At 61.0% G+C, this 56,028-nt stretch carries 53 protein-coding genes and 1 pseudogene (1 of these 54 only partly in view); 36 read left to right on the top strand and 18 right to left on the bottom strand.

Translation table 11 applies throughout. The annotated features are described in order from the left end of the window. The 7 genes from pepP to gcvH all read left to right on the top strand — a co-directional run. Window positions 1-1,125: the 3' portion of a Xaa-Pro aminopeptidase gene (gene pepP, locus BM416_RS25065; RefSeq protein ID WP_065938044.1), read on the top strand. Its footprint begins 198 nt before the window's first position; the window shows 1,125 of its 1,323 coding nt (coding positions 199-1,323); the start codon falls outside the window, past its left edge; its stop codon occupies window positions 1,123-1,125. Continuing rightward, window positions 1,122-2,309 carry a 2-octaprenyl-6-methoxyphenyl hydroxylase gene (gene ubiH / locus BM416_RS25060; protein WP_092489827.1) on the top strand — a complete coding sequence of 396 codons (1,188 nt, stop codon included), beginning with the start codon at window positions 1,122-1,124 and terminating at the stop codon, window positions 2,307-2,309. Before pepP ends, ubiH begins: the two co-directional genes overlap by 4 nt. Before the next feature lie 61 nt (window positions 2,310-2,370). Beyond that, complete coding sequence (locus BM416_RS25055) at window positions 2,371-3,588, top strand: 2-octaprenyl-3-methyl-6-methoxy-1,4-benzoquinol hydroxylase (RefSeq protein WP_166655295.1); 1,218 nt, start codon at window positions 2,371-2,373, stop codon at window positions 3,586-3,588. A 95-nt stretch (window positions 3,589-3,683) separates the two neighbouring features. Continuing rightward, on the top strand, window positions 3,684-4,688 hold the full coding sequence (locus BM416_RS25050) for an extracellular solute-binding protein (protein WP_053127831.1): 1,005 nt from the start codon (window positions 3,684-3,686) through the stop codon (window positions 4,686-4,688). Window positions 4,689-4,848: 160 nt separating this feature from the next. Continuing rightward, window positions 4,849-6,465 (top strand): ABC transporter permease, encoded by a 1,617-nt coding sequence (locus BM416_RS25045; RefSeq protein ID WP_092489825.1) that lies wholly within the window; start codon window positions 4,849-4,851, stop codon window positions 6,463-6,465. Between the two features lie 155 nt (window positions 6,466-6,620). After that, window positions 6,621-7,703: a glycine cleavage system aminomethyltransferase GcvT gene (gene gcvT / locus BM416_RS25040; RefSeq protein ID WP_092489824.1), complete on the top strand. Its 1,083-nt coding sequence runs from the start codon at window positions 6,621-6,623 to the stop codon at window positions 7,701-7,703. 52 nt (window positions 7,704-7,755) lie between these two features. Then, entirely contained in the window at window positions 7,756-8,139 is a 384-nt protein-coding gene (gene gcvH, locus BM416_RS25035; protein ID WP_092489823.1) for a glycine cleavage system protein GcvH, read from the top strand. A gap of 65 nt (window positions 8,140-8,204) precedes the next feature. Here the strand turns inward: gcvH and BM416_RS25030 are convergent, their stop codons facing one another. The 7 genes from BM416_RS25030 to BM416_RS25000 all read right to left on the bottom strand — a co-directional run bounded on the left by BM416_RS25030 (window position 8,205) and on the right by BM416_RS25000 (window position 14,285). Then, window positions 8,205-9,347, bottom strand: a complete 1,143-nt coding sequence (locus BM416_RS25030; protein WP_092489822.1) for a DegT/DnrJ/EryC1/StrS family aminotransferase — start codon at window positions 9,345-9,347, stop codon at window positions 8,205-8,207. Between the two features lie 159 nt (window positions 9,348-9,506). After that, window positions 9,507-10,178 carry an outer membrane protein gene (locus tag BM416_RS25025; protein WP_092489821.1) on the bottom strand — a complete coding sequence of 224 codons (672 nt, stop codon included), beginning with the start codon at window positions 10,176-10,178 and terminating at the stop codon, window positions 9,507-9,509. Window positions 10,179-10,341: 163 nt separating this feature from the next. Beyond that, window positions 10,342-10,659, bottom strand: coding sequence for a DUF2388 domain-containing protein (locus BM416_RS25020; protein WP_027608386.1), 318 nt, complete (start codon window positions 10,657-10,659; stop codon window positions 10,342-10,344). Window positions 10,660-10,728: 69 nt separating this feature from the next. After that, complete coding sequence (locus tag BM416_RS25015; RefSeq protein WP_027608387.1) at window positions 10,729-11,175, bottom strand: NfeD family protein; 447 nt, start codon at window positions 11,173-11,175, stop codon at window positions 10,729-10,731. A 10-nt stretch (window positions 11,176-11,185) separates the two neighbouring features. Further along, window positions 11,186-12,106, bottom strand: coding sequence for an SPFH domain-containing protein (locus tag BM416_RS25010; protein WP_027608388.1), 921 nt, complete (start codon window positions 12,104-12,106; stop codon window positions 11,186-11,188). A gap of 77 nt (window positions 12,107-12,183) precedes the next feature. Beyond that, window positions 12,184-13,863: a GspE/PulE family protein gene (locus tag BM416_RS25005; RefSeq protein WP_092489820.1), complete on the bottom strand. Its 1,680-nt coding sequence runs from the start codon at window positions 13,861-13,863 to the stop codon at window positions 12,184-12,186. An 83-nt stretch (window positions 13,864-13,946) separates the two neighbouring features. Continuing rightward, the gene (locus tag BM416_RS25000) at window positions 13,947-14,285 is read right to left on the bottom strand and encodes a hypothetical protein (RefSeq protein ID WP_092489819.1); all 339 of its coding nucleotides are present in this window, start codon (window positions 14,283-14,285) and stop codon (window positions 13,947-13,949) included. A gap of 127 nt (window positions 14,286-14,412) precedes the next feature. On the opposite strand from BM416_RS25000, the gene BM416_RS24995 reads away from it, so the two are divergent. Beyond that, on the top strand, window positions 14,413-14,883 hold the full coding sequence (locus tag BM416_RS24995; RefSeq protein ID WP_010207358.1) for an Lrp/AsnC family transcriptional regulator: 471 nt from the start codon (window positions 14,413-14,415) through the stop codon (window positions 14,881-14,883). Window positions 14,884-14,924: 41 nt separating this feature from the next. Here the strand turns inward: BM416_RS24995 and BM416_RS24990 are convergent, their stop codons facing one another. Continuing rightward, entirely contained in the window at window positions 14,925-16,292 is a 1,368-nt protein-coding gene (locus BM416_RS24990) for a CYTH domain-containing protein (RefSeq protein ID WP_092489818.1), read from the bottom strand. A gap of 158 nt (window positions 16,293-16,450) precedes the next feature. Between BM416_RS24990 and argE the strand changes: the two genes are divergently transcribed. The 10 genes from argE (at window position 16,451) to BM416_RS24940 (ending at window position 26,813) form a co-directional block, all read left to right on the top strand. Continuing rightward, window positions 16,451-17,599, top strand: coding sequence for an acetylornithine deacetylase (gene argE, locus BM416_RS24985; protein WP_092489817.1), 1,149 nt, complete (start codon window positions 16,451-16,453; stop codon window positions 17,597-17,599). A gap of 133 nt (window positions 17,600-17,732) precedes the next feature. After that, a complete protein-coding gene (gene argA, locus BM416_RS24980) occupies window positions 17,733-19,034 on the top strand; it encodes an amino-acid N-acetyltransferase (RefSeq protein WP_027608393.1) in 1,302 nt (433 codons plus the stop codon). A 596-nt stretch (window positions 19,035-19,630) separates the two neighbouring features. Further along, entirely contained in the window at window positions 19,631-21,001 is a 1,371-nt protein-coding gene (locus tag BM416_RS24975) for an OprD family porin (RefSeq protein WP_092489816.1), read from the top strand. A gap of 291 nt (window positions 21,002-21,292) precedes the next feature. Next, on the top strand, window positions 21,293-21,931 hold the full coding sequence (locus BM416_RS24970; protein ID WP_065948768.1) for a peroxiredoxin: 639 nt from the start codon (window positions 21,293-21,295) through the stop codon (window positions 21,929-21,931). 201 nt (window positions 21,932-22,132) lie between these two features. Next, window positions 22,133-22,726 (top strand): NADPH-dependent FMN reductase, encoded by a 594-nt coding sequence (ssuE, locus tag BM416_RS24965; RefSeq protein ID WP_027608396.1) that lies wholly within the window; start codon window positions 22,133-22,135, stop codon window positions 22,724-22,726. A 99-nt stretch (window positions 22,727-22,825) separates the two neighbouring features. After that, window positions 22,826-23,794 carry a sulfonate ABC transporter substrate-binding protein gene (locus BM416_RS24960; protein ID WP_092489815.1) on the top strand — a complete coding sequence of 323 codons (969 nt, stop codon included), beginning with the start codon at window positions 22,826-22,828 and terminating at the stop codon, window positions 23,792-23,794. A gap of 25 nt (window positions 23,795-23,819) precedes the next feature. Beyond that, on the top strand, window positions 23,820-24,968 hold the full coding sequence (ssuD, locus tag BM416_RS24955; protein WP_027608398.1) for an FMNH2-dependent alkanesulfonate monooxygenase: 1,149 nt from the start codon (window positions 23,820-23,822) through the stop codon (window positions 24,966-24,968). A 9-nt stretch (window positions 24,969-24,977) separates the two neighbouring features. Further along, complete coding sequence (gene ssuC, locus BM416_RS24950; RefSeq protein ID WP_027608399.1) at window positions 24,978-25,766, top strand: aliphatic sulfonate ABC transporter permease SsuC; 789 nt, start codon at window positions 24,978-24,980, stop codon at window positions 25,764-25,766. After that, window positions 25,763-26,569 carry an aliphatic sulfonates ABC transporter ATP-binding protein gene (gene ssuB, locus BM416_RS24945; protein WP_027608400.1) on the top strand — a complete coding sequence of 269 codons (807 nt, stop codon included), beginning with the start codon at window positions 25,763-25,765 and terminating at the stop codon, window positions 26,567-26,569. The genes ssuC and ssuB overlap by 4 nt, the downstream gene beginning before the upstream one ends. 28 nt (window positions 26,570-26,597) lie before the next feature. Beyond that, window positions 26,598-26,813, top strand: a complete 216-nt coding sequence (locus tag BM416_RS24940) for a TOBE domain-containing protein (RefSeq protein ID WP_003176783.1) — start codon at window positions 26,598-26,600, stop codon at window positions 26,811-26,813. 121 nt (window positions 26,814-26,934) lie between these two features. Here BM416_RS24940 and BM416_RS24935 read toward each other — a convergent pair whose 3' ends face one another. Beyond that, window positions 26,935-27,564, bottom strand: coding sequence for a TetR/AcrR family transcriptional regulator (locus BM416_RS24935; RefSeq protein ID WP_092489814.1), 630 nt, complete (start codon window positions 27,562-27,564; stop codon window positions 26,935-26,937). A gap of 215 nt (window positions 27,565-27,779) precedes the next feature. Beyond that, a complete protein-coding gene (locus BM416_RS24930; protein WP_003213894.1) occupies window positions 27,780-29,156 on the bottom strand; it encodes a glutamine synthetase family protein in 1,377 nt (458 codons plus the stop codon). 597 nt (window positions 29,157-29,753) lie between these two features. Here BM416_RS24930 and BM416_RS24920 point away from each other — a divergent pair. The 7 genes from BM416_RS24920 (at window position 29,754) to BM416_RS24890 (ending at window position 38,067) form a co-directional block, all read left to right on the top strand. Further along, the gene (locus tag BM416_RS24920) at window positions 29,754-31,112 is read left to right on the top strand and encodes a glutamine synthetase family protein (protein WP_003176780.1); all 1,359 of its coding nucleotides are present in this window, start codon (window positions 29,754-29,756) and stop codon (window positions 31,110-31,112) included. Window positions 31,113-31,170: 58 nt separating this feature from the next. Next, window positions 31,171-32,535 (top strand): aspartate aminotransferase family protein, encoded by a 1,365-nt coding sequence (locus tag BM416_RS24915; protein WP_092489812.1) that lies wholly within the window; start codon window positions 31,171-31,173, stop codon window positions 32,533-32,535. Window positions 32,536-32,716: 181 nt separating this feature from the next. Next, window positions 32,717-33,811: a polyamine ABC transporter substrate-binding protein gene (locus BM416_RS24910; RefSeq protein ID WP_065948787.1), complete on the top strand. Its 1,095-nt coding sequence runs from the start codon at window positions 32,717-32,719 to the stop codon at window positions 33,809-33,811. A 154-nt stretch (window positions 33,812-33,965) separates the two neighbouring features. Further along, complete coding sequence (locus BM416_RS24905) at window positions 33,966-35,060, top strand: polyamine ABC transporter substrate-binding protein (protein ID WP_092489811.1); 1,095 nt, start codon at window positions 33,966-33,968, stop codon at window positions 35,058-35,060. A gap of 66 nt (window positions 35,061-35,126) precedes the next feature. Further along, window positions 35,127-36,269, top strand: a complete 1,143-nt coding sequence (locus tag BM416_RS24900; RefSeq protein WP_027608405.1) for an ABC transporter ATP-binding protein — start codon at window positions 35,127-35,129, stop codon at window positions 36,267-36,269. Then, window positions 36,266-37,186 carry an ABC transporter permease subunit gene (locus BM416_RS24895; RefSeq protein ID WP_027608406.1) on the top strand — a complete coding sequence of 307 codons (921 nt, stop codon included), beginning with the start codon at window positions 36,266-36,268 and terminating at the stop codon, window positions 37,184-37,186. The genes BM416_RS24900 and BM416_RS24895 overlap by 4 nt, the downstream gene beginning before the upstream one ends. Continuing rightward, window positions 37,183-38,067, top strand: a complete 885-nt coding sequence (locus BM416_RS24890) for an ABC transporter permease subunit (RefSeq protein WP_015886412.1) — start codon at window positions 37,183-37,185, stop codon at window positions 38,065-38,067. Before BM416_RS24895 ends, BM416_RS24890 begins: the two co-directional genes overlap by 4 nt. 67 nt (window positions 38,068-38,134) lie before the next feature. Here the strand turns inward: BM416_RS24890 and BM416_RS24885 are convergent, their stop codons facing one another. Then, window positions 38,135-38,776: an HD domain-containing protein gene (locus tag BM416_RS24885; RefSeq protein WP_092489810.1), complete on the bottom strand. Its 642-nt coding sequence runs from the start codon at window positions 38,774-38,776 to the stop codon at window positions 38,135-38,137. Between the two features lie 202 nt (window positions 38,777-38,978). On the opposite strand from BM416_RS24885, the gene BM416_RS24880 reads away from it, so the two are divergent. Continuing rightward, window positions 38,979-39,944, top strand: a complete 966-nt coding sequence (locus tag BM416_RS24880; RefSeq protein WP_092489809.1) for a GlxA family transcriptional regulator — start codon at window positions 38,979-38,981, stop codon at window positions 39,942-39,944. Between the two features lie 33 nt (window positions 39,945-39,977). Here the strand turns inward: BM416_RS24880 and BM416_RS24875 are convergent, their stop codons facing one another. Both BM416_RS24875 and BM416_RS24870 read right to left on the bottom strand, forming a co-directional pair. Beyond that, the gene (locus tag BM416_RS24875) at window positions 39,978-42,332 is read right to left on the bottom strand and encodes a penicillin acylase family protein (protein WP_092489808.1); all 2,355 of its coding nucleotides are present in this window, start codon (window positions 42,330-42,332) and stop codon (window positions 39,978-39,980) included. Window positions 42,333-42,363: 31 nt separating this feature from the next. Next, window positions 42,364-42,939, bottom strand: a complete 576-nt coding sequence (locus tag BM416_RS24870) for a DUF6436 domain-containing protein (protein WP_092355751.1) — start codon at window positions 42,937-42,939, stop codon at window positions 42,364-42,366. Window positions 42,940-43,038: 99 nt separating this feature from the next. On the opposite strand from BM416_RS24870, the gene BM416_RS24865 reads away from it, so the two are divergent. Beyond that, the gene (locus BM416_RS24865) at window positions 43,039-43,980 is read left to right on the top strand and encodes a phospholipase BipL (protein ID WP_092489807.1); all 942 of its coding nucleotides are present in this window, start codon (window positions 43,039-43,041) and stop codon (window positions 43,978-43,980) included. 105 nt (window positions 43,981-44,085) lie between these two features. On the opposite strand, the gene BM416_RS24860 is transcribed toward BM416_RS24865, so the two are convergent. Continuing rightward, window positions 44,086-44,838 (bottom strand): DUF2059 domain-containing protein, encoded by a 753-nt coding sequence (locus BM416_RS24860; protein WP_027608412.1) that lies wholly within the window; start codon window positions 44,836-44,838, stop codon window positions 44,086-44,088. 131 nt (window positions 44,839-44,969) lie between these two features. Here BM416_RS24860 and BM416_RS24855 point away from each other — a divergent pair, with 131 nt between their 5' ends. Beyond that, window positions 44,970-45,602 carry a 2OG-Fe(II) oxygenase gene (locus BM416_RS24855; protein ID WP_065924356.1) on the top strand — a complete coding sequence of 211 codons (633 nt, stop codon included), beginning with the start codon at window positions 44,970-44,972 and terminating at the stop codon, window positions 45,600-45,602. Window positions 45,603-45,604: 2 nt separating this feature from the next. Further along, on the top strand, window positions 45,605-46,087 hold the full coding sequence (locus tag BM416_RS24850) for a 2-thiouracil desulfurase family protein (RefSeq protein ID WP_027608414.1): 483 nt from the start codon (window positions 45,605-45,607) through the stop codon (window positions 46,085-46,087). On the opposite strand, the gene BM416_RS24845 is transcribed toward BM416_RS24850, so the two are convergent. Beyond that, the gene (locus BM416_RS24845) at window positions 46,038-46,562 is read right to left on the bottom strand and encodes a transporter substrate-binding domain-containing protein (protein WP_092489806.1); all 525 of its coding nucleotides are present in this window, start codon (window positions 46,560-46,562) and stop codon (window positions 46,038-46,040) included. The genes BM416_RS24850 and BM416_RS24845 overlap by 50 nt on opposite strands. Window positions 46,563-46,696: 134 nt before the next feature. On the opposite strand from BM416_RS24845, the gene BM416_RS24840 reads away from it, so the two are divergent. Continuing rightward, window positions 46,697-47,137, top strand: a complete 441-nt coding sequence (locus BM416_RS24840) for a DUF4399 domain-containing protein (protein ID WP_027608415.1) — start codon at window positions 46,697-46,699, stop codon at window positions 47,135-47,137. Between the two features lie 67 nt (window positions 47,138-47,204). Here the strand turns inward: BM416_RS24840 and serA are convergent, their stop codons facing one another. Then, window positions 47,205-48,434, bottom strand: coding sequence for a phosphoglycerate dehydrogenase (serA, locus tag BM416_RS24835; protein ID WP_027608416.1), 1,230 nt, complete (start codon window positions 48,432-48,434; stop codon window positions 47,205-47,207). Window positions 48,435-48,639: 205 nt separating this feature from the next. On the opposite strand from serA, the gene BM416_RS24825 reads away from it, so the two are divergent. From BM416_RS24825 to BM416_RS24810, 4 genes are all read left to right on the top strand, one after another. Next, the gene (locus BM416_RS24825; RefSeq protein ID WP_092489805.1) at window positions 48,640-50,034 is read left to right on the top strand and encodes an FAD-binding oxidoreductase; all 1,395 of its coding nucleotides are present in this window, start codon (window positions 48,640-48,642) and stop codon (window positions 50,032-50,034) included. A 22-nt stretch (window positions 50,035-50,056) separates the two neighbouring features. Continuing rightward, on the top strand, window positions 50,057-50,722 hold the full coding sequence (locus BM416_RS24820) for a fumarylacetoacetate hydrolase family protein (protein ID WP_027608418.1): 666 nt from the start codon (window positions 50,057-50,059) through the stop codon (window positions 50,720-50,722). A 170-nt stretch (window positions 50,723-50,892) separates the two neighbouring features. Then, on the top strand, window positions 50,893-51,819 hold the full coding sequence (locus BM416_RS24815) for an SdiA-regulated domain-containing protein (RefSeq protein WP_027608419.1): 927 nt from the start codon (window positions 50,893-50,895) through the stop codon (window positions 51,817-51,819). A 121-nt stretch (window positions 51,820-51,940) separates the two neighbouring features. Further along, window positions 51,941-52,855, top strand: a complete 915-nt coding sequence (locus BM416_RS24810; RefSeq protein ID WP_027608420.1) for an SdiA-regulated domain-containing protein — start codon at window positions 51,941-51,943, stop codon at window positions 52,853-52,855. A gap of 18 nt (window positions 52,856-52,873) precedes the next feature. Here the strand turns inward: BM416_RS24810 and rpiA are convergent, their stop codons facing one another. Continuing rightward, window positions 52,874-53,545: a ribose-5-phosphate isomerase RpiA gene (rpiA, locus tag BM416_RS24805; protein WP_027608421.1), complete on the bottom strand. Its 672-nt coding sequence runs from the start codon at window positions 53,543-53,545 to the stop codon at window positions 52,874-52,876. A 136-nt stretch (window positions 53,546-53,681) separates the two neighbouring features. Between rpiA and ilvA the strand changes: the two genes are divergently transcribed. After that, window positions 53,682-55,196 carry a threonine ammonia-lyase, biosynthetic gene (gene ilvA, locus BM416_RS24800; RefSeq protein ID WP_092489804.1) on the top strand — a complete coding sequence of 505 codons (1,515 nt, stop codon included), beginning with the start codon at window positions 53,682-53,684 and terminating at the stop codon, window positions 55,194-55,196. 41 nt (window positions 55,197-55,237) lie between these two features. Then, complete coding sequence (locus BM416_RS24795) at window positions 55,238-55,651, top strand: DUF2269 family protein (protein ID WP_065938081.1); 414 nt, start codon at window positions 55,238-55,240, stop codon at window positions 55,649-55,651. Window positions 55,652-55,725: 74 nt separating this feature from the next. On the opposite strand, the pseudogene BM416_RS24790 reads toward BM416_RS24795, so the two are convergent. Then, window positions 55,726-56,028 (bottom strand): annotated as a pseudogene (locus BM416_RS24790) (IS481 family transposase); the annotation flags it as partial.

Raw genomic sequence — 56,028 nt, 5'->3', positions numbered from 1 at the left:
CCCGGTCGCCAGCATGGCGAGTACGTGCTGTTCTGCCGCGAACGCAATGCCGAGCGCGAATTGTGGGACGGCCTGCGTGCCGGTACCGAAGGCGCCATCCGTGACTTCGGCGCCGACGATGCCTTCCCCATCACCGATATCGACGACATCCTGCCCGGCCTGATCGAAGGCCGCGACCGGGTGTATTCGGCCATGGGCAGCAACGCCGAATTCGACCGGCACCTGATGGAGTGGATCAATGTCATCCGCTCCAAAGCGCACCTTGGCGCCCAGCCACCGAACGAGTTTGTTGCCCTGGATCATCTGCTCCACGACATGCGCCTGTATAAATCGGCGGCAGAAGTGAAGGTGATGCGCGAGGCAGCGCGAATTTCCTGCGCGGCCCATGTGAAGGCCATGCAGGCCAGTCGCGCCGGCTTGCATGAGTTCAGCCTGGAAGCCGAGCTGGATTACGAATTCCGCAAGGGCGGCGCGAAGATGCCGGCCTATGGCTCCATCGTCGCCACCGGGCGCAACAGCTGCATCCTGCATTACCAGCAGAATGACGCCGTGCTCAAGGACGGTGACCTGGTGCTGATCGATGCCGGTTGCGAAATCGACTGCTACGCCAGCGACATCACGCGCACCTGGCCGGTCAATGGCAAATTTTCGCCGGAACAGAAGGCGATCTATGAAATCGTGCTGGCTTCCCAGGAAGCCGCCTTTGCCGAGATCGCGCCGAACAAGCATTGGAACCAGGCCCACGAGGCGACGGTGCAGGTCATCACTGCCGGGCTGGTGAAGCTGGGATTGCTGAAGGGCGACGTCGACGAACTGATCGCCAGTGAAGCCTACAAGCCTTTCTATATGCATCGCGCCGGCCATTGGCTGGGGATGGATGTGCATGACGTCGGCGAGTACAAGGTGGGCGGCGAATGGCGTGTGCTGGAAGTTGGCATGGCGCTGACGGTGGAACCGGGCATTTATATCTCGCCGGATAACCAGACCGTCGCAAAAAAATGGCGTGGCATTGGTGTACGTATCGAGGACGACGTGGTGGTGACCAAGCAAGGCTGTGAAATCCTGACCGGCGGCGCCCCCAAGAGCGTCGTTGAAATCGAAGCCCTGATGGCGGCCGCCCGATGAGCCGGGTCAACCTGGCGATTATCGGTGGCGGCCTGGTAGGCGCGAGCCTGGCGCTGGCGTTGCAGGCCGGGGCCAAGGCGCGTGGCTGGAAGATCGTGCTGATCGAACCCTTCGCGCCCGGCGACAGCTACCAGCCGAGCTACGACGCGCGGTCTTCGGCGCTGTCCTACGGCGCCCGGCAGATTTATCAGCGCCTGGGCCTGTGGCAGCAGATCTCGCGCCGCGCCGAGCCGATCAAGCAGATCCATGTGTCGGACCGCGGACGCTTCTCCACCGCGCGACTGTCCGCCATGGAGGAGGGCGTGCCGGCCCTCGGTTACGTGGTGGAAAACGCCTGGCTCGGCCAATGCCTGTGGCAAGGCCTGGACAAGGACGTGGTGAGTTGGCGCTGCCCGGCGGAAGTCACATGCATGGAGCCGCTGCCCGATGGCTACCGCCTGACCCTCAACGATGAAACCGTGCTGGAGTGCGACCTCGCGGTGCTGGCCGACGGCGGCCGCTCCGGCCTGCGCGAGCAACTGGGCATTGGCGTGAAAACCCGCCCGTACAACCAGAGCGCACTGATCGCCAACATCACCCCGAGCGAAGCCCACAACGGCGAAGCGTTCGAGCGTTTCACCGATGAAGGCCCGATGGCCCTGCTGCCGCTGCCGGACAACCGTTGCGCACTGGTATGGACCCGTATCGGCATGGACGCACAGCGCCTGGCCAATCTCGATGAGCGCAGCTTCCTGAGCGAGTTGCAGGGCGTGTTCGGCTACCGCCTGGGCACCCTCAAGCAAGTCGGCGCCCGTCATCTGTATCCGTTGACCCTGGTGGAAGCCGAAGAGCAAGTGCGCTCGCACCTGGCGATCCTCGGCAATGCCGCCCACAGCCTGCACCCGATTGCCGGGCAGGGGTTCAACCTGTCCCTGCGTGATGCCCACGCCTTGGCCGAGGCCTTGCTGGCCGGGCCGGCGGTGCCGGGCGACCTGGCAACGTTGCAGGCTTATCGCGAGCGTCAGCGCATGGATCAGAAGTTGACCGTGGGTTTCTCCGACCAGGTCACGCGGCTGTTTGGCAGCGCGCAACCGCTGGTCGCCCTGGGCCGCAATATGGGCCTGCTGGGCCTGGACCTGTTGCCGCCGGCCAAGCGTTGGTTCGCCCGTCAGGCCATGGGCCTGGGGACGCGTCCCGATGCGTGAGACTCATCAATCCTTTTACGTGCGGTGCAAGCCGCCAGCGAGACAGGCTTAAAGCATGGACATGCGCGCAGATGTGCTGATTGTCGGGGCCGGAATGGTCGGAAGCGCCCTGGCGCTGGCATTGCAAGGCAGCGGCCTGCAAGTGCTGCTGCTCGACGGCAGCCCGCTGAGCGTCAAGCCGTTCGACCGCGCGGCGGCCTTCGAACCCCGTGTGAGTGCCTTGTCGGCGGCCAGCCAGCGCATCCTCGAGCGCCTCGGTGTGTGGGATGGCATCGTTGAACGACGCGCCAGCCCGTACGGCGAGATGCAGGTGTGGGACGGCAGCGGCACCGGGCAGATCCACTTTTCGGCGGCCAGCGTGCATGCCGAAGTGCTCGGGCATATCGTCGAGAACCGCGTGGTCCAGGATGCCTTGCTCGAGCGTCTGCACGACTGCGACCTGGGCCTGCTGGCGAATGCGCGCCTGGAGCAGATGCGTCGCTCCGGCGATGACTGGCTGCTGACCCTGGCCGATGGCCGAAAATTGCGCGCGCCGCTGGTGGTAGCCGCCGATGGCGCCAACTCCGCCGTGCGCCGCCTGACCGGCACCGCGACCCGTGAATGGGACTACCTGCATAACGCCATCGTTACCAGCGTGCGCAGCAGCCAGCCGCACCAGCGCACGGCCTGGCAACGCTTTACCGACACCGGCCCGCTGGCGTTTTTGCCGCTGGAGCGGGACGGGCAGCAAGATTGGTGCTCGATCGTCTGGTCGACTACGCCGGTTGAATCCGAACGCCTGATGGCGCTGGATGATGAAAGCTTCTGCCGTGAACTGGAGCGCGCCTTTGAAGGGCGCCTCGGTAGCGTGGTCAGCGCCGATCCGCGTGTGTGCGTACCCTTGCGTCAGCGCCACGCCAAACGCTATGTGGCCGAGGGCCTGGCATTGATCGGCGACGCCGCCCATGTCATCCATCCATTGGCCGGGCAGGGCGTCAACCTGGGTTTCCTCGATGCGGCGGTGCTGGCCGAAGTGTTGTTGTCGGCCACCGAGCGCGGTGAACGTCTGGCCGATGTGAAGGTGCTCAGCCGTTACGAGCGCCGACGAATGCCGCATAACCTGGCCCTGATGGCGGCGATGGAAGGCTTTGAGCGCCTGTTCCAGGCCGATCAACTGCCGCTGCGCTGGTTGCGTAATGCCGGGTTGAAGATGGTCGACCAGATGCCCGAAGCCAAGGCCGTGTTTGTGCGCCAGGCCCTCGGGTTGAGCGGGGATTTGCCGGACCTGGCCAAGCCCTGACAGGTTTGTGCAACATTTGGTAACGGCTCTGCCAAGCGTTACCAAATGTGAGTCCCTATCATTTGCGCTTATTTTGCAAATGAGAGACCGCCCCCATGTTGGCACCCAAGCGCCTCCTGACTGCCCTGGCACTCACCCTGATCGGCAGCACCACCGTGCAGGCAGCCGACGAAGTGGTGGTCTACTCCTCGCGTATCGACGAACTGATCAAACCGGTGTTCGACGCCTACACCCAAAAGACCGGCGTACAGGTGAAGTTCATCACCGACAAGGAAGCGCCGTTGATGCAGCGCATCAAGGCCGAGGGCGAAAACGCCACCGCCGACCTGCTGCTCACCGTGGATGCCGGCAACCTCTGGCAGGCCGAGCAAATGGGCATTCTGCAACCGTTCACCTCCCCGGTAATCGACAAGAACATTCCCCTGCAATACCGCTCTTCGGCGCATGCCTGGACCGGTTTGAGCCTGCGCGCGCGGACCATCGCGTACTCCACCGACCGGGTCAAACCGGGTGACCTGACCACCTACGAAGCCCTGGCCGACAAACAGTGGGAAGGCCGCCTGTGCCTGCGCACGGCGAAAAAGGTCTACAACCAATCGCTGACCGCCACCCTGATCGAAACCCACGGCGCGGCCAAGACCGAAGAAATCGTCAAGGGCTGGGTGAATAACCTGTCCACCGACGTGTTCTCGGATGACATCGCCGTGCTGGAGGCGATCAACGCCGGGCAATGCGACGTGGGTATCGTCAATACCTACTACTACGGCCGTCTGCACAAGCAGAAGCCGGACCTGGCGGTGAAGCTGTTCTGGCCGAACCAGGGCGACCGTGGCGTGCATGTGAACCTGTCGGGCATCGGCTTGACCAAACACGCGCCACACCCGGAAGCCGCCAAGGCATTGGTGGAGTGGATGACCACGCCTGAGGCGCAGAAGATCTTTGCCGACGTGAACCAGGAATTCCCGGCCAACCCGGCGGTACCGCCGTCGGCTGAAGTGGCGACCTGGGGCAAGTTCGTGGCGGATACATTGCCGGTGGAAGTGGCGGGCAAGCGCCAGGCTGAAGCCATTCGCCTGATGGATCGGGCGGGCTGGAACTAAGTACAATTTGTAGGACGCCGCAGATCCAAATGTGGAGGGGCTTGCCCCCGATGTCGGAGTGTCAGTCTACTCATCGTGGACTGACACTCCGACATCGGGGGCAAGCCCCTCCCACATTGGATTGTGGTGATTTGAAGATTTCATTATTGAGAACCTACCCTTGGCCCACCCCGCCCAACGCCGCTGGTACCTGCCGGTCTTCAGCGTCGCCGCCCTGGTGCTGCTGCCGCTGAGCGTGCTGTTGCTGTCCTGGCAAAGCATCGACGCGCAAATCTGGTCCCACCTGTGGGAAACCCAGATGCCGCGGTTGCTGGGCAACACCCTGACCCTGGTGCTGGGGGTCGGCGTCGGTGTAACCCTGTTGGGCGTCAGCCTCGCCTGGCTCACCAGCCTCTGCGAATTCCCCGGCCGGCGTTGGCTCGACTGGGCGTTGATGCTGCCCTTTGCCATTCCCGCCTATGTGCTGGCCTTCGTGTTTGTCGGCCTGCTGGATTTTTCAGGCCCCGTGCAGACCCTGCTGCGCGAGTGGTTCGGCACCGGCTTGCGCCTGCCGCGGGTGCGCTCCACCAGCGGCGTGATCATTGTGCTGGTGCTGGTGTTCTATCCCTACGTGTACCTGTTGGCGCGCAGCGCATTCCTGGCCCAGGGCAAGGGCCTGATGGAAGCGGCGCGGGTGCTGGGACAGTCGCCCTTGCGGGCGTTCTGGCATGTGGCCCTGCCCATGGCACGACCGGCGATAGGGGCCGGGGTGGCGTTGGCACTGATGGAGACCCTGGCGGATTTCGGTGCGGTATCGGTGTTCAACTTCGATACGTTCACGACCGCGATCTACAAGACCTGGTACGGCTTTTTCAGCCTGTCCAGCGCGGCCCAACTGGCCAGCCTGTTGCTGTTGGTGGTGATGCTGGTGCTGTATGGCGAACGACGTGCCCGGGGCGCCAGTCGGGCTAGCAATGAACGGCCACGGGGCAAGGCGCTGTACCACTTGCGCGGGTTCAAGGCGGCGGCGGCCAGTGCCTGGTGTGGATTGGTGTTTGCCTGTGCTTTTATCATCCCGATGCTGCAATTGGTCGCCTGGTTCTGGCAGCGCGGCCGGTTCGACCTGGATGAGCGCTATTCGGGCCTGATCGTCCATACCCTCTACCTGGGTGGTATCGCGGCGCTGATCACGGTCAGCGTGGCGCTGGTACTGGCCTTCGCCAACCGCCTGGCGCCGACCCGGGCGATTCGCTCCGGTATCAGCCTGGCCAATGTCGGCTATGCCTTGCCGGGCTCGGTGCTTGCGGTGTCGATCATGCTGGCGTTCAGTTACCTGGACCGTGAACTGGTGGTGCCGCTGTCCGGCTGGCTCGGCGGGGCGGGCAAGCCATTGTTGCTGGGCAGTCTGTCGGCGCTGGTGCTGGCGTATCTGGTGCGCTTTCTGGCCGTGGCCTACGGGCCGCTGGAAAATAGCCTGGCGCGCATCCGGCCTTCGTTGCCGGAAGCAGCGCGTAGTTTGGGCGTGAGTGGGCCGCGACTGTTTTGCAAAGTGTATCTGCCGCTGTTGCTGCCCGGCACCCTGAGTGCAGCACTGCTGGTGTTCGTAGACGTGCTCAAGGAAATGCCCGCAACCCTGCTGATGCGCCCGTTCGGCTGGGACACCCTGGCGGTGCGGATCTTTGAAATGACCAGCGAAGGCGAGTGGGCGCGGGCTTCTCTGCCGGCCTTGACGCTGGTGCTGGTGGGGCTGCTGCCGGTCATCGGGCTGATCCGACGCTCTGCCCGACCAATCGGTTAGGTGCCAGTCCTACGGCTTGCGGCTACAATGCGCGGCATTCGGTGCGGTCCGTCCTTCGGATCGAGTCGCTGTACGTGGCTGCAGGCCTTGTCATTCAAGGTGTCCGGCACGGGCAACGGCCTGCGCACCTTCGCCAAGCCCGGAAGGAGAAACCCATGGGACAGCGTACGCCTCTGTATGACCTGCATCTCGCCCTCGGCGCGAAAATGGTCGATTTTGGCGGTTGGGATATGCCTTTGCACTACGGCTCGCAAGTTGAGGAGCACCATCAGGTGCGGCGCGACTGCGGGGTGTTCGATGTATCTCATATGACCGTGATCGATGTCACCGGCCCCCAGGCCAAGGATTGGCTCCAGCACCTGCTGGCCAATGATGTCGAGCGTTTGCACGGCTGTGGCCGTGCGTTGTACAGCGCCATGCTCAACGAGCAGGGCGGCGTGGTGGACGACATGATCGTCTACCGCACCGAGGCCGGATACCGGCTGGTGGTCAACGCCGCCACCCGAGACCAGGACATGGCCTGGATCCAGGCGCAACTTGGCAGCTATCAGGTGCACCTGCATGAGCGGCCCGAGTTGGCCATGCTCGCCATTCAAGGTCCCCATGCCCGGCAGAAGATTGCCGAGTTGGTCACCCAGTCTCGCGGTACCCTGATCCACCAGCTCAAGCCCTTTGAAGGGCATGCCGACGGCGATTGGTTTATCGCACGCACGGGTTACACCGGTGAAGACGGCCTGGAAATTGTCCTGCCTGCCGATCAGGCGCCGGGGTTTTTCAACGATCTGGTCGGTGCGGGGATTTCCCCCATAGGCCTCGGTGCGCGGGACACCCTGCGGCTGGAAGCCGGCATGAACCTGTACGGCCAGGACATCCATCAGAACGTTTCGCCCCTGGCGGCCAACATGGCCTGGAGCATCGCCTGGGAACCTGCCGAGCGCAATTTCATCGGGCGTGCGGCGCTGGAAGCAGAGTTGGCCGCCGGTGTGCAGTTCAAACTGGTCGGGCTGGTACTGGAAGAACGTGGGGTTTTACGTGCTCACCAGGTGGTTCGCATCGCCAATGTTGGCGAAGGGGAGATCACCAGTGGTAGTTTCTCACCTACGCTGAGCAAATCCATTGCCCTGGCGCGTGTACCGACGGCGACTGCCGATCGGGCCGAAGTGGAAATCCGCGGCAAGTGGTACCCGGTTCGAGTGGTCAAACCGACCTTCGTGCGCCATGGCAAAACCTTGATCTAACTATTTCCGGCAGGCCAATGGCTGCTGACATTTCTTCTTGAGGACACAGACTATGAGCGATATCCCTGCCGACCTGCGTTTTGCCGAAAGTCACGAATGGGCCCGTCTGGAAGCTGACGGTACGGTGACCGTCGGGATCTCCGACCATGCTCAGGAAGCTTTGGGTGATGTGGTGTTTGTTGAGTTGGCCGAAGTCGGCGCTACGTTTGAAGCCGGAGGCCAGGCGGGTGTGGTTGAGTCGGTGAAGGCTGCTTCGGATATCTATGCCCCGGTTGCCGGTGAAGTGATTGCCGTCAACGAGGAGCTGAGTGCTAGCCCTGAGCTGCTGAACTCCGACCCTTACGGCGCGTGGATCTTCAAGCTCAAGCCAAGCAACCCGGCTGATCTGGAAAAACTGCTGGATGCGGCTGGCTACAAGGCGGCCATCGGCGAGTAAACGCTAGACCCCTGTGGGAGGGGCCTTGCTCCCTCCCACATTCAACCGTGCTGGGCCGTGAGTGTTCAGTCCTCCTTCAGGACTGCCTTTACCGCCGCCACCGACCGCTCCACATCTGCCTCTGTCATCGCCGTGAACATCGGCAACGACACGATCAAACGTCCAACCTTTTCCGCTACCGGGAACATACCTTCCTTGAACCCCTGTGCCCGATAAAGGCTCAGCAGGTGAATCGGCGGGTAGTGATAGCCAATGCCAACACCCTGTGCCTGCATTTTCTCCATGAATGTGGCGCGGGCCGGCAGGCCGTCGTGACGCTCCGGCAGCACCAACTGGAACAGGTGCCAGTTACTGTTTTCGAAGTCGGCCGGCGGCAGTTGCGCGCCGTACTTTTCCTCGAAATCGCTGCCGAAACATTTGAAGTAGTGCCGGGCCAGGTGCTGGCGATGGGCGGTGATCTTCTCGATGTGGGCAAACTGCCCCAGGCCGATGGCTGCTGCGATGTCGGTCATGTTGAACTTGCCGCCCAGTACATCCACGTCCAGGCCGTCGAAGCCGGTGCGGGTGACGCCCTGCAGGCGGTATTTTTCCGCCAGGCGGGCTTCTTCGGCATTGTTCAACACCAGGCAACCGCCCTCGGAAGAGGTGATGTTCTTGTTGGCCTGGAAGCTGAACGATACAAAGTCCCCGGTGGAACCGATGCGTTCGCCATCCCAGCTGGAGCCCAGGGCCTGGGCGGCGTCTTCGACGATGCGCAGGTTGTACTTGTTGGCCAGTGCGTACAGCATCGGCATGTCCAGGGGCAGGCCGGCCAGGTACACCGGGATGATCGCCTTGGTGCGCGGGGTGATTGCGGCTTCCACCTGGGCCAGGTCGATATTGCGGGTGACCGGGTCGATGTCGGCGAACACCGGCGTGGCGCCTACTTCCAGGATCACGTTGGCTGTTGCGACCCAGGAGATCGGTGTGGTGATGACTTCATCGCCGGGCCCGATACCGGCGATACGCAAGGCGATCTCCATGGTGCAAGTGCCCGAGTTGAAGGTGCGCACCGGCCGGCCGCCAAAGTATTCCGATAGCTGCGCCTCGAAAGCCTGCACTTTCGGTCCGCTGGTGATCCAGCCCGAACGCAGTACATCGCCGACCGCCGAGATGGTGGCTTCATCGATGGTAGGTTTGGAGAACGGCAGAAAGGGCTGTTGGCTCATGACGACGAAGGCATCCGTTTCAGATTGGCGATGAGTAAGCGAGGGTTCAGTCCCGGCATGGTGGCACGGTTAGACTGAATATAGCCTGTCGCCTGTGAATGAATCGTCATGCCACGGACACGGAAGTGCCGCTTGAACGGCGGCATGTCCTGTTACCGGTCAGAAGTACACACGGGTTTCAAAGAACACACTCTGCTCCTTGAGCTTGCCCTTGAGCTGTTCATCACGAGCGTTTATCCGGTTGGTGAAGGTGTTGTAGCCGGTCTCGATACGGCCCATGTCCACGTAGCGCCAACCTGTGCCAAAGGCAATGCGGTCGTTGACCTTGGCATCCAGGCCCAAGCCTACGCTGTAGGCAAAATTATATTGGCGGTGGCTGGCAAAGCGACGGGTGTCACTGCTCTGAAAACCTTCGGCATCAATTTGCGCGACGCCCACCCCCGCCATGCCGTAGAACGACAGCCAATGGGTGAGCGGTATGTTTTTATAGCCGTTGACCATCAAGCGCTGGCTGTCCGCTTCAAGGCGGTTGACGTTGGCATTGAAGGGCGACCAGAAGGAGTCGAAGGTCGAGCTGCCGGAGAGGGTGTATTCCCCTTCCGCGCGCCAGCCATTGGCGAAGGCATAACCTACCGCGTAGGATCCGGTGAATGTTTTAGTGCTATCAGGCGCTTCCACTCGTTCGGTGACGCGCGGGCTGGTCAACAATGCACTGGATAGATTCTGGCGTGCACTGTTGAATTTTGCCGAGCCGTACCAGGCCTCTGCCTGTGCATAAGGCGTTGCAATAGCAGTGAGGAACAGAAAGGAAGATAGTTTTCGCATGGTTATCGATTCACTGAGGGGAAGGGTGGAATCGATAGCTTGTCGTCGGGCGCGTGCAGTGATCGAGAGGACTTCTCCTGTTCAATCGTCAACTCATCAGTCTTTGCTGTAGGAAGAAAAGCGGCACAAAAAAGCCGCTCCCAGGGAGCGGCTGTTTCAACCGGCGGTTTTACTCGGCGGCGATAGCGTTTTTCGCCAGGATAGCGTTGGCCAGCTCCATATCCGTGGCCTGCAGGCCAGGGTTATCGGCGCGGACTTTTTGCATGGCGGCTTCCAAGTACGGGCCGCGGATACCGCCGTCGCTGGCAACGAAGCTGCCTGCGTCGTCTTGTGCGGCAACCACCAGCTTGTGGTCCTTGAAGGTCAGGTAGGTCGAGCCGGTAGTGGCGCCTGACGAGATGACATTGCGCCAGAAACTGTCGGCCATGGCTGAACCGACAGGAAGGGAAAGCACAGCGAGGGTAGCGACAGCATATTTAAGACGCATGATGGGTGACTCCGGGTGGGTGATCTGTACCGTTTGATTGCAGTTAGCCCAGCCGAGTTCCATCACTGACTAAACAGTTTCTACCTTCAAGATCACGCCATCCAGGCCCACCACACGCACTTGAGCGCCTACAGGGCTGTCAGGCCCGGTCACCATCCAGACGCCATCACCGACTTTTACCTTGCCCCGACCCTCCACAATCGCCTGATGCACCACGAACACGCGACCGATCAGCTCCGAGCCACGCTCGTTGAGCCCCGGCTGGTCACTGGCTTTGGCACTGCTGCGCTGGCGTTTCCACCAGTACACCGCCGTCAATATCGACAGCACAGCGAACAGCAACAGTTGCCACTCCAGCCCGAGCGGCGGCACCAGAAACTTGATCACGCCCACGGCTGCCGCAGCTATGCCCATCCACAGCAGGTAGCCACCGGCGCCGAATACTTCAAGAATCAATAGCACTGTACCCAGTGCGAGCCAATCCCAGAACGAAAGATGCTGCAGGAAATCCCACATGGCGATCGCCTCAGGCTTTCTTGTTGTCGAAGGTTGCCTTGACGATTTCGCCGATGCCGCCGACAGCGCCGATCACCTGGCTGGCTTCCAGCGGCATCAGGATCACTTTGCTGTTATTGGCCGACGCCAATTTGCCAAGGGCATCGATATATTTCTGCGCGACGAAGTAGTTGATGGCCTGTACGTTGCCGGTGGCAATCGCTTCGGAAACCACCTGGGTTGCGCGGGCCTCTGCCTCTGCCTGACGCTCACGGGCTTCAGACTCCAGGAATGCGGCCTGGCGTCCACCTTCGGCTTCAAGAATCTGTGCCTGCTTCTTGCCTTCGGCAGTCAGGATCGCCGATGCCCGCAGGCCTTCGGCTTCCAGGATCTGTGCGCGCTTGATCCGCTCGGCTTTCATCTGGCCGGACATGGCGGCCATCAGGTCGGCGGGCGGGCTGATGTCCTTGATTTCGATCCGGGTGATCTTGATGCCCCACGGCGCCGTGGCTTCATCGACGGTGCGCAGCAGTTTTTCGTTGATGCCGTCGCGTTGGCTGAGCATGGCATCCAGCTCCATGGAGCCGAGTACCGTGCGGATATTGGTTTGCAGCAGGTTGCGGATAGCGTGTTCGAGGTTGTTGACCTCGTAGGCGGCCTGGGCGGTATTGACCACCTGGAAGAAGCACACGGCGTCGATCTGCACGGTGGCGTTGTCGGCGGTGATGACTTCCTGGGGCGGGATATCCAGCACGCTTTCCATCACGTTGATCTTGCGGCCGATGCGGTCCATGACCGGGATGATGATGTTCAGGCCCGGCTTGAGGGTGTTGGTGTACCGGCCGAAGCGCTCGACGGTCCACTGATAGCCCTGGGGTACCACCTTGAAGCCCATGAACAGGATGGCGATGGCCAGGCCCACGAAAAGAAGCAGTACGGTTCCGATCTGCATAGCGATTCCCTATCTGATGGTGTCAGTTAAACGACGTTCGGCGGATTGTAACGGTCTTGTCACCGATAAGAACGGTTTCAGCACGGCGTAATCAACGCATTTGTTACCGAATCCCCAGGCGTCACTCGCAATACCTCGGCCATTGTGGTCAGCCCCGCCTTGACTTTACCCACGCCGGCCATGCGCAGGCCGCACATGCCTTGCGCCACCGCCTCCCTGCGCAGGGACTGCGCGTCGGCGCCTGGCGTGATCAGCGCCTTGAGCGAGTCATTCAGCACCATGATCTCGTAGACCCCGGCGCGCCCGCGAAACCCGCTGTTTCGACATTCTGCACACCCTACCGCTTCGTGAGCATCGCCCGCCACCCGCTTGCAATGAGGGCACAGCAAGCGCACCAAGCGCTGCGCCATTACGCCCAATAACGTGGCCTTGATCAAATAATGAGCAATCCCCAGTTCCTGCAAGCGGCTGATGGCGCTGGGCGCATCGTTGGTGTGCAGCGTCGAGAGCACCAAATGCCCGGTCAATGCGGCCTGGATCGCCATCTCGGCGGTTTCCTGGTCGCGGATCTCGCCGATCATGATGATGTCCGGGTCCTGGCGAAGCAGGGCTCGGATGCCGCTGGCGAACGTCAGGTCGATATTGGGCTGTACCTGCATTTGATTAAACGCCGGCTCGACCATCTCGATCGGGTCTTCCACAGTGCAAAGATTGACCTCCCGGGTCGCCAAGTGTTTGAGCGTGGTGTAGAGGGTGCTGGTCTTGCCTGAACCGGTAGGCCCCGTGACCAGGATGATGCCGTTGGTGTGGCGCGTCATGTCGTGCCATCGCTGCTGGTCTTCGGCCGACAAACCCAGCTCGTCAAAGTCCTTGAGCAGCACCTGCGGGTCGAAAATCCGCATCACCAGCTTTTCGCCAAAGGCGGTGGGCAAGGTCGACAGCCGCAACTCGACTTCTGTGCCTGCAGGGCTTTTGGTCTTGACCCGGCCGTCCTGGGGTTTGCGTTTTTCCGCGACGTTCATCCGCCCGAGGCTTTTCAGGCGGCTGACCACCGCCATCGTCACCTGGGGTGGAAATTGATAGACGTCGTGGAGCAGCCCATCAATGCGAAAGCGCACGCGGCCTTGTTCACGGCACGGCTCGATATGAATATCACTGGCCCGCTGGGCGAACGCGTATTGCAACAGCCAGTCGACGATATTGACGATATGCGCGTCGTTGGCGTCCGGCTCCTGGTCGCTGGCGCCGAGGTTGAGCAACTCGACGTTGCCAGTCCCCGCGACCTTTTGATCCGCACCGCTGACGGACTTCGCCAGCCGGTAAAATTCGCTGATACAACGCTGAATGTCCTGGGGGTTGGCAACCACGCGCCTGATCGAGCGCTGGAGCACTTGTGCCAGTCCCGATTCCCAACTGGTGACATGGGGCTGGGCGCTGGCAACGGTGACGGTCTGCGCGTCCACGGCCACCGCAAGGATGGCGTGGCGTTGGGCAAATGCGTGGGACATCAGCGGCACGACCGTTGCGACATCGATCTTCAGCGGGTCGATACGCCAATAAGGTTGTCCGACATGTTGGGCAAGCCACTGGGTCAGGGTTTCCAGGGAAGGCCCATGGGCGGCGATGCACTCCAACGGGTGCTGGGCGTTGCCGGCGGGCAACGCTGATAAGCGCTGCGCGATATCGGGAGCAATCACCCCTCCCTCGACCAGCGCCGGGAGCAACTGATGCAGTTCCAATCGGTGATCAGCAGACATGAAGGTGTTCCTGGGTAGCCTCGGACGACATTTCAGGCTAGCCAGCCGCCGAATATCTTCCTCCCAGCGTATGTTGCAGGCCTTTACCGAGCTGCTGCCGCCACGGCCGCAGGCCCCACGGAATCAGCGCGCCACACATGCAGCGTGCGCACGCTGATCAGGTTTCGAATCTTTTCGGCGATCACTTGGGCGCGATGCCAGCTCAGGCTATCCATCACGATATCGATGTTCAGCAGGTCTTCCTGGCGGCTCACGTTGACCTGGCTCGGTGTCAGGAACTGCAACGCAAAATAGTTGAGTACCCGACACAACACATCGGGCTCCGCCTCGGCGACGATCCGGTAATGCGCCTGGCAATGGGCGCTGCTGGCAGCCCACGCATCGACGCGGGTCAGAGGGTGGGTGGTTTCGACGGCATGCATGCTGACTCTCCAGATTCGACTGGAGAAATTTTTACATTCGCTTCGGGAGATTTCTTATCTAAGATGGGCATGATTTGCGATTAATCGAATCGTTCAATTCAGAAAAGACAGCTTTCAAGGTATTTTTATGCATAGCGAATTGGACGCCTACGACCGCCGCATCCTGGCCCTGCTGCAAGAGGACGCCTCGCTGTCCAGCGCGCAGATCGCCGAACAGGTCGGCCTGTCCCAGTCGCCGTGCTGGCGACGCATCCAGCGGCTCAAGGAAGAAGGAGTGATTCGCGGCCAGGTCACTCTGCTGGATCGCAAGAAGATCGGCCTGAATACGCAGATCTTTGCCGAGGTCAAACTCAACGCCCACGGCCGATCCAACTTCACCGAGTTCACCGACGCGATTCGTGGGTTTCCGGAAGTGCTGGAGTGCTATGTGCTGATGGGGGCGGTGGACTTTCTACTACGCATCGTGACGTCGGACATTGAGGCGTACGAGCGGTTTTTCTTCGAAAAGTTATCGATGGTGCCGGGGATTCAGGAGGTCAACTCGATCGTGGCGCTGTCCGAGATCAAGTCGACCACCAGCCTGCCAGTATTGCGCTGACAGGATCGGCCTCATCGGGGGCTAGGCCCCCGATGGCGATATTACAGGCGCAGCAGGGTCTTCCAGGCACGGTTCTGATACACCGCAATCGCCTGATGCATGCGCGCATCCAGCGACTCGTCGGTGATCGGCTGGTTGGCCAGTTGCGCCAGCTTGTTCAGCTCGCCGTACAAACGATCCAGTTCCGCAATGTCCACCACGTTACGCGCGTGGTGCAGCCAGGCCTGGATGCGTTCGATGCGCGGCAGTTGCTCGGCCAGGTCTTCCGGTTGCTGCTGGTAGCGCGGCAGTTGCAGGGCGACGGCATCGTCGGCCAGCAGGCGCGGCAGCCAGTTGGTGATTTGCGCGGCGCCCTGGCGGTTGCCGCGCACGTTGCGGTCGGCAGTCCAGGTGCGGGCCATCAGCCAGCGTGACATGTTCAGCGAGAACAAGCCCCAGCGCACGTCATTCAATTCTTCGGCAAACTGCTCGGGTGCGGCTTTGCGGATGTCTTCGTCGTCGTCACCGGCCTGGACCAGCGGGCGCCAGTCTTCCAGCAGTGCATCGAGTGCGCTGCGCAGTTCGCTGGTGGATTGACGCGGTGCGGCCTGGCCGAGGCTGCCGATCAGGGCGCGCAGTTCGCCGAGGTTGTCGACCCAGTCCTGCAGCAGACGCCAGTGGCCATTGAAGCGGTATTGCTCGGCCAGGCGCTGGCTGCTGCCGAGCAGGTGCCACATGATTGCGGCGAAGGCGTCGTCCAGCGGCATTTCGGCGTGGATCTGCGGCGCCGGCAGGCTCAGGGAGTAGCTGCTGGCGTCGTACAGGCGGTAGCCGCGCTCGGCCTTGCTGATGTCACACGGCATCAGCGCGAGGGTGGCGGCCAGTTCGGCGGCCAACTCCAGCAGCGCAGCCGGCTCGCCTTCGCGCAGTTCGAGTTCCAGCTCGCAGATTTCTTCTTTCTGCTTACCCACGACCACATGGCCCAGGTCCAGGGCGGCTTCGATCACCACCTTGGCCTTGCCACGGCCCCAGGCGATTTCGGCGCGCTCGCGCACGAAGTCGGTGGTGAAGATCGGCTTGAGGGTCTTTTTGTCCAGCTCGGCCAGTTGCTCGGGCCAGCAGTCGCCGTCGAGTTTCTTCACGTCGAGCTTGGCCTTGGGCAGGTCCCAGTTGTACTCATTGCGTTCCGACAGGCCGGCGACGCTTTGGCCACGGGTCTTGAGGGTCTGGATAATCTCGTCACCGTCCTTGCGCAGGCGCAGGGCGACTTTGGCCTGGGCCAGGTCACGCTCGGGGGTGTCGAAGTACTGGTTCATCAACTCACGGCGTTCCCAGCCACTTTTGTTGCGTTTTTTCAGTAGCGGGTGCTCACGCAGCGCGGCGAGTGTTTCGCGGCTGACGCGGAGCTTGATTTCGGTTTCTTTCTGCATGGCCGGAAAATCCAGGATCGGGAGCGCAGCCGGGGAAAAGAGTGGCTGCCAAGGTCGTGCAGTGTACAGGACTGAGCCCGGCAACGCGCCGCAACGGTTTATTGTCTCGTGCAGATGCCTCTATAGTGGGGCTCATCCGGGAAGTAGGGAGACCGCGTATGCCGTTACCGTCCATGAAAGAGCAGTTCGCCGCGCTGATTGCCGCGCCTTCGGTGAGTTGCACCCAGGCGTCTCTCGACCAGACCAACCGCCCGGTGATCGATTTGCTCGCCGGTTGGTTGGGCGACCTGGGGTTCTCCATCGACATCCAGCCGGTCAGCCCCGGCAAATTCAACCTGCTGGCCAGCTTTGGCACCGGCCCCGGCGGCCTGGTATTGGCCGGCCATAGCGACACCGTTCCTTATGACGCTGCGTTGTGGAAGACCGATCCGCTCAAGCTGACGGAAGTCGACGGCCGTTGGGTAGGATTGGGCAGTTGCGACATGAAGGGTTTTTTCGCGCTGGCGATTGAAGCGGTGTTGCCGCTGCTGGACCAACCGTTCAAGCAGCCGTTGCTGATCCTCGCCACCTGCGATGAAGAAAGCTCCATGTCCGGTGCCCGGGCATTGGCCGAAGCCGGGCGCCCGCTGGGCCGCGCGGCGGTGATCGGTGAACCGACCGGCCTCAAGCCGATCCGCCTGCACAAAGGCGTGATGATGGAGCGCATCGACATTCTCGGCCAAAGCGGCCATTCGTCGGACCCAAGCCTGGGCCACAGCGCCCTGGAAGCCATGCATGACGCCATCGGCGAGTTGCGCGGCCTGCGCCTGGCCTGGCAGCGCGAGTACCGCAACGCGCAATTCAGCGTGCCGCAACCGACCATGAACTTCGGCTGTATCCATGGTGGCGACAACCCCAACCGCATCTGTGGCCAGTGCTCCCTGGAATTCGACTTGCGGCCCTTGCCGGGCATGGATCCCGAAGTGCTGCGCGCGGCGATCCGGCAAAAGCTCGAACCCCTGGCCGAGCGCCATAAGGTCAAGATCGACTACGCGCCGTTATTCCCCGCAGTGCCGCCGTTCGAGCAGGTCGAAGACGCCGAGTTGGTGCGGGTCGCGGAACGATTGACCGGGCATCGTGCCGAAGCAGTAGCGTTCGGCACCGAAGCGCCTTATCTTCAGCGCCTTGGTTGTGAAACCCTGGTGCTCGGCCCTGGCGATATTGCCTGTGCCCACCAACCGGGCGAGTACCTCGAAATGTCACGCTTGACGCCTACAGTGCGTCTATTGCGGGAACTGATCGAACATTACTGCCTGAAACCTGCGTAAATTAACCCCTGTCCATTCGTACATAAGGAGAGCGAGCGTGTCGCCAAGCCTGTTCCGACGATAACCATCAGCCCGCTGTGCGTTTTCACGACTCATCCTTTTTCGGCTGCTTTTTATTACAGGCCCAGGTTCCATGCCCGACTACGTTAATTGGCTTCGTCACGCTTCGCCCTACATCAACGCCCACCGCGACTGCACCTTTGTGGTCATGCTGCCCGGCGACGGTGTGGATCATCCGAACTTCGGCAATATCGTCCACGACCTGGTGCTGCTCCACAGCCTGGGCGTGCGCCTGGTGCTGGTGCACGGTTCGCGCCCACAGATCGAAGCGCGCCTTGAAGCGCGCGGCCTGGTCCCGACTTACCATGAAGGCATGCGCATCACCGATGCCGCGACGCTGGAGTGTGTGATCGACGCGGTCGGCCACCTGCGTATCGCCATCGAAGCGCGCCTGTCGATGGACATGGCCTCGTCGCCGATGCAGGGCTCGCGCCTGCGGGTGGCCAGCGGCAACCTGGTGACGGCGCGGCCTATCGGTGTGCTTGAAGGCGTGGATTACCACCACACCGGCGAAGTGCGCCGGGTCGATCGCAAGGGCATCAACCGCCTGCTGGATGAGCGCTCCATTGTGCTGCTGTCGCCCCTGGGCTATTCGCCGACGGGGGAGATCTTCAACCTGGCCTGCGAAGACGTCGCCACCCGCGCCGCCATCGATCTGGGGGCGGACAAGCTGCTGCTGTTCGGCGCTGATCTCGGCCTGATCGATGAAAATGGCCGCCTGGTCCGCGAACTGCGCCCGCAACAAGTACCGGCACACCTGCAACGCCTGGGCAGCAGCAACTACCAGTCCGAATTGCTCGATGCGGCTGCCGAGGCCTGTCGTGGCGGGGTAGGGCGCAGCCACATCGTCAGCTACGCCGAAGACGGTGCCTTGCTCACCGAACTGTTCACCCGCGATGGCGGCGGCACGCTGGTGGCTCAGGAGCAATTCGAACGGGTGCGCGAGGCGGCGATTGAAGACGTCGGCGGTTTGCTCGACCTGATCAGCCCCCTGGAAGAACAGGGCATTCTGGTGCGCCGTTCGCGGGAAGTGCTCGAGCGTGAAATCGAACAGTTCAGCGTCGTGGAGCGCGAAGGCATGATCATCGCCTGTGCGGCGTTGTATCAGATCGCCGATTCGGACGCGGGTGAGCTGGCATGCCTGGCGGTGAACCCGGAGTACCGCCACGGCGGGCGGGGTGATGAGCTGCTGGAGCGTATCGAAACCCGGGCCCGGGCCCAGGGGTTGAAGACGCTGTTCGTACTTACCACGCGGACTGCCCACTGGTTCCGTGAGCGCGGCTTTGTGCCGAGCAGCGTGGATCGCCTGCCATCGGCACGGGCCTCGCTGTACAACTACCAGCGTAACTCGAAGATTTTCGAGAAGGCCTTGTAGAACCCTACCCCCAAGTCACCCGGCAGGCTCGTGTAAGAGCCTGCCGTCACGCACGACTAAAGTTTAAGCATTCTTGATCTGACGCCGATAACAGGTATGCGGCTATGGATAGAGTGTGGACGCTCGCTAATACCTGAATCGTCGAATGGGCGGCTTGGACAGCAAAAGAAACGATTAGTGACACAAAAACTGTAACAAATTGACGGGAGGATGTGCCTTTGGCCATGATGGCGTCGCCTTTTTGATCGTGGGTGACGTATGCAACTGCGCGACCACACTAATCGATCTAAAAAAGCGCTAACAAATACCCTTTAGGAATTAGCTTAAGTGGCGGGTGGTCTATGCTGGCCTGTCCGCGTCACGGAAAGTCTTATTCCCGAATCGTATGAAAAAGAATGAAATAATTCTTTTTGGGTGTATGAAAAACTCATTACCCTGCAGGGACCAAATCAACGGTGGTTAGACGAAGGTAGTAGACACACAAGGTTACGATTGACTTGTCAGTCACTATCCGGTGCTAATCGCGCATCTGTGGATCGAGGGCGTCAGACCCGAGACCAAAGAAATACAAAAATTAGAAACGAGAGGAGCGGTACATGAAGAAGTCCACCTTGGCACTGTCTGTAGCTTTGGGCGTAATCGCTCAGCAAGCAGGCGCTGCCGGTTTCATCGAAGACAGCCACGCCACACTGAGTGCGCGTAACTTTTACATCAACACCGATAACCGTGATGGCCACCCATCGTCGTCCTCGAACACCCGCAGCAAGAACGCTGAATGGGGCCAAGGCTTCGACCTGCGTTTCATCTCGGGTTACACCCAAGGTACCGTTCAGTTCGGTGTTGATGCGATCGGCCTGTACGGCGTGCGCCTGGATTCGAGCCGTGCTGAACACGGTAACTACAACGGCACCGCATCTGGCGGTACTGTGTTCCCGAGCGATGGCAACACGGCTGTTAACGATTTCGCCAGCCTGGGCGTGACCGGCAAGGTCAAAATCTCCCAAACCGAACTGAAGCTGGGCACCCTGCAGCCTAAGTTGCCGGTTATCGTGACCAACGATGGCCGTCTGTTGCCGCAGACCTTCCAAGGTGGCCAGATCACTACCAACGACATCAAGGATTTGACCTTGGTTGCTGGTCAGGTGGAAAAGGCCAAGGGTCGTAACTCCAGCAACAACGAAAACCTGTCGATTGGTGGTGCCAACGGTAGCTCCAACTACAACACAGGCACTTTCGTTAACAAGTTCTACTATGCGGGTGGTGACTACAAACTCACCAAAGACCTGACCGCCCAGTACTACTACGGCAACCTGGAAGACTTCTACAAGCAGCACTTCCTGGGCCTGACTCACAACTGGGCAATCGGCCCGGGCGTTTTGAAGTCTGACCTGCGTTATTTCAACAGCTCCGACGATGGTAAAAACGGTAACACCCCTGCTTACTACAGCAGCGGTAACTACAACGGTTTCAGCGGCGGCAAGGGTAAGGTTGATAACAACCTGTACAGCGGCCTGTTCCTGTACACCGTTGCCGGCCACACCTTCGGTGGTGGTTACCAGGTCAGCAACGGCAGCAGCGACTTCCCTTGGTTGAACCAGGGCGACGGTTCGTCGGCTTACCTGACGACTGACATGCAGATCCAGAAATTTGCCCGCGCCGGCGAGCGTACCTGGCAAGCTCGCTACGCTTACGACTTCGCTAAAGTCGGCGTACCTGGCCTGACTGCTGGTGTCGTTTACCTCAAGGGTAGCGACATCGACACCGTTGGCACCAACGCTGGTCGTACTGAAATCACCGGTCAATCCGAGTGGGAACGTGACATCACCGTTGCTTACGTGATTCCAGAAGGCCCGCTGAAAAACCTTGGCGTTGCCTGGAAAAACGCTATGTGGCGCACCGACCTGGCGAACACCCGTTCCCAGGACGAAAACCGCCTGATCGTCAGCTACTCGCTGCCACTGTTCTAGTCGCGTGAAGCTGTTGTAAGACCGTAAAACCTTGCCCGGCGCACGCCGGGCAAGGTGTCTTGCTTTTCAAGTCGGGCTAAACCCCCGCAAGCCCTTCCTGAACCCCTCTTTGTACAGCGTCTCAAGGCCTTCTCGAACCTTGGAAACGATGTTGCGCTTCGCCCTTTCCCGCGTCCAATGAACAGATTTTTAATATTCCTTTATCGTCTAGATAAATCGATATTTATTCTTTTTAAATAATCCGTAATCCATGCACAGTGGGCTCCATAAGCACTCACCAGGAGCCACACCATGAGCCTAAGACTGGGCGATATCGCCCCCGACTTCGAACAGGATTCCAGCGCCGGAAAGATTCGTTTCCACGAATGGCTGGGCGACAGCTGGGGTGTGTTGTTTTCCCACCCGGCGGACTTTACCCCGGTGTGCACCACGGAGCTGGGCTTCACCGCCAAGCTCAAGGACGAGTTCGCCAAGCGCGGCGTCAAGGCCATCGCCCTGTCGGTGGACCCGGTGGACTCGCACCACAAGTGGATCGAAGACATCAACGAAACCCAGGCCACCGTCGTCAACTTCCCGATCCTGGCTGACGCGGACCGCAAGGTTTCGGACCTCTACGACCTGATCCACCCGAACGCCAGTGACACCCTCACCGTGCGTTCCTTGTTCGTGATCGACCCGCACAAGAAGATCCGCCTGACCATCACCTACCCGGCCAGCACCGGCCGTAACTTCCACGAAATCCTGCGGGTCATCGACTCGCTGCAACTGACTGACAACTACAAAGTCGCCACCCCCGCCAACTGGCAGGACGGTGATGAAGTGGTGATCGTGCCGTCGCTCAAGGATGAGGAAGAGATCAAGAAGCGCTTTCCGAAGGGTTATCGGGCGGTGAAGCCCTACCTGCGGCTTACTCCACAACCCAATCGTTGAAACTGAATCACAGCAAGGGTTTTCAGGCCGTTTCTACGGCCTTTTTTTTCGCCTGGAGACCTACAAATCTCATATGCATTTAAAGAATAAACAAATGAAAAAATAAGATTTATAGATATATGAATCTGCTGATAAGGTCTGTTCCATCTTGGCGCCATCGCTACACAGCGAACCGCCGGCACTTGCTCAAGGAATTCCTGCATGTTGGTCGTAACACTTGGAGGCAGTCCCAGCCAGCGTTCCCGCTCCGGGGTCTTGCTGGAAAAAACCCGTCAGTGGTTGCAAGACAAAGGCGTTGAAGTGGTGAGTTACCAGATACGGGACTTCCCGGCTGAAGACTTGCTGCATGCACGCTTCGATAGCCCCAAGGTCATCGACCTGCTGCAACAGGTGGCTAACGCGGATGGCCTGGTGATCGCCACGCCGGTGTACAAGGCGTCGTTCTCCGGGGCGTTGAAAACCGTGCTCGACCTGCTGCCCGAGCGCGCCCTGGCCCACAAGGTTGTGTTGCCGATGGCGACCGGCGGCAGCATCGCCCACATGCTGGCGGTGGATTACGCCCTGAAGCCGGTATTGTCGGCCCTCAAAGCCCAGGAGCTGCTCCACGGCATTTTTGCCGAAGACAGCCAGATCGCCTACGGCGAAGGCAGTGCCCAGGCACAACTGGTACCGGTCCTCGAACACCGTTTGCACGAGGCCCTGGAGACGCTTTACGGCGCCATGGCCCGTCGTCCGAAACCGTTGGACCCGCATGTGTTGAATGAACGTTTGTTGAGTGCTCGCTGGAGCATTTAAGTCAGCCTCACCGCTATATAGATGTACTCACCTTACTCAGCCGCCAACGGCCAAGCAGGTGCAGCCAACCCCCTCATCGCACTATTTGGAGAGAGCGCCATGCGCACTGTCATCTTGCGTCGTGGTCTGGTCGCACTGTTTGCTGCGGCTGTGTCCTTCGGCGCCATTGTTCAGGCTCAAGCCGCCGAGACCCTGCGGATCGGTTACCAGAAATACGGCACCCTGGTGCTGCTCAAGGCCAAGGGCACCCTGGAAAAACGCCTGGCGGCCCAAGGCGTCAACGTCCAATGGACCGAGTTTCCCGGCGGTCCGCAATTGCTCGAAGGCCTGAACGTGGGTTCCATCGACTTCGGTGTCACCGGCGAAACCCCGCCGGTCTTCGCCCAGGCCGCCGGTGCCGACCTGCTCTACGTGGCCTACGAGCCGCCAGCGCCAACCAGTGAAGCGATCCTGGTGCCGAAAGACTCGACGATCAAATCGGTGGCCGAGCTCAAGGGCAAGAAAGTCGTGCTCAACAAAGGCTCCAACGTGCACTACCTGTTGGTGCGTGCCCTGGAAGACGCCGGCCTGAAATACACCGATGTGCAGACCGTGTTCCTGCCGCCCGCCGATGCCCGTGCCGCCTTCGAGCGTGGCAGCGTGGATGCGTGGGTGATCTGGGACCCTTACCAGGCCGCCGCCGAGAAGCAACTGCAAGCGCGCACCCTGCGTGACGGCACCGGCATCGCCGACAACCACCAGTTCTACCTGGCCACCAAGCCGTACGCCGAAAAACACCCTGAAGTGGTCAAGGCGCTGATCGAAGAAGTGCGCGCGGTGGGCGAGTGGTCCAAGGCCAACCCCCAGGAAGTGACCGAACAGGTCGCGCCGCTGCTGGGCCTGCCGGCAGACATCACCCTGACCTCGGTAAAACGCCAGGGCTACGGCGCGCTGTTCCTGACCCCGGAAGTGGTGGCGGCCCAGCAGAAAATCGCCGACAGCTTCTACCAACTCAAATTGATCCCCAAGCCCTTGAACATCAAGGACGTGATCTGGACGCCACCGGCTGCCGTGGCTAAAGCGCCGTAATCCGATTTCTTCAGGAGACAACTCCATGAGCCTCACTATTTTCTGGTTCCTGCCTACCCACGGCGACGGCCATTACCTTGGCACCGCCGAAGGCGCTCGCGCCGTTGATCACGGTTATCTGCAGCAAGTGGCCCAGGCCGCTGACCGCCTGGGATTCGGCGGGGTGCTGATCCCCACCGGTCGTTCCTGCGAAGACTCGTGGTTGGTGGCCGCCTCGCTGATCCCGGTGACCCAGCGTTTGAAATTCCTGGTCGCACTGCGTCCCGGGATCATTTCCCCGACGGTGGCGGCGCGCCAGGCCGCGACCCTGGATCGCCTGTCCGGCGGCCGTGCGTTGTTCAACCTGGTAACCGGTGGTGACCCGGAAGAGTTGGCCGGCGATGGCTTGTTCCTCAGTCATGAAGAGCGCTATCAGGCCTCGGTGGAATTCACCCGCATCTGGCGGCGCGTGCTGGAAGGCGAAACCGTGGATTACGACGGCGAGCACATCAGCGTCAAAGGCGCCAAGTTGCTCTACCCGCCGATCCAGCAACCGCGCCCGCCGCTGTACTTCGGCGGCTCTTCCGAAGCGGCCCAGGACCTCGCCGCCGAACAAGTGGAGATGGTGCTGACCTGGGGCGAGCCACCGGCCGCCGTCGCCGAGAAGATCGAGCAGGTGCGGGCCAAGGCGGCGAAGCTAGGGCGCACCGTGCGCTTCGGCATTCGTCTGCATGTGATCGTGCGCGAAACCAACGAAGAAGCCTGGAAAGCCGCCGACAAACTGATCTCCCATCTGGACGACGACACCATCGCCCGTGCCCAGGCTTCCCTGGCGCGCTTCGATTCTGTCGGCCAGCAGCGCATGGCGGCCTTGCATGGCGGCAACCGCGACAACCTGGAAGTCAGCCCCAACCTGTGGGCCGGCGTCGGCCTGGTGCGTGGCGGTGCGGGCACCGCGCTGGTGGGCGATGGCCCGACGGTTGCCGAGCGGGTCAAGGAGTACGCAGCGCTGGGCATCGACACCTTTATCTTCTCCGGTTATCCACACCTGGAAGAATCGTATCGGGTCGCCGAGCTGCTGTTCCCGCACCTGGATATCGAACGTCCCGAGCTGCCGAAAAGCGCCGGTTACGTAAGCCCGTTCGGCGAAATGGTCGCCAACGACATCCTTCCCAAAGCTGCGTCACAGAGCTGAGGCGGCGCCATGAACCTGGAAAAATTGAGCCATCGCGTGGCGCCCTGGGTGCTGCCGATTCTATTGCTGGCGGTGTGGCAGTTGTCAGTGTCGGCGGGTTGGTTGTCGACACGCATCCTGCCGGCGCCCAGCGCGGTGATTGAGGCTGGGGTCAACCTGGTGCGCAGCGGCGAAATCTGGACGCACCTGGCTATCAGTGGCTGGCGTGCCGGCCTGGGCTTTGTGATCGGTGGCAGCATCGGCCTGGCGCTGGGGTTTATCACCGGCCTGTCGACGTGGGGCGAACGCCTGCTGGACAGCTCGGTGCAGATGATCCGCAACGTGCCGCACCTGGCGCTGATTCCGCTGGTGATCCTGTGGTTCGGCATCGACGAGACCGCGAAGATTTTCCTCGTGGCCCTCGGCACGCTGTTTCCGATCTACCTGAACACCTACCACGGCATCCGCAACGTCGACCCGGCGCTGGTGGAAATGTCGCGCAGCTACGGTTTGTCCGGTTTCAGCCTGTTCTGGCAAGTGATCCTGCCGGGTGCGCTGCCGTCGATCCTGGTGGGCGTGCGCTTTGCCCTGGGCTTTATGTGGCTGACGCTGATCGTGGCGGAAACCATCTCTGCCAGCTCCGGCATTGGTTACCTGGCGATGAACGCCCGCGAATTCCTGCAAACCGATGTGGTGGTATTGGCCATCGTGATGTACGCCATCCTCGGCAAGCTGGCCGACCTGGCCGCTCGCGGTCTGGAGCGTGTATGGCTGCGCTGGCACCCGGCTTACCAAGTGAATAAAGGAGGTGCGGCATGACCGCTCAACAACCTCCGCGCCTGCTGAAGGGGATTCCCCTGGCGGTGCGCAAATTGCGCAAGGCCTTCGGCGCGCGGGAAGTACTCAAGGAAATCGATCTGCACATTCCGGCGGGCCAGTTCGTGGCCGTGGTCGGTCGCAGTGGCTGCGGTAAAAGTACCTTGCTGCGCCTGTTGGCCGGCCTCGATAAAGCCAGCGGCGGCGAGCTGCTGGCCGGTTCGGCGCCGCTGAGCGAGGCGATTGAAGACACGCGCTTGATGTTCCAGGAAGCGCGCCTGCTGCCGTGGAAAAAGATCATCGACAACGTCGGCCTGGGCCTCAAAGGCAACTGGCGCCCTAAAGCCTTGGAAGCCCTGGAAGCGGTCGGCCTGGCCGAGCGTGCCAATGAGTGGCCGGCGGCCTTGTCCGGTGGCCAGAAGCAGCGTGTGGCTCTGGCCCGCGCCTTGATTCACCAGCCGCGCCTGCTGCTGCTCGACGAACCGCTGGGCGCCCTGGACGCCCTGACCCGTATCGAGATGCAGCAACTGATCGAAAACCTCTGGCAAAAACACGGCTTCACCGTGTTGCTGGTAACCCATGACGTCAGCGAAGCCGTGGCCATTGCCGACCGGGTGATCCTGATCGAAGACGGCGAAATCGGCCTCGACCTGATCGTCGATCTGCCGCGCCCACGGGCCCGAGGCTCACATCGCCTGGCCGCACTGGAAGCGCAAGTACTTAACCGTGTGCTGTCGTTGCCCGGCACACCGCCGGAACCCGAACCTGTTTCACCGCTGCCTACGCAATTGCGTTGGGCTCAATAACTCACTTGTCCTACGAAGGAAGTACACCATGACTATTAAAGCCATCAACGTGCGTAACCAGTTCAAAGGCACCATCAAGGAAATCGTCGTCGGCGACGTGCTGTCGGAAATCGACGTGCAGACCGCGTCCGGTATCGTCACTTCCGTGATCACCACCCGCTCGGTCAAAGAGCTGGAGCTGGTGATTGGCAGTGAAGTGATTGCCTTTGTGAAGTCGACTGAGGTGTCGATCGCCAAGTTGTGATTCGCGTCGCTCTTGAGGCCGTCATCGGGGGCAAGCCCCCTCCCACATATTGATCTGTGAACACATTCAAAATGTGGGAGGGGGCTTGCCCCCGATGAGGCCAGTCCGGCCAGTACAAAACTCAGCGCTTGGGCAGATAAGCCGGCAAATACAGCCCCACATACGCATCAAACACCCGCATCCCTTCCTCCGCCATACGCGGCGTAATCAGCCCATGCTGATGCACCGAACGCGCATACACGCGATCACTCAATTCCAACGCCAGCGCAAACACATCCACATCGGTTGGCAAGCTCGGCACTTCAAAGTGGCGGTCGAACACTTCCAGCATCAAATCCCCCAGCTCCAGATCATGCTGGCGGTCCGCCTGGGTCACTTCGGTCAGCCCGTGCTGGGCCAGGATCAACTGGCGCGCGGCGGCGTCGTTGCTGTAGATGGTCAGCATGCGCTGTTCGACGATGTAGGACAGGTCGCGCCAATGCTTGAGTGAATCATGCTCGATGGGCGCCTGGATGGCGCAGCGGAAGGCTGCATGTATATCGGCGGTCAGTGCCTCCAGCAGCGCCGGCACACTGGCGAAAAAGTGATACACCGACGACGGCGGGATCTGCGCGCGCTCGGCCACGCTGTAGATCGACAAACTCGCCACGCCTTCGGCGGCCAGCAAGGTGCGGGCGGCGTCGAGAATCGCGTCGATCCGCGCCTGGCTGCGGGCACGGGGTTTGCGAAGGGTGGCGGGGCGGGTGGGCATGGAAGTCTCCTACAAGGCAGCGGGCATTGTACGCAGAGCCTGGGGATGATCCATACCGCTTGTTGTGGTGAGCGGGCTTGCCCCGCGCTGGGCTGCGAAGCGGCCCCCATAAAAAACGCCGAGTTCCTTCAGAAAGAACTCGGCGTCTGTGTTGGGGGCTGCTACGCAGCCCAGCGCGGGGCAAGCCCGCTCACCACAGTCAATGCAGCCGTCGTTTAGACGGTATGCAGGTACCAGTTGTACTCAAGGTCGGAGATGGAGTGTTCGAACTCTTCCAGCTCACTTTCCTTACAGGCGACGAAGATATCGATGTATTTAGGATCGATGTACTTGGCCATCACCTCGCTGTCGTCCAACTCGCGCAGGGCATCGCGCAGGTTGTTCGGCAGGCTCTGTTCGTTCTGCTCGTAGCTGTTGCCTTCCACGGGGGCGCCCGGTTCGATCTTGTTGGTCAGACCGTGGTGCACGCCTGCCAGGACCGAAGCCATCAGCAGGTAAGGGTTGGCGTCGGCACCGGCCACCCGGTGTTCGATCCGTACGGCGTCGGACGAGCCGGTCGGTACGCGAATCGCCACGGTGCGGTTGTCCAGGCCCCAGCACGGCGAGTTCGGCACGTAGAACTGTGCGCCGAAACGACGGTAGGAGTTGACGTTAGGGCACAGGAACGCCATTTGGGCGGGTAGGGTCTCGAGCACACCGCCGATCGCGTGACGCAATGCGGCGTTCTGCTCGGGATCCTCGCTGGCAAAGATGTTCTTGCCGTCCTTGTCCAGGATCGAGATGTGTACGTGCAAACCATTGCCTGCCTGGCCTGGGTAAGGCTTGGCCATGAAGGTGGTATCCATCTCATGGTCGTAGGCGATGTTCTTGATCAGGCGCTTGAGCAATACCGCGTAGTCGCAGGCCTTGATCGGGTCGGCCACGTGGTGCAGGTTCACTTCGAACTGCGCCGGGGCACTTTCCTTGACGATGGCGTCGGCCGGGATGCCTTGCTCTTTGGCACCTTCCAGGATGTCCTGGAGGCAATCGACGTATTCGTCGAGGTCGTCGATCAGGTAGACCTGTGTCGAGTGCGGGCGTTTGCCGGAGATCGGCGAGCGGGGCGGTTGTGGGCGGCCGTTCACGTTCTCCTGGTCGATCAGGTAGAACTCAAGCTCGAAGGCGGCGCAGATGGTCAGACCGAGGTCGTCAAACTTGCTTACAACTTGGCGGAGCACTTCGCGCGGATCGGCGAAGAAAGGTTCACCTTCAAGTTCGTGCATGGTCATCAGCAGTTGCGCGGTAGGGCGCTTTTGCCAGGGTTCATTGCACAGGGTGTCAGGGATCGGATAACAGATTCGGTCAGCATCACCGATGTCCAGGCCCAGGCCGGTGCTTTCCACCGTCGAGCCATTGATATCCAGGGCAAATAAAGAGGCAGGCAGGTTAATGCCCTTCTCGTAAACCTTGTGGAGGCTGGTGCGTTCGATGCGCTTACCGCGCACCACACCATTCATATCCGCAATTAGAAGGTCTACGTACAGAACCTCAGGATGATCCTTAAGGAACGCGTTCGCTTCGTTAAGCTGAACGGCACGCGGGGGTACCGACATGATGCAACACCTTTGTTGTTAAAAATATCAATCATTGATCTTTTCTGGTTTCAGTCAACCCGAACGGCATGCCGAAGTCAAGCGAGGCCTTTTTTGCCCTAAAAAAGCGCCGTGACCGCACTTTTGGGGCTTTTTGGGGCGGTTTTTTCGGTTTGACCGGCTTGGGACTCGCAGGCTTGAGCGGGCCGTGTTGTATTTTTTACGGGGGTGTTGTGTAAAAAAATGAACAAGGCTAAGCTCGATTCAAACCCATAACAGCAATAATACCGGGGTGCTTCATGTCTCGCCTGCCGCCACTCGGCGTCTCAGCCTGCTTCAGCCAGGCTTTGTCCGCAGTCCGTTCGTCCCGCGTGAATGCCCACGCACCGGCCAATATTCTTGACGGCCTATCCGCTCTCTTCTTTGCCTCCTCGACTGCCACTGACCGGCTGCCATCCGCGCGGCCGCTCATGATTCTGCACGACTTTGGCTTGAGGAATGCAACGCTGCAGCAAATGGCAGGTAAGCTCCTACCCTGAACGAAAAAACGACGCGGATGCTGCGTCAACCAACGCCTGGCCTTTAATGGATGCCAGGAAACCCAGCCCAGAGGCATTTATGAGTAACAACCTCGACCAGCTCACCGATTGGTTGAAAGACCACAAGATCACAGAAGTCGAATGCATGATTGGCGACCTGACCGGTATCACCCGGGGCAAGATCTCGCCGACCAACAAGTTCATCGCCGAAAAAGGCATGCGCCTGCCCGAGAGCGTTCTGTTGCAGACCGTGACCGGCGACTATGTCGAAGACGACATCTATTACGAATTGCTCGACCCGGCAGACATCGACATGATCTGCCGCCCCGACCAGAACGCGGTGTTCCTGGTGCCCTGGGCCATCGAGCCGACCGCCCAGGTGATCCACGACACCTACGACAAGCAAGGCAACCCGATCGAGCTGTCGCCGCGCAACGTGCTCAAGAAAGTCCTCAAGCTCTACGCCGACAAAGGCTGGCAGCCCATCGTGGCGCCGGAGATGGAGTTCTACCTGACCAAACGCTGCGAAGACCCGGACTTCCCGCTGCAACCGCCGATCGGTCGGTCCGGGCGCCCGGAGACCGGCCGCCAATCCTTCTCTATAGAAGCCGCCAACGAATTCGACCCGCTGTTCGAAGACGTCTACGACTGGTGCGAGTTGCAGGAGCTGGACCTCGACACACTGATCCATGAAGACGGCACGGCCCAGATGGAAATCAACTTCCGTCACGGCGATGCCCTGTCCCTGGCCGACCAGATCCTGGTGTTCAAGCGCACCATGCGTGAAGCCGCGCTCAAGCACGACGTGGCGGCCACCTTCATGGCCAAGCCGATGACCGGCGAGCCCGGCAGCGCCATGCACCTGCACCAGAGCATCATCGACATCGCCACCGGCAAGAACGTCTTCTCCAATGAAGACGGGACCATGAGTCAGCTGTTCCTCAACCACATTGGCGGCCTGCAGAAGTTCATCCCTGAATTGCTGCCGCTGTTTGCCCCCAACGTGAACTCGTTCCGCCGCTTCCTGCCCGACACCTCGGCGCCGGTGAACGTGGAGTGGGGCGAAGAAAACCGCACCGTCGGCCTGCGCGTACCGGATGCCGGCCCGCAGAACCGCCGCGTGGAAAACCGCCTGCCGGGCGCCGACGCCAACCCGTACCTGGCGATTGCCGCCAGCCTGCTGTGTGGCTACATCGGCATGGTCGAAGGCCATAACCCCAGCGCCCCGGTAGTGGGTCGTGGTTATGAGCGCCGCAACCTGCGCCTGCCGTTGACCATCGAAGACGCCCTGGAGCGTATGGAAAACAGCAAGACCATCGAGAAATACCTGGGTCAGAAATTCATCACAGGCTACGTCGCGGTCAAGCGGGCCGAGCATGAAAACTTCAAGCGCGTGATCAGTTCGTGGGAGCGGGAATTCCTGCTCTTCGCCGTCTGATGCACCGGGCGCACGGGGCAACCCGCGCGCCCCTCACTGAAAAGTCTAGGAGATTGGTATGTCCAGCAACAACCCGCAAACCCGCGAATGGCAAGCCTTGAGCAATGATCACCACCTGGCGCCGTTCAGCGACTTCAAGCAATTGAAAGAGAAAGGCCCACGGATCATCACCAAAGCCCACGGCGTTTACCTGTGGGACAGCGAAGGCAACAAGATCCTCGACGGCATGGCCGGCCTGTGGTGCGTGGCGATCGGTTACGGTCGCGATGAACTGGCCGACGCCGCCGCCAGGCAAATGAAAGAACTGCCGTACTACAACCTGTTCTTCCAGACCGCTCACCCACCTGTACTGGAGTTGGCCAAGGCGATTTCCGACATCGCGCCTGCCGGCATGAACCATGTGTTCTTCACCGGTTCCGGCTCCGAAGGCAACGACACCATGTTGCGCATGGTCCGCCACTATTGGGCGATCAAGGGCCAGCCGAACAAGAAAACCATCATCAGCCGCAAGAATGGCTACCACGGCTCCACCGTGGCTGGCGCCAGCCTGGGCGGCATGACCTATATGCATGAGCAGGGCGACTTGCCGATCCCGGGCATCGTCCATATCGCCCAGCCGTACTGGTTCGGCGAAGGCGGCGACATGAGCCCCGAAGAGTTCGGGGTCTGGGCCGCCAACCAATTGGAAGAGAAGATCCTCGAGCTGGGCGTGGACAACGTCGGTGCCTTTATTGCCGAGCCGATCCAGGGCGCCGGTGGCGTGATCGTGCCGCCGGACAGCTACTGGCCGCGCATCAAGGAAATCCTCGCCAAGTACGACATCCTGTTTGTGGCCGACGAAGTGATCTGCGGTTTCGGCCGTACCGGTGAGTGGTTCGGTAGCGATTTCTACGACCTCAAGCCCCATATGATGACCATCGCCAAGGGCCTGACCTCGGGCTACATCCCCATGGGTGGCCTGATCGTGCGCGACGACGTGGTGGCCGTGCTCAACGAAGGCGGTGATTTCAACCACGGTTTCACCTACTCCGGTCACCCGGTGGCTGCGGCCGTGGCCCTGGAAAACATCCGCATCATGCGCGATGAAAAAATCGTTAACCGCGTCCACGACGAAACGGCACCGTATTTGCAGAAACGTCTGCGGGAGCTGGCGGATCACCCGTTGGTGGGTGAAGTGCGCGGTGTCGGCATGCTCGGTGCAATTGAGCTGGTTCAGGACAAGGCGACGCGCAAGCGTTACGAGGGCCGGGGCGTAGGCATGATCTGCCGAACCTTCTGCTTCGAGAATGGCCTGATCATGCGCGCCGTGGGCGACACCATGATCATTTCGCCGCCTCTGGTGATCAGCAAGGCTGAAATCGACGAGCTGGTGACCAAGGCTCGTCAGTGCCTGGACCTGACTTTGGCGGCATTGCAGGGCTAAGTGCTAGGCTCAGTGCGCAGCGCACCGGGCAGTTATAAATGCAGGGGCTTTGGTTGAAAGCCGGCCCCTGAACTTGCCAGACTGTCGCCCTGTTTTGTTGCCCTCTGGAAGGGTCGCTGAACATACAAGAACGTGGCCCAAAAAAGAAAAATTGGAGCATCACCAAATGAAGGCATTAGGTTTGAAGAACGCTGGCAAGACCCTCCTCGCCTTGTCCCTGATGGGCGCAATGGCGGGCGCGGTCCAGGCCGACGATAAAGTGCTGCACGTCTACAACTGGTCCGACTACATTGCACCGGACACCATCGCCAACTTTGAAAAAGAGTCGGGCATTAAAGTGGTGTACGACGTTTTTGACAGCAACGAGACACTCGAAGCCAAGTTGCTGGCAGGCAAGTCCGGCTACGACATCGTCGTACCGTCGAACAACTTCCTCGCCAAGCAGATCAAGGCCGGTGTCTATCAGGAGCTGGACAAGTCCAAGCTGCCCAACTACGGCAACCTGAACACCTCCCTGCTTAAAGCCGTGTCGGTCAGCGACCCGGACAACAAGCACGCTTTCCCGTACATGTGGGGTTCGATCGGCATCGGCTACAACCCGGACAAGGTCAAGGCCGCGCTGGGCGTGGACAAGATCGATTCGTGGGACGTGCTGCTCAAGCCTGAAAACATCGCCAAGCTCAAAAGCTGCGGCGTGAGCTTCCTCGACTCGCCGACCGAAATGCTGCCGATCGCGCTGCATTACCTGGGCCTGCCAACCGACAGCCAGAAGAAGGCCGACCTCAAGCAAGCCGAAGACCTGTTCCTGAAAATCCGTCCTTCGATTGGCTACTTCCACTCGTCCAAGTACATCTCCGACCTGGCCAACGGCAACATCTGCGTAGCCGTGGGTTACTCGGGTGATATCCAGCAGGCCAAGTCCCGCGCGGCTGAAGCCGGTGGCAAGGTCAAGGTGGCCTACGACATTCCGAAAGAAGGTGCCGGTAGCTTCTTCGACATGGTCGCCATCCCTAAAGATGCCGAAAATGTCGATGCCGCTTACAAGTTCATGAACTACCTGCTCAAGCCGGAAGTCATGGCTTCGATCACCAACAGCGTGCGTTTCCCGAACGGTAACGAGAAGGCCACCGCACTGGTCGACAAAGACATCACCAATGACCCGGGCATCTACCCGCCAGCGGATGTGCAAGCCAAGCTCTACGCCATTGCGGACTTGCCGGCTGCCACCCAGCGTGAAATGACACGCAGCTGGACCAAGATCAAATCCGGTAAATAAACCGGCCTTCATTAACCACCGCGCGCCCCGTGGTGGTTAATGAAACAAATAAATGACAGAAAGTTTTGCCGGATCGGTTTATCGAGGGTAAGTTGCGCGCCGGTTTTGTTGCCGGGCAACAACTTTGGGCCCAACTATTTAAGAGGACCTCCACTTGCCAATTTCTTTGTTTCGCCAAGCCTTGCTGGTAGGTGCAGGTCTCGCGCTGGCTGTCAGCGTGCAGGCCGCACCGACCGTGCATATTTATAACTGGTCGGATTACATCGGTCCCGACACCCTGGCCAACTTCGAAAAGGCCACCGGCATCAAACCCGTGTATGACGTGTTTGATTCCAACGAAACCCTGGAAGGCAAGTTACTGGCCGGGCGTACCGGCTATGACGTGGTAGTGCCGTCCAACCACTTCCTTGGCAAGCAGATCAAGGCCGGGGCGTTCCAGAAACTCGATAAGTCGCTGCTGACTCATTACGCCAACCTGGACCCTGTGCTGCTCAAGCGCCTGGAGAAGAACGACCCGGGCAACCAGTACGCCATGCCGTACCTGTGGGGTACCAACGGCATCGGTTACAACGTCGACAAAGTGAAGGAAGTGCTGGGTGTCGACAAGATCGACTCCTGGGCCGTGCTGTTCGAACCGGAAAACATGAAGAAACTGGCCACCTGCGGTGTGTCGTTCATGGACTCGGCGGATGAAATGCTGCCGGCGGTGCTCAACTACATGGGCCTGGACCCTAACAGCACCAACCCTGAAGACTATAAGAAGGCCGAAGAAAAGCTGCTCAAAGTGCGGCCCTACGTGACCTACTTCCATTCTTCCAAATACATCTCGGACCTGGCCAACGGCAACATCTGCGTGGCCGCCGGGTTCTCCGGCGATGTGTTCCAGGCCAAGGCTCGCGCAAGCGAAGCGGGCAAAGGCGTGAACATCGCCTACGCAATTCCGAAGGAAGGCGGCAACCTGTGGTTTGACGTGCTGGCGATCCCCAAGGACGCCACCAACATCAAGGAAGCCCACGCCTTCATCAACTATTTACTGCAATCTGAGGTGATCGCCCAGGTCAGTGACACCGTCGGTTACGCCAACCCTAACCCAGGGGCGGACAAACTGATGGAGCAATCGATACGCACCGACGAAGCGGTTTACCCACCGCAGGCGGTTCTCGACCGGACATTCGTCAACTTCGAGCTACCCCCGAAAGTGCAACGTTTAATGACCCGTAGCTGGACCAAGGTCAAGACGGGCAAGTAAGGCTCAAACTATCCAAGGTTCGCCCGCCTCGGGCGAACTGCACTCTTTTTTTTGGGAGTTTCGTAAATGGCAGTTGCCTCCGGCGCCTATAAGAAAGCCCTCGAGGGCGACCAGACACCGAAAAAGGTGCTGGTCAAAATCGACCGGGTCACGAAGAAGTTCGACGAGACGATTGCCGTGGACGATGTGTCCCTGGAAATCAAGAAAGGCGAGATCTTCGCCTTGCTCGGCGGTTCGGGTTCGGGCAAGTCCACCCTGCTGCGCATGCTCGCAGGCTTCGAGCGCCCGACAGAAGGTCGGATTTACCTCGACGGCGTGGACATCACCGATATGCCGCCCTACGAGCGGCCGATCAACATGATGTTCCAGTCCTATGCCTTGTTCCCCCACATGACCGTGGCGCAGAACATCGCGTTCGGCCTGCAACAGGACAAGATCCCCAAGGCCGAAGTCGATGCCCGCGTGGCTGAAATGCTCAAGCTGGTCCAGATGAGCCAGTACGCCAAACGCAAGCCGCACCAGTTGTCCGGTGGCCAGCGTCAGCGGGTGGCGTTGGCCCGCTCACTGGCCAAGCGCCCGAAACTGCTGCTGCTCGATGAGCCCATGGGCGCCCTCGACAAGAAGCTGCGTTCGCAGATGCAACTGGAACTGGTGGAGATCATCGAGCGCGTCGGCGTGACTTGTGTGATGGTGACGCACGACCAGGAAGAGGCCATGACCATGGCCGAGCGCATCGCGATCATGCACCTGGGCTGGATCGCCCAGATCGGCAGCCCGATCGACATCTACGAGACGCCGACCAGCCGCCTGGTGTGCGAATTCATCGGTAACGTCAACATCTTCGACACCCAGGTGGTGGATGACGCCGAAGGTCACGCGGTGCTCAAGTGCCCGGACCTGGACCGCGACATCTACGTGGGCTACGGCATCGCCACCTCGGTGGAAGACAAGTCGGTGACCTACGCCATCCGCCCGGAAAAACTGCTGGTCACCACCGAAATGCCGACCTGCGAGCACAACTGGTCCAGCGGCAAGGTGCACGACATCGCCTACCTGGGCGGCCACTCGGTGTTCTACGTCGAGCTGCCAAGCGGCAAGCTGGTGCAGTCCTTCGTCGCCAACGCCGAACGCCGTGGCCAGCGCCCAACCTGGGGTGACCAGGTGTACGTGTGGTGGGAAGACGATAGCGGCGTGGTACTGCGCACATGAACATGAAGAAGCTCAAGCGGCGCTTGCACCGCATCGTCCCCAGCGGCAAGCAGGTGGTCATCGGGATTCCGTTCCTGTGGCTGTTCCTGTTTTTCGCCCTGCCGTTTTTCATCGTCTTGAAAATCAGCTTCGCCGAAGCCGACGTGGCGATCCCGCCGTACACCGAGATCTACACCTACGTCGAGCAGAAGCTGCAGGTAGTGCTGAACCTGGCCAACTACAGTCTGCTGGCAGGTGATGAGCTGTACATCGCGGCGTACCTGGGCTCGCTGAAGATGGCGTTCTTCAGCACGCTGCTGTGCCTGCTGATCGGCTACCCGATGGCCTATGCCATTGCCACCGCGCGCAAAGAGATGCAGACCGTGCTGGTGCTGCTGATCATGATGCCGACCTGGACCGCGATCCTGATCCGCGTGTATGCGTGGATGGGTATCCTCAGCAACAACGGCCTGCTCAATGGCTTCCTGATGTCCATGGGGCTGATCAACGAACCGCTGCAGATCCTCAACACCAACATCGCGGTGTATATCGGCGTGGTCTATTCGTACCTGCCGTTCATGATCCTGCCGCTGTACGCCAACCTGGTGAAGCATGACCAAAGCCTGCTGGAAGCCGCATCGGACCTGGGTTCGAGCACCTTCAACAGCTTCTGGAAAATCACCGTGCCGCTGTCCAAGAACGGCATCATCGCCGGCTGCATGCTGGTGTTTATCCCGGTGGTGGGCGAGTTCGTGATCCCGGAACTGCTCGGCGGCCCGGAAACCCTGATGATCGGTAAAGTGTTGTGGCAAGAGTTCTTCAACAACCGTGACTGGCCGGTGGCGTCTGCCCTGGCGGTGGTGATGCTGGCGATCCTGATCGTGCCCATTATTCTGTTTAACCGCAGCCAAGCCAAAGAGATGGAGGGCAAGATATGAAGCGCGTCAGTTTCTCAAGCTTCATGCTGGTGGCGGGGTTGTTGTTCATCTACCTGCCGATGCTGATCCTGGTGATCTACTCGTTCAACGAATCCAAGCTGGTGACGGTGTGGGGCGGTTGGTCGATCAAGTGGTACGTGGGCCTGTTGGACAATACCCAGTTGATGGGCTCGGTGGCACGTTCCCTGGAAATCGCCTGCTACACGGCGGTGGCCGCCGTGGCCCTGGGTACGTTGGCGGCGTTTGTGCTGACGCGCATCAGCCAGTTCAAGGGCCGCACGCTGTTCGGCGGCCTGGTGACCGCGCCGTTGGTGATGCCGGAAGTGATCACCGGTCTGTCGCTGCTGCTGCTGTTCGTGGCCATGGCGCAGATGATCGGCTGGCCCCAGGAGCGTGGCATCGTCACCATCTGGATCGCCCACACCACGTTCTGTGCCGCTTATGTGGCAGTGGTGGTATCGGCGCGCCTGCGTGAGCTGGACCTGTCGATCGAAGAAGCGGCGATGGACCTGGGGGCGCGGCCGTGGAAGGTGTTCTTCCTGATCACCATCCCGATGATCGCGCCATCGTTGGCGGCGGGCGGCATGATGTCGTTCGCACTGTCCCTGGATGACCTGGTACTGGCCAGCTTCGTCTCGGGACCGGGTTCGACGACGTTGCCGATGGAAGTGTTCTCGGCCGTGCGCCTTGGGGTTAAACCCGAGATCAACGCCGTGGCCAGCCTGATTCTGCTGGCGGTGTCGCTGGTGACCTTCCTGGTGTGGTTCTTCAGCCGACGTGCCGAAGAGATGCGCAAGAAAGCGATCCAGCAGGCCATCGAAGAAGCCGCTGCCGATGGCTGGCAGCAGCCGGACAAGCGTCGGGCTCCAGCGCCGGTCTAAAGGTCTGTGCGGTCCAAATGTGGGAGGGGGCAAGCCCCCTCCCACATTTGATCGCATTTCAACTCCGCTACGCCAACCACGGCGACTTGCGAATCACCTCGACAAAATTCATCGGCTTGAACCCCGGTTCCTGATCCACCAGCACATCGGTCTTCACGTTGCCGAACGTGGTCTGCGGGCGATGGCGCAAGCCGTCGGCAAACGCGCAGATGATGCACTCCTTGAACCCTTCCCCGCGTGGATGCGCATGCACCACGGCTTCGCGCTGCACGCTGCTGAACGCGGCGTAGTCCATGCCCAGCACGTCCATTTCCACACCGGCGGTCACCAGTGCCACGGTCGGGCGCAGGTGCTGCGGCACCCCCGGCGTGGTGTGCAGGGCGATAGACAGCCACACCTGTTCGATATCGTCGTCGCTCAGCCCGTAAGGCTTGAGGAAGGCCGCGGCGGCGTTGGCGCCGTCCACTTCGAAACGCTGGTCATCACTGCGATGGCCTTCTACCAGGCCCAGGTCATGGAACATGGCGCCGACGTAAAGCAGCTCCGGGTTGTAGACCAGTTGCTTGCGCTCACCGCTCAATGCGCCGAACAGGAACACCCGGCGCGAGTGGTGGTAGAGCAGGTCGGATTCGATGTCGCGGATGTAGTCGGTGGTGGCCCTGGCCAGGGCGCTGTCCGGGATCTTGATACCGGCGATGGTGGTGGTCATGGTGGTTCTCCTCTGGAAAGCCTCCAGTCTGGTCGTGCGCCCGTGAAGCGGCCACGGTGACGAGGGTGCGATCCCGGCCAATCTGCCGCGACATCGTGCCAAGGCAAAATCAGCTAGGGTGTAGCCGGCGATATCACTCTCGAAGCCTGGGAAAATCCCCCGGGGTTTGCATTTTATTCAGCTGAAAAAGGTGTCTGTGAGCATGCACAAAACCGTCGCCATCCTGATCTTCCCCGGCGTCCAGTCACTGGATGTGAGCGGCCCCATGGATGTGTTCTGCGAAGCCAACCGCTTTCTGCCGCCTCAGGATCACTACCGGATCGAGGTCATCGGGCTTGCCCACGGCACCATGGCCGCCTCCAACGGTTTGGCATTGCAGGCCCACCGGCATTACAGCGATGCCCAGCAAGCCTATGACCTGTTGCTGGTTGCCGGCGGCCCGCAATTGCCCTTCGAGGATTTCGGCGCGCCGTTCGATGATTGGCTGCGTGGCGCAACCGCCCGGGCGCAGCGCTTTGGTTCTATCTGCAACGGCGCCTTCATGCTGGCGCGCGCCGGGTTGCTGGATGGAAAAACCGTTACGACGCATTGGAATGATGCGGCAGGCCTGGTGCGTTTGTGCCCGCGCGCACAGGTCGAAGCCGACCGCCTCTACGTACAGGACGGCAACCTCTACACCTCGGCGGGCGTCACGGCAGGCATCGACCTGTCGCTGTACCTGCTGGCCCAGGACCACGGCCCGGAAGTGGCGTTGAGCGTGGCCAAGCGCCTGGTGGTATTCACCCAGCGTTCCGGCGGGCAGTCGCAGTTCAGCCCGTTCCTCACGCCCCACGCCGAAACCACCTCGGCGGTGGCGTTGGTGCAGTTATACGTATTGGCGAACCTGACCGGCGACCTGACCATCGCCGACCTGGCCAAGGCCGCCAACATGAGCGCGCGCAACTTCTCCCGGGTGTTTGCCCGTGAGGCGCGGATTACGCCAGCGGAGTTTGTCGAACGGGCGCGGGTGGATGCGGCGCGGGTGATGCTCGAAAGCACACATGCGCCGCTGAAGACCGTGGCCTATCAATGCGGGTTTCGCGATGCCCAGCACATGCGCAGCGTGTTCAACCGCCGGCTGGGCGTGACGCCGCAACAGTTCCGGCTCAATTTTGCGGCACCGGTCTAAGCCCCTTCCGCAGGTTGACCGATTTCCAAGGGGTTATCGCGCCGGCAGCAGTTTCAGCGTGCCGCGGGTATTGGCCGTGACTTCCTCATCGGTGAAATGCGCCTGCTCGTAACCCCCTTCGATATAAGTCTCGGCCTGGTCGCCATAGTGCTTGTCGAACGGCACGCCGCTTTGCCCCACCGGATTGATGGTGAGGGCGTGGGCCACGTCGGCAAAGTCGATCAGGCGCCGGGTGGACGGGCCGTAGGTCACCGGCCAGGGCGCGGGGCCGATGACGGCCGACTGGTTGTTCGGCACTTCATGGGTGCCGGGGGCCGGGAACGGGCCGACGTTGACGATCAGGTCCAAGGGTTTCTGCGAGCCCAGCGGATGGCCGTGGGTCAGGGTATGGGCCTTGCCCCACTGCCATTGCGTCGGGTCATCGCCGAAGGTGGCCTTGAGGTGCGCGAGGCTGTTGTCCCAGGCCCGTTTGACGGTGTCGGCGCGCTTGCCGTCCCACCAGGGCGAGGCCGGGTCGGCAGCCAGGCGGGGCAGGGCGGCGTCGATCACGCGGGTGGTGAGCAGGGTCTTGAACATCCCGTCACCCAGCTTCGGGTGGAAGGCCGCGTCGGCGAGGTTGAACAGGAACTGGTTGAACAGCGTGGCGCTGGTGGAACCCAGCGGGTAGTCACCCTTCCAGCCGGCAAGCTGTTCCACCAGCTTCAACTGCGCCGGGTCCGTGACCACCTCGCGCAGCACCGGCAACAGCGGCGCCAGCAGGCGCGGGCCGAAGGCGGTGGTGGTGCCCAGTTGCAGGGCCTGGCTGTTGGTCACATCCCACTTCACGCTCTTGTCGCTCAACTGCGCGTTCAACTGCTGGCCCCGGTCGGCGAGGTTGTAATAACCGGGGATTTCCATGCCGGTGGGCGACGCCGGCTGGGCATTGGCCGAGACCACATAGCCACGCGCCGGGTTTTCTTCCTGGGGGTTGGCGCTGAAGGGGTAGAAGCCCGGCTTGTCGGCCTCGGCGGTGCTGCCGTCGAGGATAAACCCTGGGTTGGCACCTGCCGGGCGAATCGGCAACTGGGCCGCCGCCCACCAGCCGATATCGCCCCTGGCATTGGCCCACACGATATTCAGCCCCGGTGCGGACACCTTTGACGCCGCCGTACGGGCCTTGGCCAACGTGTCGGCGCGGTTGAGCTGGTAGAAACCTTCGAGGATCGGGTTCTGGGTGTCGAGGAACGCCCACCACATGGCAATCGGCGTCTTGCCGCCGTTCTCGCCAAGCACGTCATTGACGATCGGGCCGTGGGGTGACTGGCGCAGGGTGAGGCTGACCGGTGCCTGGCCTTTGACGGCGATCTGTTGCTCGCTGCGGGTCATGTCGACCCACTGGCCGTGGTACCAGACCTGGTTGGCGTTGTCCGGGTTGACCTTTTCGGCGATCAGGTCGAGGTCGTCGTTCTGGAACATGGTCAGGCTCCAGCCGAAATCCAGGTTGTGCCCCAGGAACGCCACGGGTACCAGCGCGTTGTGATAGCCATACAGCTCGAAGCCCGGCGCCAACAACTGCGCCTCGTACCACACCGACGGCACCGAGAAGCGAATATGCGGGTCACCCGCCAGCAGCGGTTTGCCGCTCTGGGTGCGACTGCCGCTGATGGCCCAGGCGTTGCTGCCCTCGAACTGCGGCAAGCCGTTGTCGGCCAGGGCCTGTGCGCTCAGGGCGGCGAGGGCGCCGAGGGCGTTCCAGTCACTGTCGGCGAGGTTGAGGGCGCCCCCGGGTTGCCAGTCGAGGTCGAAGACTTTCAGGTAGTCGCTGCCCAGTTGGTCGCGGACGTAAGTCAGCAAGGGCTCGGTACGAAACGCAGCGGCAAAGCTGTAGGCCATGTACCCGGCGACGCTGATGGTGTCCTCGGCGGTAAACGCGCGCCTGGGGATGCCCAGCACGTCGAACTCCATCGGGCGGGCGTGGCTGTCCTGATATTGGTTGATCCCGTCCAGATAGGCTTGCAGGGCCTTCCAGTGCGCCGACTCATGGTCCTGCTGGGCCACATAGGTGGCGGCGCGGTCGCGAATGCGCAGGCTGCGGAACAGCTTGTCGGTCTCCAGCAGCTTCGGCCCGAGCACCTCGGCCAATTCGCCACGGGCCAGGCGCCGCATGATCTCCATCTGGAACAGGCGGTCCTGGGCATGCACGTAGCCCAGGGCGCGGTACAGGTCGGTCTCGTTCTCGGCGCGAATATGCGGCACGCCACGGTCGTCGTAGCGCACGGTGACCGAGCGTTGCAGGTTGGCCAGTTCAACCGTGCCCTGGCGGGTGGGTTGCTTGCTGTAGACGTACCAGCCCGCACCGAGGCCGATCAGCACCAGCAGAACCGCAAGAACCTGCAGGACGCGCTTCATGAACATTCCTTACCAAGAGTGGGGTGGCGGGCTACTCATCTTTCGACCACGAACAATAGCAGCCCACCGCCAGGGTGTGCGTGGCGTTCACGTCTCGGCCGGCTTCAAGGGCTTTCAGGATCGGCTCGATAAAACTGTTACTGGCGTTACACGTCAGCCCTTCGCTGTAGGGCCCGAAATACGCGAGCTTGCCGGTGCGGTCCCAGATGCCCACGGCCGGGCTGGCCGGCACCTGGTCGGCGCCGGGCAGGGCGGTGAGGGTTTTCATCTTGCGCAGGTTATCGGGCAACTGGCCGTGGCTGCCGGCTTTTTGCAGGGCATAGAACTCGACGCCCTGGGGCGCGTATTGCTCGATCAACTCGCCCAAGTGCTGCTGGTTGCCGACATTGCACGGGCACGCCGGATCCCAGAAATGCACCAGGCGGATCGGACCGGGGCCGCTGAGTTCGGCGGGCAGGCGCAGAGGGTCGCCGGAGAATACCGCGGTGTGTTCGCTGAAGGCGCGCAGGTAGCGGCCCTGGAACCAGTCATACGCCGCCCACAGCACGCCGGCGCAGATGATCAGGATCAGGCTGGCGAACAGGGCGTTACGGTAAGGCTGTCGCATTCGGATCTATCCTCGCAGGTCGCGTAGCTTGCCATGCTTGTCCTGACAGATGAATATCGCAGCTCGATATTCATCTTCGCCGCAAGTCTGGAAGCCTTTATGCCTGTGACCTTTGACCCTGATCACCTTCGCGAAAGCCTGCGGCCCCTGGTGGATGCGCAACCGCTTTCAGCCGAAGCGCGGGTCTACCAGCGTTTCTACGGACTGGACCTGAGTGCACGCAACGTGCCGACAGTGAGTCGGCTGGGGCGTTTCGAGGTGGCTGGGTTCGAGGTGGTCGCCCAGGTGTGGTGGCCGCCCGTGCCGGTGGCGACGATGTTTATGTTCCACGGCTTCTACGACCATATGGGCCTGTATCGCCACGTGGTGGACTGGGCCCTGGACCAGGGCTTTGTGGTAATCGCCTGCGATTTGCCCGGCCATGGCTTGTCCAGCGGCGCGCGCGCCAGCATCGATGATTTTGCCGTGTACCAGGAAGTGGTGCAGGCGCTGTTCGTCCAGGCCCAAGCGCTGCAATTGCCGCAGCCCTGGCACTTGTTCGGGCAAAGCACCGGCGGCGCGGTGGTGGTGGATCACTTGGTCAACCATGGTGCTACCAGTCCGGCACAAGGCAAGACCTTCCTGCTCTCACCGCTGGTGCGGCCGCGTGCGTGGGGGTGGTCGCAGCTCAGCTATTACCTGTTGCGCCCGTTCGTCAAAGGCATCGCCCGGCGTTTCAGCGAGAACACTCACGACCCGGCGTTCAAGCCGTTCCTGGAAGCCGACCCGCTGCAACCCCGGCAACTGCCCACCGCCTGGGTAGGCGCCCTGGCGCGCTGGATCAAACGCATCGAAGCCGCGCCACGCAGCCCTCGGCGGCCGGTGATTGTGCAGGGTGAGGAAGACATGACGGTGGATTGGCAGCACAACTTGCAGGTGCTGCGGGGCAAGTTCGACCAGCCCGAGGTGTTGATGCTGCCGCGCGGCCGGCATCACCTGGCGAATGAGATTCCGCAGATTCGCGAAGAGTACTTCCGGTATTTGACAGACCATTTGAAATAACACAATCCAAATGTGGGAGGGGGCTTGCCCCCGATAGCGGTGCATCAGTCAGCTTATCTGTAGCTGACCCACTGCCATCGGGGGCAAGCCCCCTCCCACATTTTATTACTGCGTCAGGCTTGAGGTGCTCTGGCCGACTGCCAGACCTGCGCGAATCGCCGCCAGCGCCGCCTGGTAATACGCCTTACCTTCCGGTGACTCCGCAAACGTCGCGAACTCCTCCAGCTCCGGGTCGGACAAATCCCGATAGACGTACAGCAGAGTGTTGTTCAGGTCATTGCCAATCTGTTGCATCAGCCGCTCACGCTGGCCATTCAACATGCCTTGGGCCTGGCCGCCACCCAGCAGGCCGGGGATCATCTGGCTCAAGCTGTCGGCGGCCACGCCGGCGATCGCCAGGCTGACCTCCGCCCCGGCTTCGCGGGCGGGCAGGGCCTGTGCCAGGTGGCCGATGATCAGGCTGCGGGTGGCATCGGCCTCGATGTGCGGCAGGCCTTGGGCGTTTTTTGCCAACTGGTCACGGCGCGTGGCCAGTAACTCGGCCGCAACGACCTTGCGGCCCAGGGGTGATTGGAAAAACGCCAGGGCCGGCGCAGGGTCCGCCAGGTGCTTGCGTAACTGGGCTTCGGCGCGCTGGTCCATGGCCTGGGCGGCAAAGCGCTTATTGCTATTGTCCACCAGCGCCTGGTACACCGCCGGCGGCAGGCTGTTGCGGTAGCGTTGCTGGGCGGCACTGAGGGCGTCATTGAAATGCGCACGTTGTTCGGCCCAGCCGGCGACCTTGTACAACTGGTCATGGCCGTCTGCCCAGGCGGGCAAAACGCAGAACATCAGCAAGGAAAAAAACAAACGACGCATATGGACTCCTGTCAGTCGGCCACTATTGTCCGTGTCGGGCGTAGGATTTGTCGAGAAGTCCTATCAGTCCGCTGACTAAAGTGTATTCAGACGCTCGGCGGCTCTGTCGGATTCACAGGCGTATGGATACTATGCGCGCCATGCAAATACCCCTCGATCACCCCCTGCTGCAACGCATCGTCGATGACCTGGCCGAAAAAGGCTGGTCGCAGCAGAACGGCTTCCTGCCCCAGGCTCTGACCCTGGAACTGGCGGCTGAGTGCCGTAAACGTGCGGCCGAGGGTGAGCTGGCCCCGGCGGCAGTGGGGCGCGGGCCGGCCCAGGAGATTCGCGAGGGTATTCGCGGCGACCATATCCAGTGGCTGGAGGAGGGCGACGCGGCGGTCTGCGACAGCTATATGGCGTTGATGGACACGCTGCGCCTGGCGATGAACCGTGGTTTGTTCCTCGGCCTTGAGGATTTCGAAAGCCACTTCGCGATGTATCCCCCCGGCGCGTTTTACCTCAGACACCTGGACCGGTTCCGCGACGATGATCGGCGCATGGTTTCGGCGGTGATCTACTTGAACGACGCCTGGTTGCCCGAGCACGGTGGCCAGTTGCGCATGTACCTCAAGGACGGCGTGGAATACGACGTGGTGCCCAGCGGTGGATGCCTGGTGGTGTTCCTGTCGGGCGAAGTGCCCCACGAAGTCATGCCGGCTACGCGCGAGCGCCTGTCCCTCACCGGCTGGTTCCGTCGGCGCGGTAACGAGCCGTTCTAACCATGCAAAAGATTCTGATCAGCCGCTGCCTGCTTGGCCACAAGGTGCGCTACGACGGTGGGGCCAGCGGGCCGTTCGATCAACTGGCGGCGTGGCAGGCTGAAGGGCGCGTGGTTGCGATCTGCCCGGAAGTGTCGGGCGGTCTGCCGACGCCCAGGCCCTCTGCCGAGATTCCAGGTGGGCAGGGCATCGATGTCTGGGAAGGCCGCGCCCAGGTGCTGACGGCCGAGGGCGAAGACTTCAGCGCCGCCTTCCTCGACGGCGCCCGGCAAGCCTTGGCGTTGGTGCAGCGCCATCACATCCGCATCGCCATTCTCAAGGCCAATAGTCCGTCCTGCGGCAACCTGCTGACCTATGACGGTACTTTCACCGGTGTAAAGGTCAGTGGCGAGGGCGTAACGGCGGCGCTGCTCAAGCGCCATGGCGTGCAGGTGTTCAGTGAGCTGGAGTTGCCTGCGGCGGCACTGGCGTTGGCGCGCCTGTAGAGGCCTTGTCCTCGAACCACTTCTGGGACAGCGCCTTTAAACGGCCATCGTCCTTCACCCGCTTCAGCGCCCCGTCCAGGCTGGTCTTGAAGGCCGGGTTGCCTTTCTGGAACGGGATCGCCAGCTCAGGCTTGTCGTGATAAGCCTCGCTGAAATCGAACTGATCCTTAAGCTCGGCAGTCATAGCGACATGGTTGATGGCCACATCGTATTTGCCGGTTGAGACCCCCGGCAGCATGTCGGCGTCGTCTGTGGTGATAAACGAAGGGCGCACGTCCATTTCCTTGGCCAGCAATTCACCCAGCTCGACTTCAAAGCCGGTGAGTTTGTCGCCTTCCTTGAAATTGTACGGTGGTGTGTTGGCTTCAAGGGCGATGCGGAGTTCGCCGCGATCGTTTACATCGTCGATCAGTTCGGCATGAGCCAGGGGGCTCAGCAGGGGCAGCAACAGTAACAGGCCAGGCGAAAAGCGCATGGTCACTCCTAAAGAATTCGAATGTGCGAGGCGCCGTTCAGCATCGCTTTGCTATGGTGGTGAGTGCCTTGGACAGCAATTTGTCGCGAAGTTGTCAGAACCCTACAGATTTCATGGAAAAACTGGAGAAGCGAATGAAAGCCCTATTGTCCCGTGCAACCATTGCCAGCCTGTTGCTGGGTGCCTCGATGTTGGCGAATGCCGCCGATGTTCCGCGTACCCCCGCGCCCAAGGGAGCTGAGGTGTTTATCGTCTCGCCCAAGGATGGCGCGACCGTCGACAAAACCTTCACCGTCAAATTCGGCGTCAAGGGCCTGGACCTTGAGCCGATCGACAAGCAAGTACCTAACGCCGGCCACCATCATCTGCTGGTAGACCAGGATGTACAGTCGCTGAAGGCTGATGAGGCCATTCCAGCCACCGCCACGTCGATTCACTTCGGTAAGGCGCAGACTGAAACCGAACTGACCCTGGCTCCAGGCAAGCACACCCTGCAACTGGTCGCAGGCGACAACGTGCATCGCCAATTCGAGCCCACTGTAGCCTCGAAAGTGATCACGGTTAACGTCAAGTAAGATGTGTTCAGGCAAAAAAATGGGAGGCCCCTGCGGGTCTCCCATTTTTTATGCAGCGTTTGCAGCGTTAGAACAACACGCGGCTACGGATAGTGCCGTTGATGTGTTGCAGCTTCTCTTGCGCCAGGTCCGAGTACTCGGCGTCGACGTCGATCACCACGTAGCCGACCTTCTCGTTGGTCTGCAGGAACTGGCCGGAGATGTTGATGCCGTTTTCCGCGAAGACCTTGTTGATCTCCATCATCACGCCCGGGATGTTCTGGTGGATGTGCAGCAGGCGGTGCTTGCCAGGGTGAGCCGGCAGGGCCACTTCCGGGAAGTTGACGGACGAGACCGAGGTCCCGTTGTCGCTGTACTTGACCAGCTTCTCCGACACTTCCAGGCCGATGTTGGCCTGGGCTTCAGCGGTGGAGCCGCCGATGTGCGGGGTCAGGATCACGTTGTCCAGGCCACGCAGCGGGCTTTCGAAGATGTCGTCGTTGGAGCGAGGCTCCACCGGGAACACGTCGATTGCGGCGCCGATCAGGTGCTTGTCCTTGATCGCGTCGGCCAGGGCGTCCAGCTCGACCACGGTGCCCCGTGCAGCGTTGATCAGGATGCCGCCTTTCTTGATGGCGCGGATTTCCTTCTCGCCGATCATCCACTGGGTCTCGGCGGTTTCCGGAACGTGCAGGGTGACGATGTCGGACATGCCCAGCAGCTCGGTCAGGCTCGACACCTGGGTGGCGTTGCCCAATGGCAGCTTGGTCAGGGTGTCGTAGAAGAACACCTGCATGCCGAGGCCTTCGGCCAGTACCGACAGTTGCGTGCCGATCGAGCCGTAACCGACGATACCCAGCTTCTTGCCCCGGATTTCGAAGGAGTTGGCCGCGCTCTTGATCCAGCCGCCACGGTGGCAGGAAGCGTTCTTCTCAGGGATACCGCGCAGCAGCAGGATGGCCTCGGCCAGCACCAGCTCCGCCACGGAACGGGTGTTGGAGTACGGGGCGTTGAACACTGCAATGCCGCGCTCGCGCGCTGCGTCGAGGTCGACCTGGTTGGTGCCGATGCAGAAACAGCCGACCGCCACGAGTTTCTTGGCGTGATCGAAGATCTCTTCGGTCAGCTGAGTACGGGAGCGAATGCCGATAAAGTGCGCGTCGGCGATCTTTTCCTTGAGCTGGGCTTCCGGCAGAGAACTGGTGATGTACTCAATGCTGGAGTACCCGGCGGCCTTCAGTACGTCGACGGCCGATGGGTGGACGCCTTCCAGAAGAAGGAACTTGATCTTGCTCTTATCGAGAGAAGTCTTGCTCATCTGCGTAAACCTGTATCCCGGAGAAAAATGGCAGGGAATCGGATCGCTTAAGCTGACCCGGACGGCAGGAAAGCCGTCACCGCAGAAACGCCCTTGGGCTCTGTCCTGCGGGGGCGGTATGCTAGCATACGCGCCCCGCTAAACACCTATTCCTGCGACGTGAAGCGTTCTCAGGATGACCATGAATTGTTCGAGAGTTCTGTCGATGACCCATCCTGCCCTGATTGATGAGCTAAAGACCCTGGTTGAGCCCGGCAAAGTGCTGACCGACGCCGACTCCCTGGAGGCTTACGGCAAGGATTGGACCAAGCACTTCGCGCCCGCGCCGACCGCCATCGTGTTCCCCAAGACCACCGAGCAGGTGCAGGCCATTGTCCGTTGGGCCAATGCGCACAAGGTGGCGCTGGTGCCATCCGGTGGTCGTACCGGCCTGTCGGCTGCTGCCGTGGCGGCCAATGGCGAAGTGGTCGTCTCGTTCGACTATATGAACCAGATCCTCGACGTGAACCTCACCGACCGCACTGCGGTGTGCCAGCCGGGCGTCGTCACCAAGCAATTGCAGAACGTCGCCGAAGAAAATGGCCTGTACTACCCGGTGGACTTCGCGTCGTCCGGTTCCAGCCAGATCGGCGGCAATATCGGCACCAATGCCGGCGGGATCAAGGTCATTCGCTACGGTATGACTCGCAACTGGGTGGCCGGCATGAAAGTCGTCACCGGCAAGGGCGATGTGCTGGAGCTGAACCGCGACCTGATCAAGAACGCCACCGGCTACGACATGCGCCAACTGTTTATCGGCGCCGAAGGCACCCTGGGCTTTGTGGTCGAAGCCACCATGCGCCTGGACCGTGCGCCGAAAAACCTCACCGCGATGGTGCTCGGCACCACCGATTTCGACTCGATCATGCCGGTGCTGCACGCCTTCCAGGGCAAGCTGGACCTGACCGCCTTCGAGTTCTTCTCCGACAAGGCCCTGGCCAAAGTCCTCGGCCGTGGCGATGTGCCGGCCCCGTTCGAAACCGAGTGCCCGTTCTACGCGCTGCTGGAATTCGAAGCCACCACCGAAGAAGTCGCCAACCACGCGCTGGAGACCTTCGAGCATTGCGTCGAGCAGGGCTGGGTGCTGGACGGCGTGATGAGCCAGAGCGAAACCCAGTTGCACAACCTGTGGAAACTGCGCGAGTACATCTCCGAGACCATTTCCCACTGGACGCCGTACAAGAACGATATTTCGGTCACTGTCTCGAAAGTGCCGGCATTCTTGAAGGAAATTGACGCGATCGTCGGCGAACACTATCCGGACTTCGAAATTGTCTGGTTCGGCCATATCGGCGACGGCAACCTGCACCTGAACATCCTCAAGCCGGAAAACCTGAGCAAGGATGAGTTCTTCGCCAAGTGCGCCACCGTGAACAAGTGGGTGTTCGAAACCGTTCAGAAGTACAACGGTTCGATCTCCGCCGAACATGGCGTGGGCATGACCAAGCGTGATTACCTGACCTACAGCCGCTCGCCGGTCGAGATCGAATACATGAAAGCAGTGAAGGCAGTGTTCGACCCGAACGGGATCATGAACCCTGGCAAGATCTTCGCTGTTTAACCGCCCCCGAAGGAGTCGTTTCATGAGCTACCAGCACAAGTATGTCGACGGCACCAACATCCACTTTCCCGTGGGTAAGGTGGTGTGCATTGGGCGTAACTACGCCGAACATGCCAAGGAACTGGACAACCCGGTGCCGACCGAGCCGTTGCTGTTCATCAAACCGGGCAGTTGCGTCGTCCCGCTGGAAGGCGGTTTCAGCATTCCGACCGAGCGCGGCTCGGTGCACTACGAGGCGGAAATCGCAGTGCTGATCGGCAAGCCGCTGTCGAACAAGCCCAGCCGCGAAGAAGTGCTGGACGCCATCTCCGGCTTCGCCCCTGCCCTGGATCTGACCCTGCGCGACAAGCAATCCGAGCTGAAAGCCAAGGGCCTGCCGTGGGAAATCGCCAAGTCCTTCGACGGCGCGGCGGTGATTGCGCCGTTCGTGGTCGGCAGCACCTTCGCGGACGTGACCGATATTGGCATTCGCCTGACCATCAATGGCGAAGTGCGCCAGGACGGCAACAGCGCGAGCATGCTCAACCCGATCGTGCCGATGATCCAGTACATGGCCGGCTGCTTCTCGCTGCAGGCTGGCGATGTGATCCTCACCGGCACCCCGGCCGGCGTGGGCCCGTTGAATGTGGGTGATGACCTGGTGTTGGAATTGACCGGCGTAAACCGCTTCGAAAGCAGCGTTCGATAAGCACCTGGTGTGGGAGGGGGCTTGCCCCCTTCCACATTGGGTCCGAGTCCATTTAATGCATGGGCTTTTGCATTTTTTTCACACCCCATCCGGATAATCCTCAGCCTCCTGCGCGCGGGTCCATTGATCCTGTGCTATCACCTACCGCTGACTTTCCGGAAAAGCACCCAATGGCCGTGTCCCTGCCTTCCGCCACACCCAAACCGCGCTCTCGCTTTGCCTTGCGCTGGTATTCCTGGCTATTTCTGGCGGGTGCCATCGTGTACGGCATTTCCTGGGCCATGCATTGGGATGATCGCGGCGTGCTGTGGCTGTTGGAGGGCTTTGAAACGCCCGCCGAGCGCAGCGAAAGCGTGTGGTTGCCTGACTATCACGTTGTCATCGACGCCAAGGTTTTGCCGGGCATGGAGAAAGACGAAGCCTCGGACGTCTCCTATAACCCGCAGACCAAAACCCTGTTTTCCGTCATGGGTAAAAACCCGTTCCTGGTCGAGCTGAGCCTGCAAGGCGACGTATTGCGCAAGATGCCGCTCAATGGCTGGGACAACCCGGAAGGCTTGACCGTGATGGAAAATGGCCTGATGGCCGTGGTCGACGAACGCCAGCACAATCTGACCATCGTCAAGATCGACGCTGCCACCCAGCAATTGAACAAGGCCGACTTCCCGAGCTATGACCTGGGCCCGTCCAAGGATCAGAACAAAGCGTTCGAGGGGCTTACCTGGGACAAGCGCAATCAGCAATTTGTGCTGGGTGAAGAGCGGCCGCCGGCGTTGTTCACCTGGAAAAGCGACGGCAGCCAGACCCTGGTCGGCGATAAGCAGAAACTGGCCAGCAAAGAGCTGGACATGCGCAACCTTTCGGCCCTGGCCATCGACCCGCGCACCGGCCATCTGCTGGTGTTATCGGCCGACTCCCACTTGTTGCTGGAGTTGGACGAGAAGGGTGAACAAGTCAGCTTCATGACCCTGCTCGGTGGCTTCAACGGCCTCAAGAACACCATCCCCCGTGCGGAGGGGGTAACGATGGATGAGGACGGCACGCTCTATATGGTCAGTGAGCCAAACCTGTTCTATCGTTTCGAAAAGCAGAAATAACAGACGAATCACGTCGGATATTTCTCTATTAGCGGCATTCGCCAGACACCAGGGTGCGTTTAAGTTTAAATTCAGACAGGCGTGATATTCATTCGCCACTTTTGACTTTGAGCACCGCCCGATGCGTCGATTTGCCCGCCCCAAACCCATTCTCTTTATGCTGGTGTTGATCGCCCTGGTCAGCGCCGGGGCTGTTGCGCAGCACTTTCGCCTGTTCGAGCGCGCCTGGTTCAACTGGCAGGCCTGGCGTCAGCCGGCGGACGAGCGCTCCATCGGCCTGGCGGATTACCGAGTGACCCTTGAGGCCCAGGTTATCGAAGGGCTCGACGACGATGTCTCGGCCCTCACCTACGATCCGGTACGCAAGAGCCTGTTTACCGTCACCAATAAAAATGCCGAGCTGATCGAGCTGTCCCTTGAGGGCAAGATCCTGCGACGCATCCCGTTGGTGGGGTTTGGTGATGCCGAGGCGGTGGAATTTATCAGCGACAACATCTATGTCATCACCGACGAGCGCCAGCAGCGGCTGATCAAGGTGCATGTGGACGACGATACCCAATTCCTCGACGCCGCCGATGCGGAACAGATGACCCTGGGCCTGCATGTCGGGGGCAACAAGGGGTTTGAGGGGTTGGCCTATGACTCGGTGGGCAAGCGCCTGTTCGTGGCCAAGGAACGCGACCCGATGCTGATCTACGAGGTCCACGGTTTTCCCCATTTCAAACCGGAAAAAACCTACTCGGTGCACGTGATCAACAACCCCAAGCGCGATGCCGGGTTGTTTGTGCGCGACCTGTCGAGCCTGCAATACGACGAGCGCAGCGGTCATTTGCTGGCGCTGTCGGATGAGTCGTTCCTGGTGCTGGAGCTGGATATCGACGGTCGCCCATTGAGCAGCCTGTCTCTGCTCAATGGGCGCCATGGCCTGAAAAAACGGGTGCCCCAGGCCGAAGGGATCGCCATGGATGACGAGGGCACGTTGTATCTGGTCAGCGAGCCGAACCTGTTCTACGTGTTCAAGAAACCCAATCCCTGAGACACATTGGGTTTTGCATCAGGCTTTAAGGGTTTTCACGCCTTCGGAAGTGCCCAGCAGCAGCACATCCGCCGGACGCGCCGCGAACAGGCCGTTGGTGACCACGCCGACGATGGCGTTGATCTGGGTCTCAAGCTCCACCGGGTTGGTGATCTGCATATTGAACACGTCGAGGATGATGTTGCCGTTGTCGGTCAACACGCCTTCGCGGTACACCGGATCGCCACCCAGCTTCACCAGCTCGCGAGCCACGTGGCTGCGGGCCATCGGGATGACTTCCACCGGCAGCGGGAACGCGCCGAGCACCGGTACCAGCTTGCTGGCGTCGGCGATGCAGATAAAGGTCTTGGCCACCGCCGCGACGATCTTCTCGCGTGTCAGGGCTGCACCGCCGCCCTTGATCAGGTTCAGGTGTTCGTCGCTTTCATCGGCGCCGTCGACGTAGAACTCCAGGTCGCTCACGGTGTTGAGCTCGTACACCGGAATGCCATGGCCCTTGAGGCGCGCGGCGGTGGCTTCGGAACTGGCCACGGCGCCGTCGAACGCGCCTTTGTGCCGGGCCAGCGCATCGATAAAACAGTTGGCGGTGGAGCCGGTGCCGACACCGACGATGCTCTTGTCGTCGAGTTTGGGAAGGATTAAATCGACGGCGGCCTGGGCCACTGCCTGTTTGAGTTGATCCTGGGTCATGCGGGCTCCGGAACGGGCGGGGAGTAAAGAGGGGCGCGAGTATAACCCAACAAAACCTCCGGATTCGTGTGGTCGCCCGGCCAAACGCTGGGTTAGACTCCTTGGCCCTGCCCAACCCGCCCAGTGATTTCCGCCGATGCTTGAACAGTACGTCAAAAAGATCCTCACCTCGCGCGTCTATGACGTTGCCGTAGAAACCCCGCTGCAGACCGCCCGCCAGCTCTCCGAGCGGCTGGGCAACAAGGTCTGGCTCAAGCGTGAAGACCTGCAGCCGGTGTTCTCGTTCAAGATTCGCGGCGCGTACAACAAGCTGACTCAATTGACGGCTGAAGAGCGTGCGCGCGGCGTGGTCACGGCCTCGGCGGGCAACCATGCCCAGGGCCTGGCCCTGGCGGCCAAGGTGCTGGGGGTCAAGGCCACGATCGTGATGCCCAAGACCACTCCGGAGATCAAGGTCGAAGGCGTGCGCTCCCGTGGCGGCAAAGTGGTGCTGCACGGCGATTCCTTCCCGGAAGCCCTGGCCTACTCGCTCAAGCTGGTCGACGAAAAAGGCTACGTCTACATTCACCCCTACGACGATCCGCACACCATTGCCGGGCAGGGCACCGTGGCGATGGAGATCCTGCGCCAGCACCCAGGGCCCCTGGACGCGATTTTCGTACCGGTGGGCGGCGGCGGGCTGATCGCCGGCATTGCGGCGTACGTGAAATACCTGCGCCCGGAGATCAAAATCATCGGCGTCGAACCGGACGACTCCAACTGCCTGCAGGCCGCCATGGCCGCCGGCGAGCGTGTGGTGCTGCCCACCGTGGGTATCTTTGCCGATGGCGTGGCGGTGGCGCAGATCGGCCAGCACACCTTCGACATCTGCAAACACTATGTGGATGAAGTGATCACCGTCAGCACCGATGAAATCTGTGCGGCGATCAAGGACATCTACGACGACACCCGCTCCATCACCGAGCCGGCCGGCGCGCTGGGTGTGGCGGGGATCAAGAAATACGTGGAGACCCGTGGCGTCACCGGCCAGACCCTGGTGGCCATCGACTCCGGCGCCAACGTCAACTTCGACCGCCTGCGCCATGTGGCCGAGCGCGCCGAGCTGGGTGAAGGTCGCGAAGCCATTATTGCCGTGACCATCCCTGAGAAACCGGGCAGCTTCAAGGCGTTCTGCGAGGCGGTGGGCAAGCGCCAGATCACCGAGTTCAACTACCGCTACCACTCCGGCAGCGAAGCGCACATCTTTGTCGGCGTGCAGACCCATCCGGAAAACGACCCGCGCAGTGCGCTGATCGCCAGCCTCACCAGCCAGGGTTTCCCGGTGCTGGACCTGACCGAGAACGAACTGGCCAAGTTGCACATCCGCCATATGGTCGGCGGGCATGCGGCCAAGGTCAGTGATGAAGTGGTGTTTCGTTTCGAATTCCCGGAACGTCCTGGGGCGCTGTTCAACTTTCTTAACAAATTGGGCGGACGCTGGAACATCTCGATGTTCCACTATCGCAACCACGGTGCCGCTGACGGCCGTGTGGTCGCCGGTCTGCAAGTGCCGGCGAGCGAGCGTCACCTGGTCCCGGCGGCCCTGGAAGCCATTGGCTACCCGTATTGGGATGAAAGCGATAACCCGGCCTACAAACTGTTTCTCGGTTGAGCGACTACGCTGATTGGGGCGGCCTTTAAGGAAAACGACATATGGAAACCCTGACCACCCTCAAAGTTATCCACATCGCCGCCACGGTGTTGCTGCTGCTCAGCGGCCTCGGCCTGGCGCTGTTGGCCTGGCGCAAGCGCAGCGCCGGCCCGGCCGTGACTGTGCAGCGCCCGTGGGCGTTCGTGTGGTTGCTGATGGGTGTTTGCATGGTCAGCATGCCGTTTACCGGCTGGTGGCTGGTGCACCTGGTCGGCTGGCCGCTGGGGCAGACCTGGATCCTGGGTTCCAGCATCCTCTACACCGTGGCCGCGCTGGCCTGGTTCTGGCTGGTGGCACGGCTTAACCGGCTGCGCAAAGGCGAGGGTGGCAGCCTGAATTTCACCCTGGTGCTGGCGGTGGTAAGCCTGGTGGGGTTTGTGGCGATTGCCGGGCTCATGGGCGCCAAGCCGGTTTAGGGTTTTAAACCGCGTCGGCTGCATCGGGGTGTAGAACCGTAGACATCGTTTACATCTGAAACCGGGGACATCGTTTACACATTTGAGGCCTGGACGCGGGTCATACCTCGTCCAAGCCTCCCCAAGGGATAATCACACAGGTACAAATCCCAAGCATCATCTTCAGCTTCTTTGAGCCCTATCCTTTCCCCGGACAGCGCCTCGCTGATAAATACCAACTTGCCGTTCCACTTGATCGATCCGTCCTGCCTGACGCTTCGAACTTTCATTTCTGCCGGATATTCCACATCGGGCAAGCACCCTGGATAAATTCGGGTGGACGGCACATACAAGTCTCCCGGACTTTTCATGCCGAGCGCTTCGTGAGGGCGTACGTA

It is taken from the genome of Pseudomonas sp. NFACC42-2, from assembly GCF_900116055.1.
Classification (GTDB): domain Bacteria; phylum Pseudomonadota; class Gammaproteobacteria; order Pseudomonadales; family Pseudomonadaceae; genus Aquipseudomonas; species Aquipseudomonas marginalis.
This window is presented reverse-complemented; position numbering and strand designations above follow the sequence as displayed.

Excerpts from the sequence above, each read along its gene's own strand:
- BM416_RS25055 (WP_166655295.1), top strand. The coding sequence starts at position 2,371 with ATGCGCGCAGATGTGCTGATTGTCGGGGCCGGAATGGTCGGAAGCGCC.
- BM416_RS25020 (WP_027608386.1), bottom strand. The coding sequence starts at position 10,659 with ATGCGTCTTAAATATGCTGTCGCTACCCTCGCTGTGCTTTCCCTTCCT.
- BM416_RS24810 (WP_027608420.1), top strand. The coding sequence starts at position 51,941 with ATGCGTCGATTTGCCCGCCCCAAACCCATTCTCTTTATGCTGGTGTTG.
- BM416_RS24935 (WP_092489814.1), bottom strand. The coding sequence starts at position 27,564 with ATGCCCACCCGCCCCGCCACCCTTCGCAAACCCCGTGCCCGCAGCCAG.
- BM416_RS24845 (WP_092489806.1), bottom strand. The coding sequence starts at position 46,562 with ATGCGCTTTTCGCCTGGCCTGTTACTGTTGCTGCCCCTGCTGAGCCCC.
- ssuC (WP_027608399.1), top strand. The coding sequence starts at position 24,978 with ATGAACCTGGAAAAATTGAGCCATCGCGTGGCGCCCTGGGTGCTGCCG.
- ubiH (WP_092489827.1), top strand. The coding sequence starts at position 1,122 with ATGAGCCGGGTCAACCTGGCGATTATCGGTGGCGGCCTGGTAGGCGCG.
- BM416_RS24895 (WP_027608406.1), top strand. The coding sequence starts at position 36,266 with ATGAACATGAAGAAGCTCAAGCGGCGCTTGCACCGCATCGTCCCCAGC.
- gcvH (WP_092489823.1), top strand. The coding sequence starts at position 7,756 with ATGAGCGATATCCCTGCCGACCTGCGTTTTGCCGAAAGTCACGAATGG.
- BM416_RS24920 (WP_003176780.1), top strand. The coding sequence starts at position 29,754 with ATGAGTAACAACCTCGACCAGCTCACCGATTGGTTGAAAGACCACAAG.
- gcvT (WP_092489824.1), top strand. The coding sequence starts at position 6,621 with ATGGGACAGCGTACGCCTCTGTATGACCTGCATCTCGCCCTCGGCGCG.
- BM416_RS24865 (WP_092489807.1), top strand. The coding sequence starts at position 43,039 with ATGCCTGTGACCTTTGACCCTGATCACCTTCGCGAAAGCCTGCGGCCC.
- serA (WP_027608416.1), bottom strand. The coding sequence starts at position 48,434 with ATGAGCAAGACTTCTCTCGATAAGAGCAAGATCAAGTTCCTTCTTCTG.
- BM416_RS25010 (WP_027608388.1), bottom strand. The coding sequence starts at position 12,106 with ATGCAGATCGGAACCGTACTGCTTCTTTTCGTGGGCCTGGCCATCGCC.
- BM416_RS24940 (WP_003176783.1), top strand. The coding sequence starts at position 26,598 with ATGACTATTAAAGCCATCAACGTGCGTAACCAGTTCAAAGGCACCATC.
- BM416_RS24795 (WP_065938081.1), top strand. The coding sequence starts at position 55,238 with ATGGAAACCCTGACCACCCTCAAAGTTATCCACATCGCCGCCACGGTG.
- BM416_RS24860 (WP_027608412.1), bottom strand. The coding sequence starts at position 44,838 with ATGCGTCGTTTGTTTTTTTCCTTGCTGATGTTCTGCGTTTTGCCCGCC.
- BM416_RS25015 (WP_027608387.1), bottom strand. The coding sequence starts at position 11,175 with ATGTGGGATTTCCTGCAGCATCTTTCGTTCTGGGATTGGCTCGCACTG.
- BM416_RS24990 (WP_092489818.1), bottom strand. The coding sequence starts at position 16,292 with ATGCAGAAAGAAACCGAAATCAAGCTCCGCGTCAGCCGCGAAACACTC.
- rpiA (WP_027608421.1), bottom strand. The coding sequence starts at position 53,545 with ATGACCCAGGATCAACTCAAACAGGCAGTGGCCCAGGCCGCCGTCGAT.
- ssuD (WP_027608398.1), top strand. The coding sequence starts at position 23,820 with ATGAGCCTCACTATTTTCTGGTTCCTGCCTACCCACGGCGACGGCCAT.
- ssuB (WP_027608400.1), top strand. The coding sequence starts at position 25,763 with ATGACCGCTCAACAACCTCCGCGCCTGCTGAAGGGGATTCCCCTGGCG.
- BM416_RS24855 (WP_065924356.1), top strand. The coding sequence starts at position 44,970 with ATGCGCGCCATGCAAATACCCCTCGATCACCCCCTGCTGCAACGCATC.
- BM416_RS24900 (WP_027608405.1), top strand. The coding sequence starts at position 35,127 with ATGGCAGTTGCCTCCGGCGCCTATAAGAAAGCCCTCGAGGGCGACCAG.
- BM416_RS25030 (WP_092489822.1), bottom strand. The coding sequence starts at position 9,347 with ATGAGCCAACAGCCCTTTCTGCCGTTCTCCAAACCTACCATCGATGAA.
- argE (WP_092489817.1), top strand. The coding sequence starts at position 16,451 with ATGCCGTTACCGTCCATGAAAGAGCAGTTCGCCGCGCTGATTGCCGCG.
- ssuE (WP_027608396.1), top strand. The coding sequence starts at position 22,133 with ATGTTGGTCGTAACACTTGGAGGCAGTCCCAGCCAGCGTTCCCGCTCC.
- argA (WP_027608393.1), top strand. The coding sequence starts at position 17,733 with ATGCCCGACTACGTTAATTGGCTTCGTCACGCTTCGCCCTACATCAAC.
- BM416_RS24850 (WP_027608414.1), top strand. The coding sequence starts at position 45,605 with ATGCAAAAGATTCTGATCAGCCGCTGCCTGCTTGGCCACAAGGTGCGC.
- BM416_RS24930 (WP_003213894.1), bottom strand. The coding sequence starts at position 29,156 with ATGTCGGTACCCCCGCGTGCCGTTCAGCTTAACGAAGCGAACGCGTTC.
- BM416_RS24885 (WP_092489810.1), bottom strand. The coding sequence starts at position 38,776 with ATGACCACCACCATCGCCGGTATCAAGATCCCGGACAGCGCCCTGGCC.
- BM416_RS24815 (WP_027608419.1), top strand. The coding sequence starts at position 50,893 with ATGGCCGTGTCCCTGCCTTCCGCCACACCCAAACCGCGCTCTCGCTTT.
- BM416_RS24870 (WP_092355751.1), bottom strand. The coding sequence starts at position 42,939 with ATGCGACAGCCTTACCGTAACGCCCTGTTCGCCAGCCTGATCCTGATC.
- BM416_RS24960 (WP_092489815.1), top strand. The coding sequence starts at position 22,826 with ATGCGCACTGTCATCTTGCGTCGTGGTCTGGTCGCACTGTTTGCTGCG.
- BM416_RS25000 (WP_092489819.1), bottom strand. The coding sequence starts at position 14,285 with ATGCATGCCGTCGAAACCACCCACCCTCTGACCCGCGTCGATGCGTGG.
- BM416_RS24820 (WP_027608418.1), top strand. The coding sequence starts at position 50,057 with ATGAGCTACCAGCACAAGTATGTCGACGGCACCAACATCCACTTTCCC.
- BM416_RS24995 (WP_010207358.1), top strand. The coding sequence starts at position 14,413 with ATGCATAGCGAATTGGACGCCTACGACCGCCGCATCCTGGCCCTGCTG.
- BM416_RS24880 (WP_092489809.1), top strand. The coding sequence starts at position 38,979 with ATGCACAAAACCGTCGCCATCCTGATCTTCCCCGGCGTCCAGTCACTG.
- BM416_RS24970 (WP_065948768.1), top strand. The coding sequence starts at position 21,293 with ATGAGCCTAAGACTGGGCGATATCGCCCCCGACTTCGAACAGGATTCC.
- BM416_RS24975 (WP_092489816.1), top strand. The coding sequence starts at position 19,631 with ATGAAGAAGTCCACCTTGGCACTGTCTGTAGCTTTGGGCGTAATCGCT.
- BM416_RS25005 (WP_092489820.1), bottom strand. The coding sequence starts at position 13,863 with ATGTCTGCTGATCACCGATTGGAACTGCATCAGTTGCTCCCGGCGCTG.
- BM416_RS24890 (WP_015886412.1), top strand. The coding sequence starts at position 37,183 with ATGAAGCGCGTCAGTTTCTCAAGCTTCATGCTGGTGGCGGGGTTGTTG.
- BM416_RS24825 (WP_092489805.1), top strand. The coding sequence starts at position 48,640 with ATGACCCATCCTGCCCTGATTGATGAGCTAAAGACCCTGGTTGAGCCC.
- BM416_RS24915 (WP_092489812.1), top strand. The coding sequence starts at position 31,171 with ATGTCCAGCAACAACCCGCAAACCCGCGAATGGCAAGCCTTGAGCAAT.
- BM416_RS25050 (WP_053127831.1), top strand. The coding sequence starts at position 3,684 with ATGTTGGCACCCAAGCGCCTCCTGACTGCCCTGGCACTCACCCTGATC.
- BM416_RS24875 (WP_092489808.1), bottom strand. The coding sequence starts at position 42,332 with ATGAAGCGCGTCCTGCAGGTTCTTGCGGTTCTGCTGGTGCTGATCGGC.
- BM416_RS24840 (WP_027608415.1), top strand. The coding sequence starts at position 46,697 with ATGAAAGCCCTATTGTCCCGTGCAACCATTGCCAGCCTGTTGCTGGGT.
- ilvA (WP_092489804.1), top strand. The coding sequence starts at position 53,682 with ATGCTTGAACAGTACGTCAAAAAGATCCTCACCTCGCGCGTCTATGAC.